Source organism: Parafrankia sp. BMG5.11, from assembly GCF_004337455.1.
On sequence record NZ_SJXI01000003.1, the window covers coordinates 114,302 to 171,972 of the forward strand.

At 71.8% G+C, this 57,671-nt stretch carries 43 protein-coding genes, 1 tRNA gene, 1 pseudogene and 1 riboswitch (1 of these 46 cut by a window edge); of the genes and pseudogenes, 22 read left to right on the top strand and 23 right to left on the bottom strand.

Going from position 1 to position 57,671, the window contains the following annotated elements:
- Positions 1-186, bottom strand: partial view of a hypothetical protein gene (locus tag E0504_RS03935; RefSeq protein WP_200835450.1) — the 5' end (the start) only. It extends 222 nt beyond the left edge of the window; 186 of the gene's 408 nt are visible here — the first part of the coding sequence; its start codon is at positions 184-186; its stop codon lies off the left edge, out of view.
- Positions 187-297: 111 nt separating this feature from the next.
- On the opposite strand from E0504_RS03935, the gene E0504_RS51905 reads away from it, so the two are divergent.
- Positions 298-864, top strand: coding sequence for a hypothetical protein (locus tag E0504_RS51905; protein WP_243657402.1), 567 nt, complete (start codon positions 298-300; stop codon positions 862-864).
- Here the strand turns inward: E0504_RS51905 and E0504_RS03945 are convergent.
- The 8 genes from E0504_RS03945 to E0504_RS03980 all read right to left on the bottom strand — a co-directional run bounded on the left by E0504_RS03945 (position 795) and on the right by E0504_RS03980 (position 10,491).
- On the bottom strand, positions 795-3,278 hold the full coding sequence (locus E0504_RS03945) for an FUSC family protein (protein ID WP_131622055.1): 2,484 nt from the start codon (positions 3,276-3,278) through the stop codon (positions 795-797). The genes E0504_RS51905 and E0504_RS03945 overlap by 70 nt on opposite strands.
- Positions 3,279-3,538: 260 nt before the next feature.
- Positions 3,539-4,300: an ABC transporter permease gene (locus E0504_RS03950; RefSeq protein ID WP_071060886.1), complete on the bottom strand. Its 762-nt coding sequence runs from the start codon at positions 4,298-4,300 to the stop codon at positions 3,539-3,541.
- Positions 4,297-5,448: an ABC transporter ATP-binding protein gene (locus E0504_RS03955; RefSeq protein WP_071060885.1), complete on the bottom strand. Its 1,152-nt coding sequence runs from the start codon at positions 5,446-5,448 to the stop codon at positions 4,297-4,299. The genes E0504_RS03950 and E0504_RS03955 overlap by 4 nt, the downstream gene beginning before the upstream one ends.
- A gap of 333 nt (positions 5,449-5,781) precedes the next feature.
- Positions 5,782-6,486, bottom strand: a complete 705-nt coding sequence (locus E0504_RS03960) for a GAF domain-containing protein (protein WP_071060883.1) — start codon at positions 6,484-6,486, stop codon at positions 5,782-5,784.
- On the bottom strand, positions 6,407-6,982 hold the full coding sequence (locus tag E0504_RS03965; protein WP_243657403.1) for an anti-sigma-factor: 576 nt from the start codon (positions 6,980-6,982) through the stop codon (positions 6,407-6,409). Before E0504_RS03965 ends, E0504_RS03960 begins: the two co-directional genes overlap by 80 nt.
- Positions 6,979-7,281, bottom strand: coding sequence for a hypothetical protein (locus E0504_RS03970; RefSeq protein WP_071060879.1), 303 nt, complete (start codon positions 7,279-7,281; stop codon positions 6,979-6,981). Before E0504_RS03970 ends, E0504_RS03965 begins: the two co-directional genes overlap by 4 nt.
- A 367-nt stretch (positions 7,282-7,648) precedes the next feature.
- Positions 7,649-8,551 carry an LLM class F420-dependent oxidoreductase gene (locus E0504_RS03975; RefSeq protein ID WP_071060878.1) on the bottom strand — a complete coding sequence of 301 codons (903 nt, stop codon included), beginning with the start codon at positions 8,549-8,551 and terminating at the stop codon, positions 7,649-7,651.
- 1,049 nt (positions 8,552-9,600) lie between these two features.
- Positions 9,601-10,491, bottom strand: a complete 891-nt coding sequence (locus tag E0504_RS03980) for a class II glutamine amidotransferase (RefSeq protein WP_112109006.1) — start codon at positions 10,489-10,491, stop codon at positions 9,601-9,603.
- Between the two features lie 291 nt (positions 10,492-10,782).
- On the opposite strand from E0504_RS03980, the gene E0504_RS03985 reads away from it, so the two are divergent.
- Positions 10,783-11,757 (top strand): YafY family protein, encoded by a 975-nt coding sequence (locus E0504_RS03985; RefSeq protein WP_112109005.1) that lies wholly within the window; start codon positions 10,783-10,785, stop codon positions 11,755-11,757.
- 7 nt (positions 11,758-11,764) lie between these two features.
- On the opposite strand, the gene E0504_RS03990 is transcribed toward E0504_RS03985, so the two are convergent.
- Positions 11,765-12,538, bottom strand: coding sequence for an antibiotic biosynthesis monooxygenase (locus E0504_RS03990; protein WP_131622057.1), 774 nt, complete (start codon positions 12,536-12,538; stop codon positions 11,765-11,767).
- 148 nt (positions 12,539-12,686) lie between these two features.
- Between E0504_RS03990 and E0504_RS54030 the strand changes: the two are divergent.
- The 4 genes and pseudogenes from E0504_RS54030 (at position 12,687) to E0504_RS04010 (ending at position 16,867) form a co-directional block, all read left to right on the top strand.
- Positions 12,687-13,071: pseudogene (locus E0504_RS54030) on the top strand (winged helix-turn-helix transcriptional regulator).
- Between the two features lie 25 nt (positions 13,072-13,096).
- Complete coding sequence (locus tag E0504_RS04000) at positions 13,097-14,152, top strand: SDR family oxidoreductase (protein WP_131622059.1); 1,056 nt, start codon at positions 13,097-13,099, stop codon at positions 14,150-14,152.
- A gap of 182 nt (positions 14,153-14,334) precedes the next feature.
- Positions 14,335-16,230 (top strand): serine/threonine-protein kinase, encoded by a 1,896-nt coding sequence (locus E0504_RS04005; RefSeq protein ID WP_131622074.1) that lies wholly within the window; start codon positions 14,335-14,337, stop codon positions 16,228-16,230.
- Between the two features lie 445 nt (positions 16,231-16,675).
- Positions 16,676-16,867, top strand: coding sequence for a hypothetical protein (locus tag E0504_RS04010; RefSeq protein WP_112105566.1), 192 nt, complete (start codon positions 16,676-16,678; stop codon positions 16,865-16,867).
- 122 nt (positions 16,868-16,989) lie between these two features.
- On the opposite strand, the gene E0504_RS04015 is transcribed toward E0504_RS04010, so the two are convergent.
- From E0504_RS04015 to E0504_RS04035, 4 genes are all read right to left on the bottom strand, one after another.
- Positions 16,990-17,316 (bottom strand): FKBP-type peptidyl-prolyl cis-trans isomerase, encoded by a 327-nt coding sequence (locus tag E0504_RS04015; protein ID WP_071060870.1) that lies wholly within the window; start codon positions 17,314-17,316, stop codon positions 16,990-16,992.
- A 694-nt stretch (positions 17,317-18,010) separates the two neighbouring features.
- Positions 18,011-18,081: transfer RNA gene (locus E0504_RS04025), tRNA-Gly, on the bottom strand.
- A gap of 115 nt (positions 18,082-18,196) precedes the next feature.
- Positions 18,197-20,599: a glycoside hydrolase family 65 protein gene (locus E0504_RS04030; protein WP_112105567.1), complete on the bottom strand. Its 2,403-nt coding sequence runs from the start codon at positions 20,597-20,599 to the stop codon at positions 18,197-18,199.
- Positions 20,596-21,417 carry an HAD family phosphatase gene (locus E0504_RS04035; protein WP_071060866.1) on the bottom strand — a complete coding sequence of 274 codons (822 nt, stop codon included), beginning with the start codon at positions 21,415-21,417 and terminating at the stop codon, positions 20,596-20,598. The genes E0504_RS04030 and E0504_RS04035 overlap by 4 nt, the downstream gene beginning before the upstream one ends.
- Before the next feature lie 288 nt (positions 21,418-21,705).
- On the opposite strand from E0504_RS04035, the gene dcd reads away from it, so the two are divergent.
- Positions 21,706-22,311, top strand: a complete 606-nt coding sequence (gene dcd / locus E0504_RS04040; RefSeq protein WP_071060864.1) for a dCTP deaminase — start codon at positions 21,706-21,708, stop codon at positions 22,309-22,311.
- 83 nt (positions 22,312-22,394) lie between these two features.
- On the opposite strand, the gene E0504_RS04045 is transcribed toward dcd, so the two are convergent.
- Positions 22,395-24,617: a (Fe-S)-binding protein gene (locus tag E0504_RS04045; RefSeq protein ID WP_112105568.1), complete on the bottom strand. Its 2,223-nt coding sequence runs from the start codon at positions 24,615-24,617 to the stop codon at positions 22,395-22,397.
- Between the two features lie 820 nt (positions 24,618-25,437).
- Between E0504_RS04045 and E0504_RS04050 the strand changes: the two genes are divergently transcribed.
- The 6 genes from E0504_RS04050 to clpB all read left to right on the top strand — a co-directional run bounded on the left by E0504_RS04050 (position 25,438) and on the right by clpB (position 35,324).
- Complete coding sequence (locus E0504_RS04050; RefSeq protein WP_071060930.1) at positions 25,438-26,727, top strand: nuclease-related domain-containing protein; 1,290 nt, start codon at positions 25,438-25,440, stop codon at positions 26,725-26,727.
- A 928-nt stretch (positions 26,728-27,655) separates the two neighbouring features.
- Positions 27,656-29,494, top strand: coding sequence for a molecular chaperone DnaK (gene dnaK, locus E0504_RS04055; RefSeq protein ID WP_012157677.1), 1,839 nt, complete (start codon positions 27,656-27,658; stop codon positions 29,492-29,494).
- Positions 29,491-30,327, top strand: coding sequence for a nucleotide exchange factor GrpE (grpE, locus tag E0504_RS04060; RefSeq protein ID WP_112108097.1), 837 nt, complete (start codon positions 29,491-29,493; stop codon positions 30,325-30,327). Before dnaK ends, grpE begins: the two co-directional genes overlap by 4 nt.
- 171 nt (positions 30,328-30,498) lie before the next feature.
- On the top strand, positions 30,499-31,680 hold the full coding sequence (dnaJ, locus tag E0504_RS04065; protein ID WP_112108096.1) for a molecular chaperone DnaJ: 1,182 nt from the start codon (positions 30,499-30,501) through the stop codon (positions 31,678-31,680).
- On the top strand, positions 31,677-32,297 hold the full coding sequence (locus E0504_RS04070; protein ID WP_112108095.1) for a heat shock protein transcriptional repressor HspR: 621 nt from the start codon (positions 31,677-31,679) through the stop codon (positions 32,295-32,297). The genes dnaJ and E0504_RS04070 overlap by 4 nt, the downstream gene beginning before the upstream one ends.
- Positions 32,298-32,711: 414 nt before the next feature.
- The gene (gene clpB / locus E0504_RS04075; protein WP_112108094.1) at positions 32,712-35,324 is read left to right on the top strand and encodes an ATP-dependent chaperone ClpB; all 2,613 of its coding nucleotides are present in this window, start codon (positions 32,712-32,714) and stop codon (positions 35,322-35,324) included.
- Positions 35,325-35,378: 54 nt separating this feature from the next.
- Here clpB and E0504_RS04080 read toward each other — a convergent pair whose 3' ends face one another.
- A complete protein-coding gene (locus E0504_RS04080) occupies positions 35,379-36,179 on the bottom strand; it encodes a hypothetical protein (RefSeq protein ID WP_235014468.1) in 801 nt (266 codons plus the stop codon).
- Positions 36,180-36,470: 291 nt separating this feature from the next.
- On the opposite strand from E0504_RS04080, the gene E0504_RS04085 reads away from it, so the two are divergent.
- Positions 36,471-37,391 (top strand): pseudouridine-5'-phosphate glycosidase, encoded by a 921-nt coding sequence (locus tag E0504_RS04085; protein WP_071060849.1) that lies wholly within the window; start codon positions 36,471-36,473, stop codon positions 37,389-37,391.
- 20 nt (positions 37,392-37,411) lie between these two features.
- On the opposite strand, the gene E0504_RS04090 is transcribed toward E0504_RS04085, so the two are convergent.
- Entirely contained in the window at positions 37,412-38,089 is a 678-nt protein-coding gene (locus E0504_RS04090; RefSeq protein WP_243657404.1) for a hypothetical protein, read from the bottom strand.
- A gap of 484 nt (positions 38,090-38,573) precedes the next feature.
- Between E0504_RS04090 and E0504_RS04095 the strand changes: the two genes are divergently transcribed.
- The 3 genes from E0504_RS04095 (at position 38,574) to E0504_RS04105 (ending at position 42,911) form a co-directional block, all read left to right on the top strand.
- Complete coding sequence (locus E0504_RS04095; protein ID WP_131622063.1) at positions 38,574-40,784, top strand: MMPL family transporter; 2,211 nt, start codon at positions 38,574-38,576, stop codon at positions 40,782-40,784.
- Between the two features lie 126 nt (positions 40,785-40,910).
- The gene (locus E0504_RS04100; RefSeq protein WP_071060843.1) at positions 40,911-41,435 is read left to right on the top strand and encodes a PH domain-containing protein; all 525 of its coding nucleotides are present in this window, start codon (positions 40,911-40,913) and stop codon (positions 41,433-41,435) included.
- 66 nt (positions 41,436-41,501) lie between these two features.
- Positions 41,502-42,911, top strand: coding sequence for a PH domain-containing protein (locus E0504_RS04105; protein ID WP_112108092.1), 1,410 nt, complete (start codon positions 41,502-41,504; stop codon positions 42,909-42,911).
- A gap of 59 nt (positions 42,912-42,970) precedes the next feature.
- Here E0504_RS04105 and E0504_RS04110 read toward each other — a convergent pair whose 3' ends face one another.
- The 5 genes from E0504_RS04110 to E0504_RS04130 form a co-directional block, all read right to left on the bottom strand.
- Positions 42,971-44,062 (bottom strand): nucleotidyltransferase, encoded by a 1,092-nt coding sequence (locus E0504_RS04110; RefSeq protein WP_012157666.1) that lies wholly within the window; start codon positions 44,060-44,062, stop codon positions 42,971-42,973.
- Between the two features lie 615 nt (positions 44,063-44,677).
- Positions 44,678-45,241 carry a GNAT family N-acetyltransferase gene (locus E0504_RS04115; RefSeq protein WP_071060837.1) on the bottom strand — a complete coding sequence of 188 codons (564 nt, stop codon included), beginning with the start codon at positions 45,239-45,241 and terminating at the stop codon, positions 44,678-44,680.
- Positions 45,234-46,340, bottom strand: a complete 1,107-nt coding sequence (locus tag E0504_RS04120) for an NAD(P)-dependent oxidoreductase (RefSeq protein ID WP_112108091.1) — start codon at positions 46,338-46,340, stop codon at positions 45,234-45,236. Before E0504_RS04120 ends, E0504_RS04115 begins: the two co-directional genes overlap by 8 nt.
- A gap of 324 nt (positions 46,341-46,664) precedes the next feature.
- Positions 46,665-47,951, bottom strand: a complete 1,287-nt coding sequence (locus E0504_RS04125; RefSeq protein ID WP_243657405.1) for a CAP domain-containing protein — start codon at positions 47,949-47,951, stop codon at positions 46,665-46,667.
- A 282-nt stretch (positions 47,952-48,233) separates the two neighbouring features.
- The gene (locus tag E0504_RS04130) at positions 48,234-48,911 is read right to left on the bottom strand and encodes a DedA family protein (RefSeq protein WP_235013589.1); all 678 of its coding nucleotides are present in this window, start codon (positions 48,909-48,911) and stop codon (positions 48,234-48,236) included.
- A gap of 265 nt (positions 48,912-49,176) precedes the next feature.
- Here E0504_RS04130 and fbaA point away from each other — a divergent pair, with 265 nt between their 5' ends.
- The 3 genes from fbaA to E0504_RS04145 all read left to right on the top strand — a co-directional run bounded on the left by fbaA (position 49,177) and on the right by E0504_RS04145 (position 54,821).
- Positions 49,177-50,211, top strand: a complete 1,035-nt coding sequence (gene fbaA / locus E0504_RS04135) for a class II fructose-bisphosphate aldolase (protein WP_012157661.1) — start codon at positions 49,177-49,179, stop codon at positions 50,209-50,211.
- A 1,530-nt stretch (positions 50,212-51,741) separates the two neighbouring features.
- Positions 51,742-51,989: riboswitch (cyclic di-AMP (ydaO/yuaA leader) on the top strand.
- Between the two features lie 6 nt (positions 51,990-51,995).
- On the top strand, positions 51,996-52,679 hold the full coding sequence (locus E0504_RS04140) for a transglycosylase family protein (RefSeq protein WP_112104739.1): 684 nt from the start codon (positions 51,996-51,998) through the stop codon (positions 52,677-52,679).
- 1,398 nt (positions 52,680-54,077) lie between these two features.
- Positions 54,078-54,821 (top strand): transglycosylase family protein, encoded by a 744-nt coding sequence (locus E0504_RS04145; RefSeq protein ID WP_112104733.1) that lies wholly within the window; start codon positions 54,078-54,080, stop codon positions 54,819-54,821.
- A gap of 187 nt (positions 54,822-55,008) precedes the next feature.
- On the opposite strand, the gene E0504_RS04150 is transcribed toward E0504_RS04145, so the two are convergent.
- Positions 55,009-55,326 (bottom strand): hypothetical protein, encoded by a 318-nt coding sequence (locus E0504_RS04150; protein ID WP_131622067.1) that lies wholly within the window; start codon positions 55,324-55,326, stop codon positions 55,009-55,011.
- Positions 55,327-55,681: 355 nt separating this feature from the next.
- Between E0504_RS04150 and E0504_RS04155 the strand changes: the two genes are divergently transcribed.
- Both E0504_RS04155 and E0504_RS04160 read left to right on the top strand, forming a co-directional pair.
- Positions 55,682-56,110: a DUF3151 domain-containing protein gene (locus E0504_RS04155; RefSeq protein ID WP_071060827.1), complete on the top strand. Its 429-nt coding sequence runs from the start codon at positions 55,682-55,684 to the stop codon at positions 56,108-56,110.
- Positions 56,111-56,198: 88 nt separating this feature from the next.
- Positions 56,199-57,482, top strand: coding sequence for an adenylosuccinate synthase (locus E0504_RS04160; RefSeq protein ID WP_012157655.1), 1,284 nt, complete (start codon positions 56,199-56,201; stop codon positions 57,480-57,482).
- The last annotated feature ends 189 nt before the right edge of the window (positions 57,483-57,671 follow it).

Here is a 57,671-nt window from a genome sequence, read left to right on the forward strand (position 1 = left end):
CAGGAACATCGGCACGAAGCCGACGCCCGGTCGGCAGGCGCTCATCGAGATCTCGCCGCATCGCCTGTCCGAGGCCGAATGGCCATCCGCCGCCGCACGGGCGTCGGCTTCGGTCGGATGTTCGCCGTTGAGCTCACCGCACCGGCAGTGCACCCACCACGGACCATCAGTGTCTTCGTGGTCCACCGTGTTCTCCTCCGTCGTCGGCCTCGCGCCACGCCCATCGTGCCGGTCGCCTCAGGTGGTCCGCGCAAGATCGGTTTGATTGTGTCCGGCCCGGCCGGGCACGCCAGGACTGTGACCAGTGCCCATGCACCGAACACCGCGGGGCGGCACGATCGCCACACCTCGTGGGCGGCCCAGAAGCCCACAGCGCGCGCCGCACCCACGCCGCCCCCGTCCTCCGCGACGCCCGCCACACCCGCAGAGCTCGCAGAGCCCGCAGAGCCCGCGGCTGATCGGACGGTCCCGCAGGTCGACGACGCGACCTCTGCGGCGGCCGGCAAGCTCAGCGAGGCCCTCGAGTGGGTGGAGCGCGCTCGGGGCGCGCTGTACTCCTTCCACCAGCTCTCCGGCCGCGCCGATCTCATTCTCGGCGAGGCGCTGGACGCCCTGTGCGAGGCCGGGCACCCGCGGCTGGCGGCCGAGGTACGGCGGGAGCTGCACGGCCGCAACGTGCTGGACGGACGGTGGACGTTCCAGATCGTCGAGGAGTACGACGACCTGTACTACCGGCCGTTCGTCAGCACGGAGGAACGAGTGCGCGCCCTGCTCACCGACGGCCAGCGGCACGTCTACGAGGCTCGGATGAAGGCTCGCGAGCGTTCCGGGGCCGGCCGCGACCCCTGGGGCCCCGGCGCCTGATCGACCGGCTTGCGCGGGCGGTCCCGGCCGCCGTCGGACGTCCGGTCGAGCGCCGTGGCGGCGGCCGTCAGCCGGGGCTGCAGGTCGCGCAGGATGTCCAGGTAGGCGGCCCGGGAGGTCAGCGCGGCACCGGCGAGGATCTCGGGGCCGCGGTGCGCGCGGGCAGCCCTGTGGATCATGATCAGCCCGGCTGTAGCGGCCCGGCCGGAGCCGGCTTCGGGCTCGGGTGGCTGCCGCGCGGCGCCGAGGGCCGTGGCGTAGGCGGTGTACCAACGGCAGAGGTCCCGCATGTCCTCGATGAGGATGCCCTGGGCGACGGCGAAGCCGGTGGCCTCGGCGCGGCCGGCGCCGGCCGCGCGTGGGAGATCGGGCGTCAGATCGGGCGGCCAGGGGACGTCCCCGTTCCACAGGAGCTGCGCCGTCCGCCGGATACGCAGCGCGCCGGCGGCGATCGTCATCAGCGCGTCGACGTCGAAGCGGCCCGGCGGCTGCTCGGCGAGGAACTGGCGTACGGCGTCGTCGAGGAGGCGGCCGGCCCGGATCGCCTCGCGGGCGGCCGGTGCCACGGCCGGATGCTCGGGGGCACCCGGCGCGTGCGGGACGACGAGATCGAGGAACGTCACCGCACTTCGGTAGGCGGATTCGGCGTGGGTCCGGATCACGGCGACCGCACCGCGGGGCCACAGCAGGGCACCGACGACGATGCTCACCCCGAACCCGATCGTGACGTCCTGGATCCGTACTATGCCCACCCGCCAGCCGGCGGGTTCGACGATGTTGAACAGCATGAGCACGGCGACCGTGAAGCCCGCCTGGCCCAGTACGAACCCCGACCTGCGGCGGGAGTAGCTCCCGAGCAGCACGGCGAGCGGGAGAACCGCCCACAGGACGGCGGTGTGGGTGCCGACGGCGACCACGAAAAGGCCACCCACGACGATGCCGACTCCGGTGCCGGCGAGCGCGCGTACCGCGGCGGAACCGGTGGCCATGGCGTTCGAGCGCAGGACGGACAAGGTCCCCAGCACGACCCAGAAGCCGTGCTGGAGCCCGGCGGCCTGGGCGATGATCACCGCCGTGGTGAGGCCGAGGGAGCCGCGCACGCTGTTGCGGAACCACACCGACCGCGGGCTGGCGTAGCCGGCGGCGAGATCGGTCGCGGCGGTTCCCCGCTCGCGCACCAGCCGGCGCGCGTGATGGAACGCGTCCACGGTGCGCCGGACGGGACTCGCAGGCGGGCGGGGCGGGAGGAGGCCGGTCACCCGCAGCACGTTCAGCGCCAGTTCCCTGGCCCCCCGGGCCAACCGGCGCAGGTGGAACGCCTCGGCCGCGGCGAGGTCCGGTGGGCAGGCAGGCGCCGGCTCCCGCAGCTGCCGCAGCAACGCCGACCGCATCGCCCGCTCGGACCGTTCCAGTCGCGCGATCCCGAGCCGATCGTCCCCGACCCGCACCCCACCACCCCCGCCGTCGGCCCTGGCCCTGGCCCTGGGCCGACCGTGGTCGGACGGTCCGATGCGGGTGGCCGCCGCGCGCAGCGTCGCCGTGACGGCGGCGTGCAGCTCGGCGGCCTCCGCGGGAAAGCAGGCGCGGGCGGTCCGGTCCCGCTCCGGCCACGGAAGGGCGAACGGCACCAGCCAGTTGACGTCCATCACCAGGTGGCCGAGCGCCGCCGCACGGCCACCGACCCCGGTCGGGCGGTGGGCCGTCGCGACGAACTGCCGCCGCAGCCGCCGCAGCGCCGGCCAGAGATCGGGCGCCGGACGCCGCGACACGTCGGCCGCCGGACCGCGCGACACCGCCGCCGGCGGGTCCGGCACCTGGGGCTGCCAGCTCACGGCCGTCGCGAGCGCGTGGCAGACGTCCGCCGTCTCCGCGCGCAGGCGGTCCGGCGGGCGGCGCGGCCAGAGCAGCATCGCGGCGGTGATCGAGGCGACCGAGGCCAGCCCCCAGCCGACCAGCCGTTCCGGTATCGCCGAGATCGGGCCGGGTGTCATCACAGGCAGCACGAAGGCGAGCAACGCGGATCGGCCGGCGACGGCGACCTTGGCGTTCAGCACGCCGGAGAACATCACAACGAAGGCCACGACCGCGGTCATCGACGCCGCCAGCCAGGGCGAGCGCGAGCCGAGCGTGCCGAGGACGACCATCCCGGCACCGGTGGTGGCGAGCGTGAGGTAGGCGGTGAGCCGGGCCGGTCGGGGCCCGTCGAAGTCGACGAACTCGAGGAGCGCGTAGGCGCCGAACCAGGCGAACAGGCTCATCCGCACATCGCCGACAAGCGTGGAGACGAGGGCGAGCAGGGCGGGGGCGACGATCGCGACGCGGGCCGCCGAGGTGAGGCAGAAATGCCCGGGGTCGCTGTCGAATGCTCCGAACAGCCGCGGACGAGCCACTCCCCGCCACCACAGCTGTCGCATCAGAGTATTCGCTACCCACAGTAGCGGCGTGGGATGCGCGCGGGCCCTGCTTCAGACCACAAACTGCCTGCCTGGAGGCAGCAATCGGCACAATCTCGACCGAGCATCCCGAGCCCGGCTTCCAGAAGGACCGACTCCACAGCGCCCGACGCCACAGAGCCCGACCGGAACGACGTCCGGCCGGGCCCCCCGCAGCCCCGATCAGTCGACTTCCCCAGCGGGTCAGGCGACCCGCTGGGGGCCAGACTTCCCGCGGTGGGTCAGGCGTCCCGCCGCTTGGCGGCGGCGAGGCCGATCGCCAGGATGCCGAGGCAGACTGCGGCGAAGTAGATCAACGATCCCCAGGGCCCGAAGGGCAGGCCCCCGACCACCGGCGGCCCGTCGTTCGTCTCCGGCTGCCCCGCGACGATGAAGTTGTTCCCGACGATGAAGGGCAACCAGTCCTGGATGTGGTCACCGATGCGCGGGATGACCGGCAGCAGGCTCTCCGCCAGGAACAGGTAGACGAGCATGACCACGATCGCGCCCGCGCTGTGCCGGATCAACAGACTGAGACCGATCGCGAAGATTGCCGCGAGAAGGTAGATCAGCCCGATCCCGAAGACGTTGCGGTACTCCTGGCTGGTGTTCAGGACCAGCGGGGCGTCCGGCTGGATCAGGCGCGCGACGCCCCAGGAGGCCACCGCGGTGATCTCGCCGACGATCCCGGCGAGCCCGGCGACGACGACCGTCTTCGCCAGCAGCGCCGGCGTCCGGCTGGGAACGGCGAGGAACGTCGACCTGATCGTCCCGAAGCGGTACTCAGTGGTGACGGCCAGCGCCGCCATCACCATCATCACGACGAGCCCGAAGTTGTACGCGAACTGCGTCACGCTCGGTGTCAGATCGGCGAGGTCACTCGGCTTGGTCGCGGCGCTGAAGACCGCGGTGAGGCCGACGGTGAGCGCGACCGCGAGGATCATGCACCACCAGGGCGAGCGGGTGGAGAAGAGCTTGATCCGCTCGACGGTGAGCAGCGTCATGGCTTGTTGACCCCCGTCCAGGCATCGGTACCGGGGCTGGTAGGCGCCGGTACCGACGGGCCGCCGGGGCCCGATGGTCCGGCGGGTGTCGCGCCCGGAGGGGTGGGGGCGGGCACAGCGCCGGGAGGAGCACCCCCTGGTGGCACCGCGCCGGGCGGCGGGCCGGCAAACCCGGGAACACCGGGTGCGCCGGCCGGCCCGGTGCCGACGAGCGGCCCGGTGGGGCCGACACCGCCCGCGTGATACTCGACGTCGCCGCCGGTCATCTGGATGAACGCCTGCTCCAGCGAGCCACGCGACTCGGAGAGCTCGTGCAGGACCAGCCCGACGGTGCCGGCCAGCTCGCCCACCTGCTCGGTGGAGCTGCCGCGAACCACCAGGGCGGCCGGGATGTCGGTGGTGGCGGGTGTCTCCTGGACCGCCAGGCCCTGGCCGGTGAGGACACTGTGCAGCCGCTCCATCTCGGGGCCGCGTACCCGCACCGAGGAGTCGGACGCCGAGTTGATGAACTCCTTGGTGCTCGTCTGCGCGATGAGTCGCCCGCGGCCGATGACGATGAGTTCCTGGGCGGTCAGCGCCATCTCGGAGAGGAGATGGCTGGACACGAACACCGTGCGACCCTCATCGGCGAGCCGATGCATGAACTGGCGAATCCAGAGGATTCCCTCCGGGTCCAGGCCGTTCACCGGCTCGTCGAACAGCAGCACCCCGGGGTCACCGAGCAGCGCGACCGCGATCCCGAGGCGCTGGGCCATGCCGAGGGAGTAGCCCCCGGCCCGGCGCCCGGCCACCCCGGTGAGACCGACGATCTCCAGGACCTCGTCCACCCGCTTGGCGGGCAGCCGGTTGGAAGCGGCCATCCAGCGCAGGTGTGCGCGCGCCGAGCGGTTGGGGTGGACCCACTTCGCCTCGAGCAGCGCGCCGACCTCGCGCAGCGGCTCCTTGAGCTCCCGGTACCTGCGCCCGCCGATCAGGACCTTGCCGGCCGACGGGTGGTCGAGCCCGAGAATCATGCGCATCGTGGTCGACTTACCCGCGCCGTTGGGGCCCAGGAAGCCGGTCACCTTGCCGGGCTGCACCGTGAAGGTCAGGTCGTTGACGGCAACGGTACGGCCGTAACGCTTGGTCAGCCCTCGTGCCTCGATCATCACCCTCCTTTCTGGATCATTCGTTATTCCTCTAGCTAATTCGTCTCTGCCGTGGGGAAATCCACGGCCATCACTCACCGGATGGTGGCATCAGGGGCCGACACTTCCCGACCAGGCGAGCAAGCGGTAGACATGTGGCCTGTCGGTCTGGTGACAACCCGAAGCTTCCCCGCGGACAGTGAACAAGAACACGAGGCGCGGCAGCCATCGGGCTAACCCCCGGAAGCGGGGTCGAGACAGCCGCAGGCTTCGGGGAAACCGGGGGCCTCGGGCGACGACGGCCTCGCGGGCCTCGGAGCCGGACCCGCGGACCCAGAGCCGGACCCGCGGGTCTCAGAGCCGGACCCGCCCGGCGAGAATCTCCTCGGCCAGTTCGGACACCCGTCGGCGGCTGCTGCGCGCCGCGCGGCGCAGCCGTTCGAAGGCGGTGACGGCGTCCGTGTCCCAGACGGCCATCAGGTAGCCGACGGCCCGGTCAATGGGGACGCGGTAGTCGAGGGCGAACTGCAGCTGGCGGGCCAGCTTGGTGCTGCGGTCGGCGACCATACCGGCGAGCAGGATGCTCTCCAGCACCTGCCCGAACCGCTCGAGGGCCTCGCGCTCGGCGGAGGTCCACTCCCGGGGCGAGTCGTCGGCGACGTTCAACGTCCCGATCGGGCCGCCGCCCATCCGGATCGGCACGCCGAGGACCGCCCGCACCCCGCCGGCGAGCAGCCTGGGCCTGGCCTGCGGCCAGCGGGCCTCACCCGCGAGATCCGGGCTCACCACCAGCTCGTCCAGGACGAAGGACTCGACGCACGGGCCCTCACCGAGCTCCTCCTGCACCTGTTCCAGCAGGCGCCCGCTGCTGTTGCTCGCGGCGACGCTGCGCAGGGCCCGGTCGGCGTCGACGACGAGGATGCCAGCGCCGTCGAGCCCGAAGACGTCGGTGATCGCGCGCACGGCCTCGGACAGCAGCTCACCGAGCTCTACCCGCTCGGGGACGAGGTGGTGCAGCCGGGTCAGGCTGGCGTCCAGGCGCGCCTTTTCGATCTCCATGTGTTCTCCCGCGACTGGCCGGAGGGCGCGGAGAGGCACCGTCGGCACGACCGCCGACTACCACCCGCTCCACTCGCTCGGACGTGGTCAGCACGGCGTTCCAGGCTTCGGCGACGTCAGGGTAGAGCGGAACTCCAGGCGACGTGAGCAGCTTCACCATACGGTGCAGCAGCGGCCCCGCTCCGCTGAGCGCGACGGCGACCGCGCGGCGCTCCCCGGCGCGCCACAGCAGGTGCAGCACAGTGAGTCCGCGGACGTCGGCGAACACCCGGGACACGTCGAGCACCAGCCCCACAGGCCCCACAGGCCCGGGAGAGCGCGTACGCCGGGCGGCGACCGCGGTCAGCACGGCGTCGAGGGCGGCCCCGGCCGGCGCCTCGGTCGCCATGTCCAGGTCGCCGTCGAGCGCCGCCGTGGCACCCCACGGGTTCAGCCGTACCGTGATCTTCAGCGCCATGGGATCATCGAGAGCAACCAGGAAGCCCTCGGGGATCACCGGTCGACGCGCCCGGAACGCTCGGCGGGGTCGGAGACGTCATCCGGGCCCGCGCCGGCCGACGCCGGATCGGGCTCCTGACCTGGTTCACGCCGCCGCCGGTGGCGAGGTCCCACGTCGACCTGGCGACGTATCCGGCCGTCGAGCGCGGCCTCCCGCTCGGCCTCCACGCTCGAGCTGATCATCCCGAGCATCCGGGAGCGCTCGCCGACGTCCATGCCGGTCATCAGGCTGTCCAGCAGGCCGCCGCTCTCGCTCAGGAAGTTCGCGGGCCCACTCGCGGGCCCCGCCGCGGACACCTCGCAGGAGGCGTCCGCGGCGGCTCGGGGACGAGGTGCGCCCTCGGATCCATCGGGTTTACCGGCCGGGGCGGGAGTGGCCGGAACCTCGGCCGGGGCAGAAGGCGTGGGACGCGCCGAGGCATCGGCCGGACCAACCGGGGTTGGCGCCGCCGGTGTGCGGATTGCTCCCGTGCGGGCTGCTTCGTCGAGAAAAGAACGATCTGCGGGCATACGTCACACTCCGTGACAGGGCCGCAGACACAGGGCAGCACGAACTCGGTTCTGCGAAGGTACTACCTTCGCAGGCAAGACTGCCAGTGGATCTTTTTGGTGACCTCGGGGCCCCGAGGTCACCGCGAACCCGGCGGCCGCCTTTCCACCGCGGTCAGAGGCCGGTTCCGTGAGCTCCGGCGCCCGCCCGCGGCCTCAGGTCGAGCCCCGCGGCCAGGTCACGCCACTGCTCCCGCGGCAGCTCCCGGCTGCCGGTGAGGATCTGCGCGCAGACGTGATCCGCGCCGGCCGCGCGGTGCTCGTCCAGCCGTGCCCGGATGGTGTCCATGTCGCCCCACGCCACGAGGGCGTCGACCAGGCGGTCGCTGCCGCCGCCGGCCAGGTCGGCGTCGGTGAAGCCGAGCCGCCGCAGGTTGTTCGTGTAGTTCGGCAGGTCCAGGTAGACCGCCAGCGCGGCCCGCCCGATCGCGCGGGCCCGGTCGGCGTCCGTCTCCAGGATGATCTTCTGCTCGGGCGCGAGCAGTGCGCCGCCGCCGAGGATCTCCCGTGCCATCCGGGTGTGTTCCGGTGTGACGAGGAAGGGGTGCGCCCCGGCTGCCCGCTGCGCGGCCAGGCCGAGCATGCGCGGCCCGAGCGCCGCCAGCACCCGCGCCGAGACGGGGATGCCCACCGCGTCGAGCGCGTCGAGGTAGGACAGGACGGCGCCGTAGGGGTGGTGGTAGCGGCGACCCGTCGTCGCCTCGACCCGCTTCGCGTGCCCGGTTCCCACCCCGAGCAGCAGGCGGCTGGGATGGGCCTTCTCCAACATGCCGTAGGTGTCGGCCAGCAGGTCGACCGGTTCGGTCCAGATGTTCAGGATCCCGGTGCCTACACACAGGTTCTCGGTGGACTCCAGCAGCGCCGCCGGTAGTTCCAGGTCCGCCGTCGCGCCGCCCAACCAGACCATCTCGTAGCCGAGCTCCTCGAGCTCCTGGGCGGTGTCGCGACGTTCGGCCGTGCCACGTGGCCACTGCCCGGCGGGCATCCAGAGCCCGGTCCTGGCGACATTTATGGTCACTCGTGATCCCTTCTCGCTGGTCACATCGTCGTCATCGACGTCGCGATCCGATCGGGTCCTCCTACCCGATGCCGCGGTCCTCCTCACGTCTCGACGTGGTCCTGATGGGTATGTCACCCCGGCGATTCGGGACGTCCGTCCCTTGTCCGTCCGAGCTGCCAGTCCGGGTTGTCCACTCTGTCCACCGCGGTCGCGGGTGTCGTCGCAGGTCGTCGATGTCTTTCATGTCGGTCAACGGCCGCCGGCGACACCAACGGCCGCGAATCCACGGTGTCCGGTGACGGGTGTTCCGGCTGGAAGCCGGAATCCCGGAGCTCAGGTGACCCCACCATCCGGCCATGCGGTGCGATGATTCATCCAGGCGATCGGCGCTTTCGGGCCGACCAAGGCCTGAACTCCGGCGTTGCGTACTCGACCGGCCTTTACGTATTTGACTGATATAGCACACTTGGCCGGTATTGCGTATCTGACCGGCTTTGCGTACTCGACGTTTCGGCAGTGCCGCCCCGGGATGACCGGGATGCCACCACGGCGGCGGTTCGAGCGGGGAGGGCCCTGAGTCGACCATAACCACGAGAGGGGACAATCGTCACGGCCGACGGGGACCGTGCGGCCCCCCGCGGGACGTCGTCCGGCGAAACGGAAGCGAGTCATCCAGGTCGCGCCGCTCCCGCCCGGTGTCGACGGGCCCGCCCGGAAGTGGTGCTCACGCTGGCCCGATCGGGCCGTAGGCCGCCGTCTCCGGGTAGTGCCACGGCGCCCGCCCGATGCCCGCCCGGTGCTGTCCGCCGTCAACAGGCCGTCCACCGCCGGACGGGGCAGGCGGCGCGCGCCGGAGCCAGCTCGAAAAGCCTGCCCCACCAGGGATGCCGGTCTGGCGGGGCGGCCGGGTGGCGCGAGCGGGGGCCGCAGCTGTCCACAGCTCTCCACACACTTTCCACAAGTTATCCACAGGCTGTGGTGAAGTCATGGCCGGCACGCTCCCCGCCCCGGCCGCCCGCCCCGGCTGTGCCCGCTCAGACCGCTCCGAGCTCAGACCGTGCCCGCGCTCAGGCCGAGACCGGGAGGTCGGGGACGGCGGTCGTCTGCGACGCGGCCGCCTCGGGACGAAGGTCGTCGAGGGTCAGCGGATGCGCCGGCGGGCCGGCCACGACGATGCTGGACGTCACCTTGAGGCCCGGGCCGACGTGCAGCAGTTCCCCGCTGGCCATCAGCCGCCACCGTGGGTCCTCGTCCATCCGCTCGCTCTCGACGACCACCGCGGGGCGGGTCGTCAGGTCGACCGAGCGGACCCGGATCTCGCTGAACGGGCTGGCGTGATCCAGGTGACGGTTGTTACGCCCGCCCGGGGCCCGCTGGAGCACATGCAGACCATTCGTGTCGGGATACCGCAGCGCCCACAGATCGTCCCCGCTGGCCAGGATCATGTTGATCGAGTAGAGCGGCAGGTTCTCGGCGATCCAGTTCGCCGCGGCCGTGATGCCCGCCGCGACGTCGCCGTCCCGCGCCGCGATCTCGCGGGTGACCAGGGCGAAGTAGCGCTCCGAGTCGGTGTCGCCGAGCACGCCGGAGCATGTCGTGCCAAGCTCTGCGTCGAGCTTACCCAGCCCCTCGATGACCCCGTTGTGGGCGAAGATCCGACCATCCTGGACGAATGGGTGTGTGTTGCGGTCATCGACCCGCCCGGTCGAGGCGTGCCGCACATGCGCGACGAACGTCGACGACGTGACCTGCTGCGCCTCGCGGGCGAACGCCGTGTCGGCGCGGGAACGAATCGCCTGCCTGACCACCTCGGGCCGGCCTTCGTCGTCAAAGAAGCCGAAGCCCGCGCCGTCCGGGGGACGGCGGGTCTGGGCCCGCGGGCTGTCTGGCGCGTCCAGCAGCCAGAAGGTCGCCTGGATCCGCTCGCCGCCGCTGCTCATCGCGAACAGATGACACATATCAGACCTCCTCGCACCGCGACGGTCCCATCTCGGAAAGTGATGATCCACCACGCCCCAGACCGCGCATGTAGGGGAAGGTAGCTGACCGGTCAGGGTTCGTGGCGTCTTCTGGGCCATCCCCCCGATCCACGGGATCACGCCGGGCCCGGGAACGTGACATGTGTCCACTTGTGGCCTCATGCGGCCCTACCACTTTCCGGACAATCAACCGGATCAGTCGTAAAGCATCCGACGAGAAGCGGCCGATCGCGGACCGAAGCTGTCCGCTGGCCACGGCAGACTCGGGACATGCTCGAGACCTCGGCCCGCCTGCTCCGGCTGCTCTCGCTGCTGCAGACCCACCGAGACTGGTCCGGGGCGGACCTGGCCGACCGGCTCGGGGTCACCGCCCGCACCGTCCGGCGGGACGTCGACAAGCTGCGCAGCCTCGGCTACCCCGTGCACGCCGCACCCGGCACGGCCGGTGGCTACCGCCTCGGCGCGGGTGCCCAGCTGCCGCCCCTGCTGCTCGACGACGACGAGGCCGTCGCCGTCGCCGTGAGCCTGCGCACCGCCGCCGGCGGCTCGGTCGAGGGCATCGCCGAGTCCGCCATCCGTGCGCTGACGAAGCTCGAGCAGGTCCTGCCGACCCGGCTTCGGCACCGGGTGTTGGCGCTACACTCGGTCACAGTGTCCCTGCGTGGCACGAATCCCGCGGCCGTCGACCCGGACGTCCTGATGGCCGTGGCGACCGCCTGCCGCGAGAACCAGCAGCTGCGGTTCGACTACCGCGACCACAACGGGACACCGACCGCGCGGATCGCCGAACCGCACACCCTCGTCCACACCGGGTGGCGCTGGTACCTCATCGCCTGGGACGTCGGCCGTGGCGCCTGGCGCAACTTCCGCCTCGACCGCATCGCGCCGAAGACCCCGACCGGCCCGAGGTTCACCCCCCGGGACCCACCCGCGGACGACATCCAGGCGTACACGTCCTGGTCGGTCTCCACCGCCGGGTACCGGTACCAGGCCCGCGTGCGCTACCATGCACCCGCCGGGGTGATCGCCGCCTCGCTCAGCCCGACCTCCGCCGTGATCGAGGCACTCGACGACGAGAGCTGCCTGGTCCGGACGGGTTCCAACTCGCTGGACGCGCTCGCGATCTACCTCAGCCTCGTCGACGCGGACTTCGACGTGCTCGAACCGCACGAGCTCGTCGACCGCGTCCGCGAGCTTGCCGGCCGGCTCGCGCGAGCGGCACCGCCGCCACCACCCACCGACTGAAAGCGGCTCAGGATGGCTGCCAGGGCGGCGCTACGCCCCAGCCCCAACGCGGAACCGGCGCGTGCGGCATGGGTGTGGCGCTGGGCGTGGAGTTCTCGACGGCGAGGCGGGTGCCCCATTCGACATAGCCCATGAACGCCGCCCGGAACTCGGGATCGCCCGGCAGCCCGACCTCGTCCGCCGCGTCGACGAGCAGGCTCACCCACCGTCGGCGCTGCGGCTCGGTGATGGCCCTGCCGACGTGGTGGGCGAGCATGTTCTCGTACCCGCCGCGTTTCTCGGTGTACTCGGCCGGGCCACCGAAAACCTCGCCGAGCCACATCGCCACGTGGTGGGCGTGCGCCGGATTCATGCCCGCGAACAGCGGCGCGAGAAGGTCGTCCTCGACGACGGTCTCGTAGAAACGGGTAAGGAGCCGCTCGAAGGCCTCGGCGCCGCCGGCCCATTCGTAAAGGGTGGGCGGCTCGGGTGCTCCCCCGCCCCGCCCGGCGACCGCCGTGGGAGAATAGTGCTGCATCTCCTCGATGTGTTCGACGTACGGCCCGATCTGCGCCAGGAACTCACGGAACTCCGCGCTCCGCCGGAAGCCGTCCAGATGACCGGCGACCGAATCCCACTGAATGCGCAGGATGTACTGGACGTTCGTCTCGACGCAGCGGGTGAGCTCGAACGACAGGCAGTTCCGCGACCACTCGAGCACCGCTGCGGCTCGCGAATACGCCTTCTCGAACTCGTCAGTGCTGTGTTCCGGTATCCGGTATCGGATGTACTCGACGATCACAGCCGGATCACCTTTTCGCCTCCGGCGACTGGGGAGAACCCGAAACTATCAGCGGGAAACCTGGCATAGGCGATCCCCGGGGTACGCACAAAAAAGTGCGTACCATGCGGGCACGGCGTCCCGCGAGGAGTGGTGAGGAGTGGTGACGATGTCCCCGGACACGCCCCAGCCCCCGGGCACGGCGCGGCCCGGCCGCAGCTATCACTGCCACGTCGAGGTCACGGTCGACGTCATCGGCGGGAAGTGGACGCCGGTCGTCCTCGCCCATCTGAAGGAACACGACCGGCTACGGTTCGCACAGCTGCGCCGGCTCATCCCCGACATCACCGAGAAGATGCTGGCGCAGCGGCTGCGGGAGCTCGAGGCGATCCAAATCGTCGACCGGATACCCGTCAGCACGGCAGCACGTCGAGTACGCGCTGACGGCGCAGGGCCGGTCCCTCGGCCCGGTGCTGCAGGCGATGTGGGAGTGGGGCCGGGACTGGGCGGCCACGAACCGGCTCGCCGTCGATCCGGTCCAGTTCCGCCACTGACCCGCCCGCTGGCATATTCGGGCCCATGTCCGCGCAGGCGACACCACCCGCGACGGTCCGCACGGCGGCCGCGGCGGTCCGCACGCCCTGGGCTCCCGACAGGAGCGCCCTTCGCGGGCGCGTGGCCGTCGTCGCCGGTGCCACCCGCGGCGCGGGTCGCGGGATCGCGGCGGCCCTCGGTGAGGCCGGCGCCACCGTCATCTGCACCGGCCGCAGCAGCAGGACGGGCGTCCTGCGCTCCGACTACGACCGCGCCGAGACGATCGAGGAGACCGCGGAGCTCGTCACCGGGCTCGGTGGTGCCGGCATCGCCGTCCCCGTCGACCATCTGGACCCGGAGCAGGTGCGGCGGCTCGCCGACCGCGTCCGCGCCGAGCACGGGCACCTCGACGTGCTCGTCAACGACATCTGGGGCGGCGAGGTCCTCAAGGGCGGGCCGAGCGAGTGGGACACGCCGGTCTGGGAACACGGCCTCGACCGCGGGATGCGCATCCTGCGGCTCGCCGTGGACACCCACCTGATCACCTCCCACCACCTGCTCCCGCTGCTGATCGACCGCCCGGGCGGGCTGGTCGTCGAGGTGACCGACGGGACGACGGACTACAACGCGGCCAACTACCGGATCTCCGTGTACTACGACCTCGCCAAGGTCGCCGTGAACCGGCTCGCCTTCTCGCAGGGCCACGAGATCGCCCCGCACGGCGGGACCGCCGTCGCCGTCACGCCCGGCTGGCTGCGCTCGGAGATGATGCTCGAGGCGTTCGGCGTCACCGAGGAGACCTGGCGCGACGCCCTCGCCCCGCCCGACAGCGCCTCGACCGGCGGCGCTCCGACCGGCGGTGCTCCGCCGGACTTCGCGTTCTCCGAGTCGCCGCGTTATGTCGGGCGCGCCGTCGCCGCGCTGGCCGCCGATCCGGGACGGGCCCGCTGGAACCAGCGCTCGGTGACCTCCGGCCAGCTCGCGGCCGAGTACGGCTTCACCGACGTCGACGGGTCACAACCGGACATCTGGCCGCGCCTGGAACGTCCGGCGGAAGCCCCGGCGCCGGCGGCCGGTCAGGAGCCGCACGCGCCCCGGTAGCGCGTCCCGGGGCTCCACCCTCCGCTGGCCGCCCACTGACCGGCCAATATGATGAAGATCGGCATTTTCCGATGATCTCGACCGGTTTCTGCAGTCTCGACTGGTTTTGACGATCTTCATCCGGTTCCGGCGGTCTCAGCCGGCATGCCGGAACCGAAGCGGGCCGGCATCCGGAGGGCATGATGCGCAGCACGCCACCGAGGACGGTGGGAAGCGACCCGCACCCGCCGCCATCCGGTGGCCACGCACCGCAACCCGCGTCCCTCCCACCCGAGACGCCGACACGCGGGACGTCGGCGGCGGGCGGAACGTTCACCCGTGCCTGGGACGCCGTCTTCACCCCGCTCACCGCGCACGACCCGGACGAGATCAGCGGCTACCCGCTGCGGGCCCGGATCGGCGAGGGCGGCATGGGCGCCGTGTACCTCTCGCACACCCCCGGCGGACGACCGCTCGCGGTCAAGGTGGTCCGTCCGGAGTTCGCCGCCGACCCCGACTTCCGCGCCCGGTTCGCGAAAGAGGTCGCGATCGCACAGCGGGTGCAGGGCCCCTACACGGTTCCGGTCATCGACGCCGATCCCGACGCGGTGCGCCCGTGGATCGCCACGGCCTACGTCCCCGCCCCGTCGCTCGCGATAGCCGTGGCACGGACGGGTGCGCTGCCCGCCACGACCGTCCTGATGCTGATCGCGGGTGTCGCGGAGGCCCTGCAGTCCATTCACCGGGTCGGGGTGATCCACCGCGACCTGAAACCAGGAAACGTCATTCTCGCGGCGGACGGCCCGCGCGTCATCGACTTCGGTGTCGCGCGCGCCCTCGACGCCGCGACGGCCGCGATGACACAGACCGGAGCGCGCCTCGGAACACCCGCCTTCATGGCTCCCGAACAGGTTCGCGGGGCGCAGCTCGACCGATCCGGTGACATTTTCGCCCTCGGGGCCACCGCCTACTACGCCCTGACCGGCCGGCCGCCGTTCGGCGTCGACGCCGCCGTCTTCCACCGCATCGAGCACCAGCAGCCCGACTGGGATGGCTGCCCGCCGCAGGTACGCGACGTTCTGGCCCACTGCCTGGAGAAGGACCCCGCGCGCCGGCCGACCCCCACCGAGCTGATCGAGCTCTGCCGACTGATCGCCCCGATCGACCGGCTGACCTCGGACGAACAGTTGACCACCGGCGCGGGGTGGCTGCCCCCCACCGTCGCCGCCGAGGTAACCCGCTACCACCTCGCCCCGCTGCCCACCCCACCCCCGACTCCAGCTCCAGCTCCGTCCCCGGCCTTCACCGAACCGCCTACCGCCGCCCCCGCCGGAGCCGGCGGCATCCCAGCGGCCGGCGGCGTCGCGGCGGGTGGGGCACCGCGCCGGTCCGGCCACGGCCGCCGTCCCTGGCTGGTCGGCGCGATCGGCGCGGTCGCGTTCGTCGTGGTCTGCGCGCTCGCCGCCGTGCTGCTCACCCGCTCCGACGAGCCGTCGCCCTCCACGCCCATGGTCGCCTCGGCCGTGAACGGGCCCACGGCGGACCCCGCCAGGCCGCCCTTCGATCCGAAGGCGGGCCTCCCCGGTCCGGTGGCGCCCGGGCCGGGCCTGCCCGTTCCCGGCACCCCACCGGGTGGGCTGGGAGCCGGCGCGCCCGGTTCACCGCCCGCGGGCGCGGGCGGCCCCGCGACTCCCCTCACCCCACCGCCGGCCGCGACCACGCCGGGAGCGACCGCGCCACAGGCACCGGCCCCCACCCCGAAACCGGCGCCGTCCAGCACGGCCGTGAGCGGATGCCCCGGCAGCCCGAGCCACGGCTACAACGGCGACGGGTACGGCGTGCTGACCGAGGCCTCCTCGCTGCGCAGCGGGCCGTACGCGGCATGCGGCGCGGTCGCGAGCCTGGCCAAGGGCAAGAAGGTCTGGCTGCACTGCAGCGTCGTCAACGGCCACAACAACCTGTGGTGGTGGGCCCGCCTGGACGGCTCCACCACCGCCGGCTGGATCTACGACGGAAGCCTCAAGCTCAGCTACGTCGACGACAACGACGACGGCAGGACGCGGATCTACAGCTGCGACGGCACGTACGTCAACCGCTGACACCACTCGCCACTCCGCACAGCACCGCGCGCTGTCCGCCGGCAGGCGAATCGCTGTTCACGGTGCACATCCAGGCGATCGTCCCTGCCCCAGGAGATTCCGCCCGTTTCGCGTCAACCTGACCGGACATGCCGGCATCTATCCGAATGCGGCAACCACGCCGCAGAGGAGGACTCGATGACGATGTCCGATCGACCGGGCCGACGCCCGGCCGGCAACGGAACCACCCGCACGCGCCGGAGGCGGCACCTGGCCGCACTGACGCTCCTGGTCGCCGCGGTCTCGGCCATGATCCCCGCGCAGGCGGCCCTGGCCGGGGGAAACGGACCCCAGCCGTTCGTCCGCGCCCGGGCGGAGGCCGCCGCCAAGGCGGCCTACGCGCAGGCGTTCACCGGCCCTCGCCCAGGCGATACAGAACTTCCCCGAGGCGACACACACCGCCGCTGTGACCACGAGCGACATCGTCTTCACCGACCCGCGGCACGCGGCGCTTCGTTTCCGCATCGCCTACCAGGGCGGGATCGACTTCGGGGAGCAGAACGGTAACGCCCTGATCGTCGATGGCGAGTGGAAGGTCAGCCGCGGCACCTACTGCATGGTCATGGGATGGGCCGGCGCCACCTGCCCATCACCGTGACCTGCACATCACCGTGAGCTGCCCATCTCCCTGACGCGACTCTCGGCCGCCCGGTGGAACGCGGCCGGCGGCGGCCCGAGCGGGCTGCCGCCGGTCCGCGCGCTCCCAGCTCTGTCACCAGGTCAGTTGATGGCGAGAAGCTCCACCTCGAAGAGGAGGTCGGAGTTCGGCGGGATGACGGGCGGGAAACCGCCGGGGCCGTACCCGTAGTCGGGCGTGATGGTGAGCACGGCCTTCTCACCGAGGGAAAGCTGGGGAACCCCCTCGTCCCATCCCTTGATGACCCTGCCGACACCGATCTCGGTGACGAACGGCGCGCCCCGGTCACGGGACGAGTCGAACTGCCGGCCGTCACGCAGGGTGCCGACGTAGTGAATCGTCACCCGGTCCCCCTTCTTGGGGAAAGTCTTGCCGTCTCCCTGCGAGAGGGTTTCAATCGAAACGCCCATGCGATCAGCCTTTCCTCGATGGTGGGACGTGTGCCTGCGCCGGCAGGCTCCCCCGGCTGGAACCGGGCAAACTGCCACCGCGGACCGCCGCTCCCCCGCGGACAGGAACCGGGGGTGCCCCGGAAGTATGTCAGCGCACGCCACAGCATCATCGGTGCCGGTCGGTGAGGCGGAGCGCTGGGACGGCGTGGCCCTGCCGTCCGGTCGTCCGGTGCGCAGCCATAGGATCACTCATCGTGCCGGGGGAAACGGGCGGTTTCGCGATGGTCTCCGATAAGCATCACCGGAGGCCGGGCGCCCGATCATGATGATTGACCGAGCGCGGGTGGCGGCGGCGCTGCCCGGCTGCGAGCTGGGCGACGTAGGTCCTCGCGATGTTCGCGCACGAGGCGCCGCTCGACGCCGACAGGTTCTTCGCTGACCTCGACGCCGTCGTCGACCAGGGGCTTCCCGGTGAGTGAACGTGCCTGAACGGCTCAGCCGAAGGTAGCTCGACACGAACGATCCTGTTGAACGTGCCGCGAGGATCGGACGACTGCAGCGCACCGAGGCAGGACCCACCCCAAAGAGGGAGAACCACCCCCACCAGCCAACCAGGCCCGCCGCTCGGGGGCTTCGGGGGTCGCCCCCCGAAAAAACAACGGCCCCCCGGGAAGCCGCCCCCCAGGGGCGGCAACCACAGCGAACCGGCTCGAGCGGGCGACGGGAATCGAACCCGCGTTGCAAGCTTGGGAAGCTCGTGTTCTGCCTCTGAACTACGCCCGCATGGTGCTACCGCATCTTACTGGACTCGGGCGGCACGTGTTCCACCGCCACCCCCGGACTTCGCGCTCAGGCTGGTCCGCCCCCGGTCTGTCACCCTGGTCGGCCCACGGCCCGGTCACCCGTCGACGGGGTGGACGTCGGCCGCGCGGGTGACCTCGGTGCCGTTGCCCTGGTGCAGGAACCGCAGCGGCTCCCGGCCGGCGGGCTGCCTCGGGCGTTCCTGTGCCGGCACCGGTGGGACGTCCAGTTTGCAGGGCTGGTCGGGTGAGACGCGGACCTTCTCGCCGTGGTGCAGAATCGTGATCGCCTCGCCCTCGAGCACCGTGTAGGTGGCGGACGAGTCGACCACCTCGACGCGGAGCTGGCGGGAGCGCACGCGCAGGCCGAAGGCGAGCCGGCTGAGGCCTTCGGGCAGGCGGGGGCTGAAGGAGAGCAGCTCACCGGTGTCACGCAGCCCGCCGAAGCCCTCGACGAGCGCGATCCAGCTGCCGGCCAGCGAGGCCATGTGCAGGCCGTCGCCGGTGTTGTGCTCGATGTCCTTCAGGTCCATGAAGGCGGCTTCGCGCAGGTAGTCGTGCGCGAGGGACATGTGACCGCATTCGGCTGCCATGACGGCCTGGCAGCAGGCGGAAAGCGACGAGTCGCGGACGGTGAGCGCCTCGTAGTAGGCGAAGTTGCGCGCCTTCTGCTCGGCGGTGAACGCGTCGCCGCGGCGCTGCATCGCCAGTACCAGGTCGGCCTGTTTCACGACCTGCTTGCGGTAGAGGTCGAAGTAGGTGAAGTGGAGCAGCAGCGGATACTGCTCCGGCCTGGTCTGTTCGAAGTCCCACACCTGGTGCTCGGTGAATCCCTCGGACTGCGGGTGGACCCCGAGGCGTTTGTCGAACGGGATGAACATGTCCTCGGCGGCGTCGCGCCAGCTCGCGGCGGTCTCCGCGTCGACCCCGAAGGCCCGGGCGTGTTCGGGATGGCGCCGGACGGCGTCGGCCGCCCCGACGAGGTTCCGCTGGGCCATCAGGTTGGTGTAGACGTTGTTGTCGGCGAGCGCGGAGTACTCGTCCGGGCCGGTCACACCGTCTATGCGGAAACGGCCGGAGAGGTCGTGGTGGCCGAGGGAACGCCACAGCCGCGCCGTCTCGATGAGGATCTCCAGACCCACCTCGAGCTCGAACTGCTCGTCCTCGGTGGCCCACAGGTAGCGCAGGACGGCGTCGGCGATGTCGGCGTTGACGTGGTAGGCCGCCGTCCCGGCGGGCCAGTAGCCGGAGCATTCCTCGCCGTGGATGGTGCGCCAGGGGTAGGCCGCGCCGTCGAGGTTGAGTAGTTGGGCACGCTCGCGGGCCAGCGGGAGGATCGAGTGCCGCCAGCGCAGCGCGTCGGCGGCGGCGGCCGGCACGGTGTAGGTGAGGACGGGCAGGACGTAGCTCTCTGTGTCCCAGAAGGCGTGACCGTCGTACCCGGGGCCGGTGAGCCCCTTCGCGGGGATGGCCCGGCGCTCGGCCCGCGCGCCGGCCTGCAGGACGTGGAAGAGCGCGAACCGGACGGCCTGCTGCACCTCGGCGTCCCCGTCGACCTCGACGTCGGACCGGCGCCAGAAGTCCGCCAGATACTCGCGCTGCTCGGCGACGAGGCCGTCCCAGCCGGTCTGGCGGGCGGCGACGAGGGCGGCGGTGGCCTGGTCGCGCAGCGCCGGCAGGGAGCGCTGCTCGGACCAGCCGTAGGCGAGGAACTTGACCATCCGCAGGGTCTCGCCCGGCTTGAGGACGGCCGTCGCGGTGACCCAGCCGGTGTTGGGCTCGCTCTCCGAGGTGACACCGAGCGAACGCGGGCCGTCGAAGATGTGGTCCATCGCCGCGGCGACCCGGATGTCGCTGTGCCGGGTGCGGTGGACGAGCTCGACCATGGTCTCGCGGGCGCGGTGCCGTTCGGAGATGAGCGGCGACTCCAGGACGGCGGCGGCGCGCGGGTCGCCCCTGCGCCCCGGAAGCTGCTCGTTGGCGACCAGCTCGGACTGGATGACGACCCGCGCGGTGTCGCCCACCGGTTCGATCTCGTAGTGGATCGCGGCGGCGGAGCGCTGGGAGAAGGAGATGAGACGCTGGGTGCGGATCCTGACCCGCTGCCCGGCCGGGGAGACCCAGTCGGCCTCCCGGCGCAGCACCCCCTCGCGGAAGTCGATCGTGCGGGTGTGCGCGAGAAGGTCCCCGTAGCGGACGTCGAACGGCTCGTCGTCGACCAGCAGGCGGACGATCTTGCCGTTCGTGACGTTGATGACCGTCTGCCCGGACTCGGGGTATCCGTATCCCGCCTCGGCGTACGGAAGCGGCCGCAGCTCGTGGACGGAGTTCAGGTAGGTACCGGGCAGCCCGTGCGGATCGCCCTCGTCGAGGTTCCCGCGCATGCCCACGTGTCCGTTGGACAGCGAGAACAGCGACTCGGAGCGGGCCAGGTCGTCGATGTCGAGCCCGTGCTCGGTCAGCGACCAGGACTCGATGGGGTAGGAGGGCCTGCCGATCACGCGTCGCCCCCACCGGTGGCCGGGCCGGCAGACGCGGAGCCGCCAGACGCGGAGCCAGCGGAGGCCGGGCCGGTCGAACCTCCACCGAGCAGTTCGGCGAGGTCCTCGACCACCCGGTCGGCGCCGTTGCCGCGCAGCGCCTCGGCGTGGCCGACCCGGTCGACCCCCACCACGTAGCCGAAGCCACCGGCCCGGCCCGCCTGCACCCCGGCGATGGCGTCCTCGAAGACGGCGGCGGCGCCGGGGGCCACCCCCAGCGCCTCGGCACCGGCCAGGAAGGTGTCGGGGGCCGGCTTGCCGGCCAGGCCGCGCTCCTCGGCGACCAGGCCGTCGACCCGCGCCAGCAGCAGGTGCTCGATGCCGGCGGCCCGCACCACCTCGGCGCAGTTCGCACTGGACGACACGACCGCACGCGGCACGCCGGCACGCTCGAGCTCCTCCAGGTAGCGGACGGAGCCGGCGAACACCTCCACGCCCATCTCCTTCAGCTTCTCCAGAAGCAGGATGTTCTTCCGGGTGGCGAGCGCCTGGATCGTCATCCCGGACGGCGGGTCGCCGGGCACTCCGGGCGGGAGGTGGATGCCCCTGGAGTCCAGGAACGCGCGCACGCCGTCGGCGCGCGGGCGGCCGTCCACATGGTCGGCGTAGTCGGTGGCGATGTCGAAGGGGACGAACGGGTCACCGGACCGCCTAGCCCAGTTCTCGAGGAAGTCGTCGAACATCTCCTTCCACGCCGCGGCGTGGACGGCGGCGGTACGGGTCAGTACCCCGTCCAGGTCGAACAGGCATGCCTCGATGTGATCCGGTAGCCCCAGCATCGGTCCCCATCCTGGATCGTCGTCCGGCTGCGTCGCCAGCTCCCTCGCGCGGACCGGTTCCCTCTCCGCACGGCAGTTCCCTCCGCAGTCAGAGTGTCACCGAAGGCGATGTCCCGTGACGGCAACCTCGCACGCTTCCGGGATGCTCCTACCCGAGACACCACGACTCCCACACCGCGACGGCGGCGAAATCACCGCAGTCCGCACATCCCGCCATCAGAGGGCCGCGATGATCCACCGGGCTCGTGCCGGCAGGACGTCCAGGCGGCTGCGGTAGCGTCCACGAACGTGCTGCTGTCCGACCGGGATATCCGGGCCGAGATCACCGCCGGCCGCGTCCGGCTCGACCCCTACGACGAGGGGCTGATCCAGCCGTCCAGCGTGGACCTGCGGCTCGACCGCGCGTTCCGGGTGTTCCAGAACCACCGTTACAGCCACATCGACCCGGCCGTGGAGCAGGAGGATCTCACCGAGCTCGTGGCGCCCGAGGGCGACGAGCCGTTCGTCCTGCACCCGGGAGAGTTCGTGCTCGGGTCGACGCTGGAGGTCGTGACGCTCCCGGAGGACCTCGCCGGCCGACTCGAAGGCAAGTCGAGCCTGGGCCGGCTGGGCCTGCTGACCCATTCGACCGCCGGGTTCATCGACCCGGGCTTCTCCGGCCACGTGACGCTGGAGCTGTCGAACGTCGCGACGCTGCCCATCAAGCTCTGGCCCGGGATGAAGATCGGCCAGCTCTGTCTGTTCCGGCTGTCGACGCCGGCCGAGCACCCGTACGGCTCGGCGGTCTACGGCTCCCGGTACCAGGGTCAGCGCGGGCCGACGCCGTCCCGTGCCTACCGCGACTTCACCCGGGCGGCCGTGCCCGAGATCCCCAACGGATCACACGGCGCCTGACCGCACACACGACGACGGCCGCCCCCGAATCCCCGGGGGCGGCCGCGACGGCGTGGCTACTGCCTGATCCGCTCGCTACCGGTTCAGCTGCTCAGCGGCTCCGCTGTCGGCGTGGGCGTCGGCGCGACCAGTGAGCGGGCCAGCAGCTGCGAGACGTCGAGCACCTCGACGCTCTCCTTGGCCTCGCCGGCGAGCTTCTTCTCGGTGACGGCGTCGGAGAGCATCACGATGCAGAACGGGCAGGCCGTCGAGACCACATCGGGATCGAGGCCGAGGGCCTCCTCCATGCGGTCGACGTTGACCCGCTTTCCGATCTTCTCCTCCATCCACATCCGCGCGCCGCCGGCGCCGCAGCAGAAGCCACGGTCCTTGCAGCGGTGCATCTCCTGGCCACGGATGCCCGGGATGGCCTCGAGGATCTCCCGGGGCGGGGTGTAGACCTTGTTGTGCCGGCCGAGGAAGCACGGGTCGTGGTAGGTCACCGAGGAGTCGATCGGGGTGATCGGGACGAGCTTGCGCTCCTCGACGAGCTTGCCGAGCAGCTGCGTGTGGTGGACGACCTCGAACGTCCCGCCGAGCGAGGAGTACTCCCGGGCGAGGCTGTTGAAGCAGTGCGGGCAGGTCGCGACGATCTTCTTGACGCCCGTCTCGTTCAACAGCTCGATGTTGGCCTTCGCCATCTCCTGGTAGAGGTACTCGTTGCCGAGGCGGCGCGCCGGGTCACCGGTGCAGGACTCCTGGCTGCCGAGGATGGCGAACTCGACCCCGGCGGTGTGCAGCAGCTCGGCGAAGGAGCGCGCGACCTTCTTGGCCCGGTCCTCGATGGCGCCGGCGCAGCCGACCCAGTAGAGGTACTCGACCTCGTCCGGGATCTGCTCGCCCTCGTCGAGGATGCGCACCTCGAACGGCAGGTTGTCGGTCCACTCGGTGCGCGAGCGCGGCGAGACACCCCACGGGTTGCCGTTGTTCTCCAGGTTGCGCAGCATCACGCCGGCCTCGGACGGGAACGCCGACTCGATCATGACCTGGTAGCGGCGCATGTCGACGATGTGGTCGACGTGCTCGATGTCCACCGGGCACTGCTCGACACAGGCCCCGCAGTTGGTGCACGACCACAGGACGTCGGGGTCGATGACCCCGCCCTCCTCCGCGGTGCCGACGAGCGGGCGGTCCACCTGGGGCTGACCGGGCTCGGGGACACGGCCGAAGCCGGACTCGGGCACGTGGTGGTGCACCTTGTGCTTGCCGGAGCCGTCCTCGGACGCGCTGGCGGCCGCCTTCGTGGTCTCCTCGGCGCTCTCGCCGTCCTCGGCGTCCTTGGGCGCGAGCAGGTAGGGAGCCTTCGCGAAGAGGTGGTCCCGGAGGTCCATGATCAGGAGCTTGGGCGACAGCGGCTTGCCGGTGTTCCAGGCCGGGCACTGGCTCTGGCACCGCCCGCACTCGGTGCAGGTGGAGAAGTCGAGCATGGCCTTCCAGGAGAAGTCCTCGACCTTGCCGACCCCGACGATCGGCTCGTCCTCCTCCATCAGCTTCTCGATGTCGGGCGTGGTGCCCAGCGGGCCGAGCGCGACCGGCTCCCGCTTGAGGATGACGTTGATCGGCGCCAGGCCGATGTGCAGGTGCTTGGAGTAGACCACCAGCACCAGGAAGCCCATGATGATCGCGATGTTGAGGAGCAGGAACACCGTCTCGATGTGTTCGTTGGTGTGCTCCGAGAAGGCATCCAGCGGCAGGCTGACCAGCCAGGACGCGAACGCCCACTTGGTGTCGCCCTGCGGGTGGGTGCCCGCGTTGAACTGGGCGCCACGGGTGATCAGCAGGGTCACGATGACCAGTGTGATCATCCCGAGGATGACCCAGGCCGGGCCGATGTGGGAGCCGTAGAACCGGGACTTGCGGTCAAGCCGGGCCGGGGCGTTGCGCAGCCTGATGACCGTGAAGGTGATCAGGCCCGCGAGCACGGCGACTGCGAAGAAGTCCTCGAGGAACCCGATGGCCGCCCAGTGCCCGAACAGCGGAATGTGGAAGTCGTGGTCGAACAGGGCCCCGTACGCCTCGACGATCGTCAGGCCGAGGATGGTGAAGCCCCAGAAGGTGAAGGCGTGCGCCAGGCCGGGCACCGACCACTTGAGCAGCTTGCGCTGGCCGCCCACCTCGCTGATCTCGGTCCAGATCCGGGTCGGCAGGTCGTCGAGCCGGCCCTCCGCCGGTTGACCGGACCTGATCAGTCTGGTCAGCCAGAAGACGCGGCGGCCGGCCACCGCGAGAGCGATCAGCGTGATCGCTAGACCGATCGCGATTCTCACAGGTCCTCCATCTGTGCTATCCGGTCAGTGCTGACCGGTGTTGACCGACGACAACCGGTGCCGCCCGGCGACGCGGCGAGCCTACCCGTACCCGCCGGTAACTTCCTGAGCGCGACGGCCGCCCCACCCTTGACCATCAACGCGGAGCGTTCCGCTGCCACCGCGACCCGCGTGACGGCCATCGGGCCCACTCCGAAGCGCAAGCCTTCCCGTGACCGTACGACCCGCGACGAGCGGAGTGACCAGAGACACGTCACGATCACCGGACACGCATCACTCCCCCTCCGAAAGTCCCACAACGACACCATCCGGGGTGGCTCCCGGGGGCCATCACCTTTAGATCCCCCGCTCCCGACCCCGAACACCCCCGACCCTGCCACGACGTGGTCCGAGTGGGGCGGGATCGGGGACCTATTGGGCTGATCTTGCCCGGCGTGCCGGGGAGCCTGCTACTTTGAGTGGCAGACAACCGCCCGAACCACGACTCTCCGCACCGTCCGTTCTCGTCTGGCCACCCCACGAGCCCCAGGTGGGACCACATGGTCCAATCGCCGGGTGGCACGTGTTGTGGCACTCCGCCGGCCGGCGGCCTGTCGCTCGTGGATCATCCAGAGCGCTGATGTCAACTCTTGTGATGACCATGAGCCTCCCCGCACCATGGGTGGGTGCCTCGGTCCGGGCGGTCACGGGATCACGCCGTGACCGGGTCGGGCCAGAGGTTTCAGCCGGCCGGCTACAGCGCTGTCGCGACGACGCCCGGCGCGCTCCGGAGAACGGTCTCCAACCACGTTGACGACCCCTGCGATCCATGGTGGGCACGATGGCGACGAGCACCAGGCCGGCGACGCCCCGGGCCGGGCGGCCCGGGTTCTCCCAGCACACGGAATACCTGCGCGCGCGAGAGAACCAGGCGATGGTCCGACGCGACCGCCTGGCGCGCGAGGTGCCGCGCGCGGCCATCCGCGCCGCGGTGGTCGGCATGGGCCTCGGCCTGGTCATCGGGTTCGGGCTCGGGCTGCCCGGTCTCGGCGTGGCCGTCTTCGTGGTCCTGCTCATCGTCTGGCCCGGTGGCATCGCCGTGGCCGCCTTCGGTGTCTCGCCGGACGTCGAGACCCTGCGCGAGGCGGCCGAGGCTGAGCGCAAGACCGCCCGCGCGATCTCCCGGCTCCGCCGACACGGCTATGTGATCATGCACGACCGGGCCGTCCCCTACTCGCAGGCCACGATCGGGCACCTGCTGATCGGTCCCGGCGGCGTCATGATCCTCGGCAGCGACACCAACAAGGGCATCGTCCGCTACACCAAGGGCGGTGCCATGGTGGACGGCGAGTCGCTCAAGCCCGCGATCGACAAGACCTCATGGCTCGGCGGCGAGGTGCGCAACCAGGTCCGCGCCGCCCTGCCCACCACGAAGATCCCGGTCTACCCGGTCCTCGTGATGGTCGAGGCGAGCGTCCTGTGGAGCGACGGCGCGCTGGACGGCGTCACGATCATCAGCGTCAAGGACGTCGTCAAGTACGTCCGGAGCAAGCCCGGGCGGCTCAACCCCGGGCAGGTCCAGCAGGTCCTCGCCGCCGCCCAGCGGCTCTTCCCGCCGTACTCCTCCAACCGGCTCGCCGAGCACGTCGTCGTCGACCGCGACCAGTGGCTCACCCTGATGGACGCCCTGCGCACAATCCGCGAGCGCGGCGGCGACGCCTCCGAGATGCTCGAGCGCCTCGCCCAGATCGAAGCCGACCTCGGCCGCCAGGCCGATCTCATCGACCGCGCCGGCATGCCCCTCGCCCGGGCCGCCGACCAGCCCGACGGCCCGACCGACAGCCCACCGCCCGCTTCCGGGACGGACACGGCGACCGACGCGATCGGCCTGCTGGACGTGGACGGAACAGGCACCGCCAAGTCCCTGGAGGGACCCCCTCGAGCCCGCCCCGGCGAGGGCCGGCGCGGCCGCATCCTGGCCGCCGTCCGCCAGCCACGGGGCAGCGAGTCCATCAGCACGTCGAGCCGGCCCCGCGGGGGCGACGGCCCGACGACGGCAAAGGGCGACCAGCCCCCCGCCCCCGGCGACGACCGCGCCCACCCGCCCTCCGGGCCCGGATCCGGGTCGTAGGCCCGTCCTGCCGGCGCGTCTCGGGCAGCACGGCGACTCGAAGAACCTGACAGCCCCGCGCCCCCGACCGGCCGCACAGCCCTGATCAGCGCCACCGGCTCACGCCCGGGCTCCCACCCTCAAAGATCACCCCACAGTCCCTCCCGGGCAAAGCGTGGCGGTTGGGTGAATCCTGGCTGTCACTGAGCCGCCACACTTATATCGATCTTGATCCGAGTCGGCCTCGAGGGCCGTCCCGGCGCCTCACCGCGGCCACCGGCGCCCACCCCGGGATTCTGGATCTTGTCAGGCGATGCATGGCGACTGAGTGAGTCCTGGTGAGTCCTGGCCGTCGCTGAACCGCCGCGCTTTTCTGGATCTTGCTCCGCCGGGCGCTCCGGGGCTGTCCTGGCGCCTCCTCGCGGTGATCGGCGCCCGCCCTCAGGCCGCGCGCCCCGGAGCCCGAGGCCCCTGAAGCCCGAAGCCCCTGGAGTCCGAAACCGCAGGATGCCCGAAAACCCCGAGACGCCAAGGCCCCGGCATACCCGTGACGCCGGATGCCCCGCGACCGCGCGGAAGTCGCGACGGCACCGGCCCTGCATCAGGAGCGACGTCTCGACCACATAAGGTGATACTTGAGGTGTCCGACCCTGCAAGTCCGCCCGACGGAGCAATATTGAGTGGACAGGACTCAGGTTCGTCTGGTTATCCTAAGAGCGTCCATCCTGAGTCGACCGTACTCAAGTCGGATCCGGGCGCGGGTGCGCGCGACCGGAGCCGGGTGGCAGCGAGAGACAGCAGCGCCACAGTCGCACCACCAACATCCGCACCAACGCAGCCGCGCACACGACCGACGCTTCGGCGCAGGACGCAGTCCGGGGCTCACACCAACTAGGGCGTCCCGCCGGTCTCCACCAGGCGGGCCAGCATGATCGAGAGGCATACAGACATGGCACGAGCGGTCGGTATCGACCTCGGCACCACGAACTCCGTCGTGAGCGTGCTCGAGGGTGGAGAGCCCACGGTGATCGCCAATGCCGAGGGTTCCCGGACGACTCCGTCAGTCGTGGCCTTCGCGAAGAACGGCGAGGTGCTCGTCGGCGAGGTCGCCAAGCGGCAGGCCGTGACGAACGTCGAGCGGACCATTCGGTCGGTCAAGCGTCACATGGGCACCGACTGGAAGATGACGGTGGACTCCAAGGAGTTCACCCCCCAGGAGATCAGCGCCCGCATCCTGCAGAAGCTCAAGCGGGATGCCGAGGCCTACCTGGGTGAGTCGGTGTCCGACGCCGTCATCACCGTCCCGGCCTACTTCGACGACGCCCAGCGGCAGGCGACCACGGAGGCCGGCACCATCGCCGGTCTGAACGTCCTGCGCATCGTCAACGAGCCCACCGCGGCGGCGCTGGCCTACGGGCTGGACAAGGGTGAGAAGGAGCAGACCATCCTGGTCTTCGACCTCGGTGGCGGCACGTTCGACGTGTCCCTGCTCGAGATCGGCGACGGCGTGGTCGAGGTCAAGTCGACCTCCGGCGACACCCAGCTCGGTGGTGACGACTGGGACCAGCGCATCACCGACCACCTGATCAAGACCTTCAACGGCCAGCACGGTGTCGACCTCGGCAAGGACAAGATGGCGCTGCAGCGCCTGCGCGAGGCCGCCGAGAAGGCCAAGATCGAGCTGTCGCAGTCCACCCAGACCTCGATCAACCTGCCGTACATCACCGCGTCGGCCGAGGGCCCGTTGCACCTGGACGTCTCGCTGTCCCGGGCGGAGCTCCAGCGGATGACGCAGGACCTGATCGACCGCTGCAAGGGCCCGTTCCAGCAGGCCGTCAAGGACGCCGGCATCAAGATCAGCGACGTCGACCACGTCGTGCTCGTCGGCGGTTCGACCCGGATGCCCGCCGTCGTGGACCTCGTCCGCGAGCTGACCGGCGGCAAGGAGCCGAACAAGGGCGTCAACCCGGACGAGGTCGTCGCGGTCGGCGCGTCCCTGCAGGCCGGTGTCCTCAAGGGTGAGGTCAAGGACGTCCTGCTGCTCGACGTCACCCCGCTGTCCCTGGGTATCGAGACCAAGGGCGGCATCATGACCAAGCTGATCGAGCGGAACACGACGATCCCGACGAAGCGCTCGGAGATCTTCACCACCGCCGAGGACAGCCAGCCCTCCGTGCAGATCCAGGTCTTCCAGGGCGAGCGCGAGATGGCGGCCTACAACAAGAAGCTCGGCATGTTCGAGCTGACCGGCCTGCCCCCGGCCCCCCGCGGCATGCCGCAGATCGAGGTCACCTTCGACATCGACGCCAACGGCATCGTGCACGTGTCCGCGAAGGACCTGGGCACCGGCAAGGAGCAGTCGATGACGATCACCGGCGGCTCGGCGCTGCCGAAGGACGACATCAACCGCATGGTGCAGGACGCCGAGCAGTACGCCGAGGAGGACCGCCAGCGCCGGGAGGAGGCCGAGACCCGCAACCGCGCCGAGTCCCTCGTGTACTCGACGGAGCGGTTCCTGGCCGAGAACGGCGACAAGATCGAAGCCGGCGTGAAGTCCGACGTCGAGGAGAAGCTCAGCACGCTGCGCGGCGCGGTCGGCGGCACGGACATCGCCGCGATCCGCGAGGCGGCGGACGAGCTGACCAAGGCCAGCCAGGCCATGGGCGAGTCGATGTACGCCCAGGCCGCGGGCGCGCAGGGTGCCCCGGGCGCTCCCGGAGCCGGGGCGGGCCAGGCCGACGACGACGTGGTGGACGCCGAGATCGTCGACGAGGAGGACAAGAAGTGACCTCTGCCCACGGCGAGCACCGGCTGGACGACAGCCGGGCCGGCGGGGACGGCGGCCCGGAGGAGCCCATCGTCAAGGACAGGCGGCGCATCGACCCGGAGACCGGCCAGGTCCGTGGGACCGCCGCCGGTGCGGCCGCCCCCGGCACCGAGCCCCTGGGCCCGGCCGGGGCGGGCCCGGCCGACGCCGACTCCGAGCTGGTCGCGTCGCTGCGCGGCCAGCTGGGCGAGCGGACCGCCGACCTGCAGCGGCTCAAGGCCGAGTTCGACAACTACCGCCGGCGCGCCGCGCGCGAGCGCGACGCCGCCGGTGACCAGGCCGTCTCCAAGCTGCTCGGCGGGCTGCTCGGGGTACTCGACGACATCGGCCGCGCCCGCGACCACGGTGATCTCGAGGGGCCGTTCAAGGCCATCGCCGAGGCGCTGGAGACCGCGCTGGAGTCGACGGGCCTGGAGCGGTTCGGCGCGCCGGGCGAGGTGTTCGACCCGCACCTGCACCACGCCCTGATGCACTCGTACCGGTCGGACGTCGCCGAGACGACCTGCGTGGAGATCTTCCGGGCGGGTTACCGCCGGGGGGACTTCGTGCTCCGGGCCGCGCAGGTCGCGGTCGCGGAACCGTCCGAGGACGGCGGTGACGCGCTGTACGAGGACGGGCCGGACGCGGGCATCTCGGACCGGGTGACCGAGGTCGGGCCACCCGGGGAGTATGACGCCGCCGAGGGTCAGCCGGCCGCCGGCGCGTCTCCCGGAAGGGAGAACGCTCCCCTGCCGGACGACACCGGCAGTGTTCCGGGTCCGGACCGCGGGGGACCGACCGTCAGCGCCGACTGAAGAGATGGCCTACTGAACCATGCCGATGGACCGTTCGCGTGCCTCCCGCCCGGTGCTCAGCGCCGGGCGGGACGGCTCGTTCCGACCTGACCGGCGGCCGGCTGGCCCTCGGCGCCCGGATGCTCCCGATGCCCGCGCGCCGGGCTCTTTCATGACGGAAGGAGGGGCGCCGTGAGTGTTCGCGACATGGTTGAGAAGGACTACTACGCCGCTCTCGGTGTCCCCAAGGACGCGTCCGCGGCCGACATCAAGAAGGCGTACCGCAAGCTCGCCCGGGAGCTGCACCCGGACAAGAACCCCGGGGATGTGAAGGCGGAGGCACGCTTCAAGGAGGTGTCCGAGGCCTACGACGTCCTCTCCGACGAGAACCGCCGGCGGGAGTACGACGAGGCCCGGGCGCTGTTCGCCTCCGGCTCCCACCCGGGTGCGGGTGGGCGCGGCGGCGGCATGGGCGGGTTCGGGACGCCGGGCGGCTACGGCCCGGGTGCCGGGAACCTGAACCTCGACGACCTGCTCAACGGCAACGGCGGCGGCGGGCTCGGCGGGATCTTCGACAACCTCTTCCAGCGGTCACCGACCGGGCGCGCCCCGCGCCGCGGCACGGACATCGCGGCGGAGGTGACCATCTCGTTCGAGAAGTCGCTGACCGGCCTCGAGGCGACGGTGCGGCTGCCCGGGGCCGCCACCTGCGCCACCTGCGCCGGCATCGGGGCCCGCCCCGGGACGTCCCCCCGGACGTGCCCGGTCTGCCGGGGCCTCGGCGTGATCTCCCGGTCGCAGGGCGGGTTCGCGCTGTCCGAGCCGTGCCGCGACTGCCTGGGCAAGGGCAGCCTGATCGACCACCCCTGCCCCGACTGCCACGGCACCGGCCGCCGCGAGCGCGAGCAGCGCATCCGCATCCCGGCCGGGGTCAGCGACGGTCAGCGCCTGCGGGTACGCGGGCGCGGCTCGCCCGGCGAGCGCGGCGGCGCGGCCGGTGACCTCGAGGTCACCGTGCACGTGCAGAGCCATCCCGTGTTCGGGCGGGAGGGCCACAACCTGACGATCAACCTGCCGGTGACGATCACCGAGGCGGCCCTGGGCGCCTCGGTGAAGGTACCGACGATCGACGGCACCCCGCTGACGGTCAAGGTTCCGGCCGGCACCTCGAGCGGACGGCGGCTGCGTGCCCGCAACCGGGGCGTCCCGCGCCCCGGCGGGGAGAACGGTGACCTCATCGTGACGCTCGAGGTGACCGTTCCCAAGCCGTCCGAGCTCTCGCCCAAGGCGCGCACCGCGCTCCAGGAGTTCGCGCGGGCGCATCCCGAGGACCCTCGTGAATCCCTGATAGCCCAGATGGAGGGACGGGCATGAACGCGCGTCCGAACCGTACGTCCGATCCGCCGCGCTCCCCGCGCGGCGCGGGTGCAGGCCCCGGAACGAGGGCTGCCGGGCCGGCGGTGGGCGGGGGCCCCGCCGGCATGGTGCCGCCGTCTCCCGGCAGAAACAGCCCCATGAACGGGAGTGGCACGGTGCACGACCCCGGTGCCACCTATTACCAGCCGCCCGGCCCCGCGGCCGGCCCGGCGCACGACGACGACGCCCCGGTGTACGTGATCTCCATCGCGGCGCAGCTCGCCGGGATGCATCCCCAGACACTGCGGTCGTACGACCGGCTCGGGCTGGTGACCCCCGGCCGTACGGCGGGCCGCGGCCGGCGCTACTCCGCCCGTGACGTCGCCCTGCTGCGCGAGGTCCAGCGCCTCTCCCAGGAGGAGGGCGTCAACCTCGAGGGCATCCGGCAGATTCTGCACCTTGGTGCCCAGGTGGTCGCGTTGCAGGCGCAGGTCCGTCAGCTGGCGGAGGAGCTCGCCGAGGCCCGGGCCGACGCGGACCGCCGGGTGGCCGAGGCCCACGCCAGCCACCGGCGCGACCTCGTCCCCATCGAGCGAGGCGCGGTCGTCGTCTGGCGACCGGGCCATCGCCGCTGACCCCGACCCCACCAGACACAGAGTCCGAAGACCAGGTCCGAAGCCCGGTCCGATGCCGACGACAAGTCCGACACGGGTGCCGGTACCGGGCGCCGGTACCGGGCGCCGGGCCGGGCCGGGCCGGGCAGCGACGCGGCGTCGGTACCCGGACCGGCGCCGCGGTCGCCGGGCAGCTCATCCGGGCGCGGGCCCCGGACCCGTCCGCGTCTCCACAACAACGACACCCCGGCACCTGAAAGCCGGCCATACCGACGCATGTCCAGCAAGTTGAGTGGGAATGACTCAGGTATGCTGAGCGTTGTAGCTGGCGGGCGCGGTTCCGCGCGATGTCGCGACCACCGAACCGCGAGATCGCGTGGGACCAGTGACTGAAGACCGCACGACATCGGATCGCCTCGAGACACAGGGATCGCCATGAACGCTGACCGTCTCACCGCCCGCTCGCAGGAGGCTCTGTCCTCCGCGATCAGCCGTGCCACCGGCGACGGATCGCCGCTCGTCGACCCGCTGCATCTGCTGACCGCCCTGCTCGAGGCGCCCGACGGTGTCGGTGCCGCCCTGCTGGAGGCCGTCGGCGCCCCGGCGGCGGACATCCGCTCCCGGGCGGAGGCCGCGGTGGGCCGGCTCCCCCGCGCCGCCGGGGCCAACGTGGCGCCGCCGCAGCTGTCCCGGCAGCTCGTCGCCGTCCTGAACAACGCCGAGCGCCAGGCCGCCCGACTCGGCGACGAGTACACCTCGGTCGAGCACCTGGTCGTGGCGCTCGCGGAGGAGGGCGGGGAGGCGTCCCGCATCCTCGCCGAGGCGGGCGCGACCCCGGACGCCCTGCGCGGCGCGTTCGACCGCGTCCGCGGCGGCGCCCGCCGCGTCACCAGCAGGGATCCCGAGGGGGCCTACCGGGCGCTCGAGAAGTACTCCATCGACCTCACCGCGCGGGCCCGCGACGGCAAGCTCGACCCGGTGATCGGCCGCGACACCGAGATCCGCCGGGTCGTGCAGGTGCTCTCCCGGCGCACGAAGAACAACCCCGTCCTGATCGGCGACCCCGGCGTCGGCAAGACGGCGATCGTCGAGGGGCTCGCGCTGCGGGTGGCCGCGGGCGACGTCCCGGAGTCGCTGCGCGGCCGGCGGATCGTCTCGCTCGACCTCGGCTCGATGGTCGCCGGCTCCAAGCTGCGCGGTGAGTTCGAGGAGCGGCTGACCTCGGTGCTCACCGAGATCCGCGAGGCCGAGGGCCAGATCATCACCTTCATCGACGAGCTGCACACCGTCGTCGGCGCCGGCGCGGCCGAGGGCGCGATGGACGCCGGCAACATGCTCAAGCCGATGCTCGCCCGCGGTGAACTGCGCATGATCGGCGCGACGACGCTGGACGAGTACCGCACCCGCATCGAGAAGGACCCGGCACTGGAGCGCCGCTTCCAGCCCGTGATGGTCGGGGAGCCGTCCGTGGAGGACACGATCGGCATCCTGCGCGGACTCAAGGAGCGTTACGAGGTCCACCACGGGGTGCGGATCACCGACTCGGCGCTGGTGGCCGCGGCCACCCTGTCCGACCGGTACGTCACCGCCCGGTTCCTCCCCGACAAGGCGATCGACCTGATGGATGAGGCGGCGTCCCGGCTACGGATGGAGATCGACAGCCGGCCGGTCGCCGTCGACGAGCTCGAGCGGGCCGTGCGCCGTCTCGAGATCGAGGACATGGCACTCTCGAAGGAGAACGACGACGCGTCCCGGGAACGGCGCGACCGGCTGCAGCGCGAGCTGGCGGAGAAGCGCGAGGAGCTCTCCGCGCTGACCGCGCGGTGGCAGCGGGAGAAGAACTCCATCTCCGAGGTCCAGAAGATCAAGGAGGAGCTGGAGAACGCCCGCCGCGCCGCCGAGATGGCCGAGCGCGACCTCGACCTCGCCAAGGCCGGTGAGCTGCGGTACGGAACGATCCCGACGCTGGAGAAGCGGCTCGCCGAGGCGACCGGCGCGCTCGCCGGATCGGACTCGCCCGGCGGAGCGATGCTCAGCGAGGAGGTCGGTCCCGACGACGTCGCCGAGGTCGTCGCGTCGTGGACGGGCATCCCCGCCGGTCGCATGCTCGAGGGCGAGACGAGCAAGCTCCTGCGCATGGAGACGGAGCTGCACCGTCGCGTGATCGGGCAGGACGAGGCCGTGCGCACCGTGGCGGACGCCGTCCGCCGCGCGCGGGCCGGCATCGCCGACCCGGACCGGCCGACCGGTTCGTTCCTCTTCCTCGGGCCGACGGGTGTGGGCAAGACGGAGCTGGCCAAGGCGCTCGCCGACTTCCTGTTCGACGACGAGCGGGCGGTAGTGCGCATCGACATGAGCGAGTACGCCGAGAAGCACTCGGTGGCGCGGCTGATCGGCGCGCCTCCCGGCTACGTCGGCTTCGAGTCCGGCGGCCAGCTCACCGAGGCGATCCGGCGCCGCCCGTACAGCGTGATCCTGCTCGACGAGGTCGAGAAGGCGCACCCGGACGTCTTCGACGTGCTGCTCGCCGTGCTCGACGACGGCCGGCTGACCGACGGCCAGGGCCGCACGGTCGACTTCCGGAACACCATCCTGATCCTGACCTCGAACCTGGGGTCGGTCTACATCGCCGACCCGACCCTGCCCCCGCAGGTCCGCCACGATTCGGTGATGGTCGCCGTGCGCGACGCCTTCAAGCCGGAGTTCCTGAACCGGCTCGACGACGTGCTGGTCTTCGAGCAGCTCGGCCGGGACGATCTGACGAAGATCGTCGACATCCAGATCGACCGGCTGCGCAGGCGGCTGGCCGACCGCCGGATCTCCCTCGAGGTGACCGACGCCGCCAAGGTCTGGCTCGCGGACGCCGGCTACGACCCGGTGTACGGGGCGCGGCCGCTGCGCCGCCTGGTGCAGACCTCGATCGGCGACCAGCTCGCCCGCGAGCTGCTGGCCGGCCAGATCAGGGACGGCGACGGGGTCGTGGTCGACGTGGACGGGCAGCGCTCGGCGCTGAGCGTCCACTCCACGGCCCGCGCGCAGGCCATCTGAGCACGCGCGGCCGGGGCTGGCCGGGGCCGGTCGGCCCCGGCCGGTGCGGGGCCGTCACTGGGCGGCGATCTTGCGTTCCACCTGGCCGGTCAGTGTGGCGAGCAGGGCCGGATCCGCCGGCTGGAACGGGGTGACCAGGCTGATCGTCCCCTCCGCCCGACCGGTGAAGATCATGATCAGGTCGACGTAGGTGCGGAAGCTCTGCTGCTGCGCGGTGACGATGTCGATGGTGACCGTGATCCGGTCGGTCGCCCCGGGCGGCGGCGGTACCGTCTCCGTGCCGATCAGGGTGGCCCCGAGCTCGTCGGAGTCGAGCTCGTCGACGAGGGCCCGCCCGTAACACCCGGCGAAGCGGTCGAGCCGGACGATCTCCCGATGCCCCGCGACGGTGGCGGTGTCCGCGTAGACCGACGCGAAGGAGCGGAGATCTGCCCCGCTGGTGTCGTGGGTGAAGACGGGGCCGTCGGCGTCACCGGTCGACGAGGCGCCGATCTGCGCGTCGGTCGCCTCGGCGCACGTCGCCACCGCGCCGTCGAACATCGACGACGGTGCGCTGGCGACCGAGTTGGGGCCGCTCGCCGGCTGCGGCGGGTCCTGGCTGAATCCCGCGGTCTCCGGGCCGGCGGTGAGCACGAAGTCCGCCGCCGTCAGCGGCGACGGCGCTGGTGACGGCGTCCGCCGGCCGCCCGCGCCGTTGGTCCCGCCCCGGTTGACGTCCTCGACGCCGACGTCGGCCTCGGTCGAGTCGCTGCGCCGGTCCGCCCCGCGGGTCCGGGTGGAGCTCCCGCCGGTACAGGCGGTCGCGACGACGAGCAGCGCCAGCAGGCCGACGCCGGCCCGCAGGGCCATCGACATCCCGGGAATCCACGGCCGCCGGCCGGGGGCTCCCGCACGCGGTATTTCCGTTGATTTCATCGCTCTCACAACAAGAAGGGTACGTCGAGTCATCGCTGCGGATAACCCGTTAATACTGTCCGTCCAACGACAAGAAACCCTGCCCCGACCGCCGACGAATGGCTATCCGTATACAGAGTTTCGTATCGTGCAGCGTTGACGTCCACCGGCGACGACCCCCGCGAACCGCGAGCGGTGACCATCAGGCACCGAGCGGTCGGTGGTGCGCGGCACTACGCCTAGAGTTGGCGGATGATTTCACCCGGTCCGGGCCTGGCCGTCTCCGCCGAGGTCTCGGCGGCGCTGACTGCCGGCCGGCCGGTGGTCGCCCTGGAGTCGACGCTGATCGCCCACGGCCTGCCGCGCCCGCGCAACCGCGCGGTCGCCGTGGAACTGGAGGAGATGCTGCGCGAACGCGGCGTCACCCCCGCGACGGTCGCAGTGATCGACGGAGTGCCCACCATCGGCCTGGACGACGCCACGCTCAGCCGCGTCGCCGACGACCCGGCGGTGGCCAAGGCGTCCGTGCGCGACCTGCCCGCCGCCGCCGCGCTGAGGCGCACCTGCGCAACCACGGTCGCGTCCACGTCGATGCTGGCCGCCCGTGCGGGCATCCGGGTGTTCGCGACGGGTGGGCTCGGCGGCGTGCACCGCGGGGCGGGCGAGTCCTTCGACGAGTCCGCCGACCTGCCGACGCTGGGCGGCACCCCGATCACCGTCGTCAGCGCCGGCGTCAAGTCGATCCTGGACGTCGGCGCGACCCTCGAGCGGATGGAGACCCTCGGGATCACGCTGCTGGGCTGGCGCACCTCGGAGTTCCCGGGTTTCTACCTCCCGGGCTCCGGCCACCGTCTGGACTGGCGGGTGGACGACGCCCGGCAGGTGGCTGGCACCATGGCGGCCCGCGACCGCCTCGGGCTGACGTCCGCGATCGTGGTCGCGAACCCGGTGCCGCGCGAGCAGGCGCTCGACCCCGGCGTCCATGACCGGGTGCTCGCCGAGGCGCTGCGCCGCGCCGAGGCGGGTGGGCTGCGCGGGAAGGCCGTCACGCCGTTCCTGCTGGAGACCTTCCACACCGAGACCGCCGGCGCGAGCCTGGAAGTGAATGTCGCCGTAGTACGGAGCAATGTGGCGGTCGCGGCCGAGATCGCGACCGCCTGGACCGCCGGCTGACCACTGGGCCAGCCGCGGGATTACTGGATCTGGAGCTTTCCGGAAATCTGGTCGGCGATACGCTGCAGATGGACCTGCGGCGGGGTGTTGTCGACGTTCGCGTAGTTGACCACAACCTCGACCTGCCCCTCGAAGAAGAACACGTTGTCCAGGACCAGGCCCACGGTCTCGCCGCCGGCCGTCACACCCATGGAAATGCGCAGTAGCCCGCTCGCCCCCGCGGGCGGGGCCGGAGACTCGGCGGCGACGATCTCGACCGTGGCCCCGCTGCCGGTGTCGGCGTCGAACTCCGCCTGCATTGTCTGGCCGAAGCATTCGGCGAACCGCGGATTGTTCAGGATCTCCAGGTCGGCGGCGACCTTTTCCTCGGTCACGATCTGCGCCGAGGACGACATCGTCACGAACTCGTCGACGTCGCTGGTGAAGTCCGGGCCGTCGGCGGTGTCCAGGTGCTCGTCGCTGAACTGCTCGGCGGGTACGCCGAGGCACTGCGCCACCTGGACCATGGTCAGGTCGTCGGAGTTCGACTGCGGGTCCGCGGGAGAGGCGGTGAACCCGGCCGTGATCGCGCCCTCGGTGAGCACGTAGTCCTCGGCTCGCAGCGTGGGCTCGGCCGGGGTCCGGGAGACGACCGGTGCCTGCGACGGGCCGGGCGGCGCGGAGGTCGCCGCGGGCACGATGCCCGCCGCGGCCGGCACTCGCCGGTCCGCTCCGCCACGGCCGCGACGACCTCGGCGACTGCCGCGACCGCCGCGGCCTCCACGATCCCGAATTCCGCACGTCCATCGTTGAACCCCCAAGAATGGCGGCCCGAGTCGAGTAGTCGGACCGTGAATTCCGCGTCATTGCGGTTGCCCGCCGCATTGACGGCCCCATCCACGATGCCGCATAAGTACGACTGCGGACGCCATGATTTCTGTCGTCGTAGGGACAGCCGGCGGCCGATCGGGGAGCTTGGTACCCCCCTTGACATGGCCGGACGTTTCCACCATTCGCACCGCATCAACCGTTCGCACCCCGTCAAAGGCGGCGCGCGACCGATCGGACACGCGACCGATCAGACGCGGAGCGTCTCGGCCGCGGGCGACAGGCAGTGTACGTAGTGGCTTGGTGGGCGTCCGAAGCTTTGAGCTGGCAGCATCAGGAGGGATACCGGCGGGACACGGGAGGAGGACACGCCTGATGGGCCTGCCGCGTCCCGGTGCCACGCTCCACACGCGGCGGTTCCGCTGGGCGGTCGTCCTGGTGTGGCTGCTGATCGGCGTCGCCGTCAGCCCGCTCGCGTTGATGCTCACCGACGCCGAGACCAACGACGCGGCCGCCTTCCTCCCCGAGGGCGCCGAGTCGACCCGTCTGCTGGAGGCCCAGCGGCAGCTCCCCGGCGGTGACGCCGTGCCGGCGGTGGTCGTCCTGGCCCGTGACGGCGGCCTGACCAAGGCCGACCTGGACGTCGCGACGACGTTGCGCACCGAGCTCGCCGGGTTCGCGGCGACGACGATCCCGGGAGTGATCCCCGCGCCGGATCATCGCGCGGTGATCATCACCGTCCCGATGCCGCAGACCACGGACGCCGACCGTTTCACCGCCGACATGGCGCGCATGCGGACGATCGCCAGGCAGGCCGCCGCCGCGGAACCAGGCCTGGATTCCGCGGTCACCGGGCCCGCGGGCCTGGTCTCCGACACCTACGACGTGTTCGTGAAGATCGAGGGCGCGCTGCTGTTCGTGACCGCGTCGATCGTGGCCGTGATCCTGCTCGCGGTCTACCGAAGTCCGTTCCTGTGGGTCGTGCCGCTGCTGTCCGTCGGCATCGCCGACCAGACCGCGGCCGGACTGATCTACCTTCTCGCCGAGCACGCCGGGCTCACGGTGAACGGCCAGAGCGCCGGCATGCTGCGGGTGCTCGTCTTCGGCGCCGGCACCGACTACGCGCTGCTGCTCATCTCCCGCTACCGCGAGGAGCTGACCCGGCACGCCGAGCCGGCCACCGCGATGCTGGTCGCGCTGCGCCGCGCCGGCCCGGCGATCCTGGCGTCGGCGGGCACAGTGATCATCGGCATGCTGTGCCTGCTGCTGGGCGAGCTGAACTCGCACCGCGGGCTGGGCCCGGTCTGCGCGATCGGGATCGCGGTCGCGCTGGTCACCATGCTCACGCTGCTGCCGGCGGCGATGGTGGTCGGCGGGCGACGGCTGTTCTGGCCGTTCGTGCCGCGTCTGGGCCAGGCGGAGCGGTCGGTGGAGGCCGGCGCGTGGGCGCGCGCCGGCGCCGTGATCGGGCGCCGCCCGCGGACGGTCTGGGTCACCACCGTGGCCGTGCTGGGCGCGCTCGTCATCGGCATGCTCGTCCTGCCCGGCGTCCTGCGCCAGGACCAGGCCTTCCGCGACAACGTCGAGTCGGTCCAGGGCCAGCGCCTGGCCGAGCGGAGCTTCCCGCCGGGCGTCACCGCGCCCACGTTCGTGGTGGCGAACAGCGCGCGCGCCGATGCCGTGGCCGAGGCGGTCCGCGCGACTCCCGGCGTGGCCGCGGCGGCGGAGAGCGGGCGGACGTCCGAGCTCGTCCAGTTCCTGGTCGTGTTCGACGCGCCGCCGGACAGTCCCGAGTCGTTCCGGACGGTGGAGAAGCTGCGCACGACCGTGCACGCGCTACCCGGCGCCGACGCCCTCGTCGGCGGCAACACCGCCGTCAACCTGGACATCCGGGACGCTGCCGTGCGGGACCGCGAACTGATCATTCCGGTCGTGCTCGTCGTGGTGCTGCTCATCCTCGGGCTGCTGCTGCGTTCCGTCGTCGCGTCGCTGCTGCTCATGGGCACGGTCGTGCTGTCGTTCTTCGCCGCCCTCGGCGCGAGCGCGCTGGTCTACCGCTACGTCTTCGACTTCCCCGGCATCGATCCGGCACTGCCTCTGATCGGTTTCATCTTCCTGGTGGCGCTCGGCGTCGACTACAACATCTTCCTGATGACCCGGGTGAAGGAGGAGACCGAGCGCATCGGGCACGCCGCCGGTGTCCGCCGTGGCCTCGCGGTGACGGGCGGGGTCATCACCTCGGCCGGGGTCGTGCTCGCCGCCACGTTCGCCGTGCTGCTCATCTTCCCGCTGGTCCAGCTCGCCGAGGTCGGTTTCCTGGTCGCGTTCGGCGTTCTGCTCGACACGCTTGTGGTCCGCTCGGTGCTCGTGCCGGCGCTCGCACTGGACGTCGGCCCCGTCGTGTGGTGGCCCAGCCACCCGGAACGCGCCCGGCCCGCCGGCCCAGTCACCGGCCACGAGACGCTCGCTGACTTCGGAGCGCTCGGTGTTCCCCTGAGCGCGATGGAGCCCGCGGCCGCAGCCCTCGACAGTGCCGAGGAACGAGCCCGAGCCGAGGAGGACGAAGGCACCGAAGCGAACCGATAAACAGGCCGCCGGCAGCCCAGACGGTGCGGACACCGGGCCGGGGCAACGGCCCGGTGGTGGTTCCGCCGTGGCCGTCGCGCCGCGAAATGGCTCAGCGTGCCACGCGCAAGACCTTATGGTTGCGAGATGCACACAGCTCCGGCCGATACCCCTGGCCCGGGGTGGAGCTCCCATTCCTGGCGGATCGACCCCGGTAGCTGGCGGGGCCTGTCGCCGCAGCTGCGCCGCCTGCGCCGGCTGCTGCTGCTGATCGGCGCCATCCCGGTGATCGTGCTGGTCAGCCTGATCGGCGGGGCGTTCCTGGGGCTGCCCGGACTGGCGGTGGGGGCCGTGCCGACCGCGGCCACAGTGTGGGGCTGGCGCTCGATCGGCCGGGCCTGGAGCGCCTGGCGCTACGCCGAGCGCGAGGAGGACCTCCTGATCAGCCACGGCACCTTCGTCCGGAGGCTGGTCGTCGTCCCCTACGGCCGCATGCAACTGGTGGACGTCACCGCCGGGCCGCTGGCGCAGCGGTTCGGCATCGCGCAGGTGCGGCTGCACACCGCCGCGGCCACCACGGACGCCGTGATCCCTGGGCTGTCACCGGTCGAGGCGGCCCGGCTGCGGGATTCGCTGACCGAGCGCGGCGAGGCCCAGGCGGCCGTCCTGTGACCGGGAACGTCCGGTGAGCGGGGCAGGACTCGCGGGCACGGCAGGGCCAGCGACCAGGGCCGCGTTATGACGAGAGCCGAGCCGGAGCCGTCGGTCGAGGACGCGGCTCCGCCGCTCCAGCCGCCGCCCGCCGGTGCGGAGCCGGACGACGGCTACCACCATCTTCATCCGCTCACGCCGCTGCTGCGCGGTTGGCTGCTGGTGGCGGCGGTCGCCGTCAGTATTCTGAAGAACTTCGCAGAGGAACTGACGGTTCGCAGTGTCACGCTCACCCTCTCCGCGCTGCTGCCCGCAGCCTCGGCATACGGCTACTGCGCCTGGCGGTTCACCCGTTACCGCGTGGAAGCCGAGGATCTGCGGCTGGAGACCGGCCTGCTGATCAAGCGTGTCCGGCATGTGCGGCTCGACCGCATCCAGTCGGTGGACGTCGCCCAGCCGCTGATCGCCCGGGTGACCGGGCTCGCCGTGCTGCGGCTGGATCTCGCCGGCACGCACGACGGGGACGCGGAGGAATCCGGCACGAGGCTCAGCTACCTCTCGCTCGAACGCGCGAGGCTGTTGCGGGCGGAGCTGCTCGCCCGCGCAGCCGGCGTGGCGCCCGGAGCCGGAGAGGCACCCGAACGCCCGCTCGCGTACGTTCCGCCGCTACGCCTGGCAGCCGCGATCACGCTCTCCCCCGCACCGTGGCTGGCACTCGGCGCGGCCTTCATCCTGGTCACCCCGGCCCTGCTCACCGGCACCTTCGCCGGGTTCATCGCGGTCGCGCCCGCGCTGGTCGGAGTGTGGCGGACGACCTTCGACCGCTTCGCGACCGGCTTCCGGTTCACGGTGTCGGAATCGCCGGACGGCCTGCGCATCCGCGGCGGCCTGCTCGACCGCGCCCATCACACCGTGCCGCACGGCCGGGTCCAGGCGGTGAGCCTGCGCGGCTCGCCGCTGTGGCGCTGGCTCGGCTGGGTGGAGCTCCAGATCAACGTCGCCGGCGACGCCCGGAGCATGCTGCTGCCCGTCGCCCCCCGCGGGCAGGCCGTGAACGTGATCGAACGGCTGCTGCCGGCCGTGGACGTCGACGGCATGGCGCTGCCGCGCCCGCCGGGCCGGGCCCGGCTGATCGCGCCGGTCCGGTGGCGCCGGATGCGCTGTGGCGCGGACGACCGGGTGTTCGTCGTCCGCGGCGGAGTGCTGTGGCAGCGCACCGACATCATTCCGCACGGCAAGGTGCAGAGCATCAGGGTCGTGCAGCACCCGGCCCATCGCCTGCTGCGCCTCGCGGACGTCCACCTCGACTGCGCGGGCGGCCCCGTGCGGATCCACGCCCGGCTGCTGGACGTCCGCCAGGCGCACGCGATCGCGGCCGCGCAGGCCGAGCGCTCCCGGCTCAGCAGGGTCGCCGCCGTGCCGATCGTGACCGGCTCGCCGGCCTGGACGCCGCTGCGCCCCCTGTCCGGGGCACGCGACCCCGACGCGGTGCACTGAGCCACCGGCCGGCTACCGGCCAGGCACCGCCGGTGATCAGCGGGCCCGGCGGGCCGACGTCACCCGAAGGTCGGGAACTCCGGGCCGAAGACGGTGCCCCACAGGCTGACGGCCTCCTCGTGGTCCCCGGCGCGCTCGGCCGCGACCGCCTTGGCCGAGTAGGTGCGCGCCTGGCGGACGAAGGCGCCAAGATCCTCGAGGTCGTCCTGGCGAAGGTAGCTGGACAGGTCACCGCGGATGTCGGACGGATCGCCGACCACGAGGCCGACCTCGTCCATGTGCCGGAACACCTCGGCAAGGCCCTGGCGCGTGTTGAGACCGCGGCCCGCGAGCACCTGCCCCGCGAGCGCCTCGATGTGGAACGAGCGCAGGTGGCTGCCGCACACCCGGTTCCACGCCTTGAGCAGCCGGACCGCCGAGATGACCCGCGGGCCGAGGTCCATCGTCCAGCTCGCGTGCCGCTCCGGCCGGGTCGGCAGCCAGCCGCCCACCCTGTCCGGGATGACGTAGCCGGCGCGGGGGTGGTCGAAGGCCGGCACGAGGTGGACGTCCGGCGCGGCGTCGTAGACGATGCGCAGCGCCTGGCCGCGGGTGCCGATCGTCTGCACCCGGTCGCCACCGATGGCGTTGCGGACGCAGACGAGCAGGTCGCGAGAATCCCACCGGAAGCGCTTCCACGCGCTGTTCGCCGCGCTGAAGACCACGAAGATGTCCACCTCGTCGAGCGGACGGATCATCGTGTCGCGCCCGGCGGACCCGATCGTGGCCACGCCCACCAGGGGCAGCGCGCAGCGCGGCGGGAAGATCGACCGCAGCGCCCGCTCCGCCTCCGCCCGCCGGTCGTCGATCACCGCGCGGTCGTCGTCACCGAGCCGGACCATGTCGTCCAGCTTGGCGAAGGCGCGGGCAGTCGTGCCGACCAGCAGCGGACCGGTCATCGGGCCGGTCATCGGATTGATCGGAGACGCGCCGGTCACGGCGGGCCCGGGCGGCGGTGCCGTCGCCTGCTCACCCGCGGGGAACAGCGGGTTCGGCTCCCCCGGCCCGGGCCCCGCCGGCCGCCGCCAGTGCGGCGGAATGATCAGATGGTCGTACGTGACCTCGCTCGACCGTGTTCCGGTAGGAACTTCCCGACGGGCATCCACGCTCATCGTGCAGACCTCCCAGGGCGCAGGTGACGCCGGACGTGCGGGCTCCCTCCCCATTGCGACGCGCCGCCCGCGGCCCGTCGCAGACGCCCCCGCCGGGGCCGGGCGGACCCGGCTACCGGTTGCGACATCGGTTCCTATGGTGCCCCAGGACGTCACGATCTGAACAGGGGGCCGTGGTATCGGCGTGTCCGGCCCGGCCCCGCCGTCTCACGGAACCATGAAAAACCTGTGTCGGATAGCCGACACCCCAGCCTCGGGGGGCCCTCAGGAATACCACCCCCGGGGGGTGAGGGAAAGAGGGTGACCAGGGCCGATGGCACGTTCGGGCGATCGGCCGCTGGACAGCGGGCGCCTGGAGCGTCGACGCCCGGGGCCGCGCCACCGGCTCGCGCCGCGGCGCCCGCGGACACCCAGGCCACTCGACACGCCGACAACGTTAACTCTAAGTAACGATGTATGCCGGGTCACGCGGCGATCGTCAGACCACTGCCAGGCCATCCCGGGCTGCCCCGCCGAGGCCCGGCCATTCCGGATATCCCTCACTGCCAGGTCATCCGCGACATTCAGGTGACTGGCCGACCATCCGCGACATCCGGGACGGGGCAGCCGACGGCGTCAGCCGGGCGGCGGGCGGATCCACAGCCGACGGCGTTCGGTGAGCAGCACGCCGGTGGGCACGAACGCCGTCGACTGGGCGAGCCGCTTCGCGGCGGTGTCCCCGACGCGGACCCTCGTCCCGACCAGAACCCCCCGGTACTCCAGCCAGCTTGCGACGGCCCGGACGGCCTCCGCGGCGTACCCGTCGCGCCGGTGGGCGGCGCTCACCCGGACGCCGACCGCGGCCCGGGCGGCATGCATGTCGGCGGCGAGCAGACCGAGCGCCGTGCCGTCGTCCGCACGCAGCACCCAGGTCAGGATTCCCCGGCCGGCACCGATCCTGCGCCGCAGCTCCCGGCGCACACCCGTCGGGTCCGTGGCGACCGAGTCGGCCGGCGTGGAATCGGCCGGCGCGGAGTCGACCGCGCCGCCGAACAGCTCGCCGGCCGCCAGCCGGACAGGCGCGCCGTGGTTGGCGGCGACCATCGCCTGCGCGAGCTCCTCGGCGACGAACCCGGCGTTCCAGACGGTGAGGGGGAGTGCGCGCAGCCGCGCGGTGGTGAGGGTGGGACCCTCACCCACGGCGGGCCGGCTCCGGGACCCCCAGCAGGCCCCGGTCGCGCAGCCAGGAACCGGTCCGCCGCATGCCCTCGTCGAGGTCGACCTCGCCCCGCCAGCCGACGAGCGCGGCGATCCGGTCCCCGGAGACCGTGCCGCGCCTGGTGACGTCCTGGATCGTCAGCGGGCCGAGGTCGACCCGGACACGCGGGTCCACGTTGGCCATGAGGGCCGCGCCGATCCCGCGCAGCAGGCCCGGACGGCCGCCCGCGGACGCCGACTGCCGGCTCGGCAGCCGGTCGACGGCGTCGACGACCTCGCACAGCCGCGCAGGCACGGACCGGGGCGTCCGCACCTGCGCCATCGCGGCGTACCGCCCGAAGAATTCGGCCACCGTCGCCGTGCCCGGACCGGTCACGTGCAGCACCTGGCCGGTCACCGCCTCGCCCGGGGCGGCCGCGACGGCCATCACCGCGCTCACCACGTCGTCGACGTGGACGGGGCTCAGCATGCCGCGCCCGCCGTCGACGAGGACGAACCGGCCGGCCCGCATCAGCAGCACGGGCCACAGCGTCCAGCGGCCGGCGCGCGGGCCGTAGGCGTCGGCGATCCGCAGCACGGTGACGGGGGCCCCGTGGGCGGCGGCCGCGCTGACGGTCTGCTCGGCGGCGGCGATCGCGTCGGCGCGCGGCTCGCCGGTGAGGCCGACCGGCGCGGACTCGTCGGCCACGTGCGGTGCGTCGTCGCCGAGCGCGCTCACGCAGGACAGGTGGACCACGCGGCGGACACCAGCGCGCTGGGCCGCGTCGAGCACCGTCGCGGTCCCGCCGAGCAGCACCTTGCGCATCTGCGCGGTGGTGATGCCGCTGGGCGGGGTCGCCCGGCCGGCCCGCACCGGCGCCAGCTCCCCGACGCCGCCCATGCCCACGGCGGCGGCGTGCACGAGCAGGTCAGCGCCTTCGAGCGCCTTCTCCCAGCTCCCGGACGTCGTGACGTCGGCCAGGGTGACGCCCGGCGCGCGCCGCACGTCGAGCCCGATGACCTCGTCACCGCGCCGGCGGAGCTCATGCGCCACGGCGCCGCCGAGGAATCCGGCCGCGCCGGTGACCACCGACCGCACCACGCTCGCCCTCCCTCACCCGCTTCGCGGCCAGCCGGCCGGCGCCGACCCACGCACACCGGCGGCTGGTTACCCGACCCGGCCTGTTCCGGACCAGACGATACGTGATCTTTTGGTGTCCGCTCTGCCGGCGGAGTCGGCCGGCCTGAGCATGATGGCGAGCGATAGTACCGGGCCCGATGAGGGCGCCTGGTTCTGGGCCGGCGCGGGCCGCCGTCCGGGGCGCCGTCCGGGACCCTCCGGAGCGGTTTCGAGACGCCACCCGAAGGCCACAGAAAAGGGTCGACAAAAGAACACCAGCGGGAATGGGCCGCCCGATTGGTGCCGTTACGGCGAGCCGAAATCCTGGACCCAGTAGGTGCCGTAGTCACCTCCGGTGGCGAACCCGACACCGATCTGGCTGAGCGAACAGTTCAGGATGTTCGCCCGGTGGCCGGGGCTCGCCATCCAGTCCGCGACGACGTCGGCCGGGGTCCGCTGGCCGGCCGCGATGTTCTCCGCCGCGATCGAGAAGACGTAGCCCGCCGCCGCGATCCGGTCGAAGGGCGACCGCCCGTCCCGGCCGCTGTGGTCGAAGTAGTTCCGGGCCGCCATGTCCGCGCTGTGCTCCTGGGCCGAAGCCGCCAGGCGGGCGTCGACCGCGAGGGCCGGGCAGCCCGCGGCCGAGCGCTGGGCATTGGTCCGCGTGACGACCTCCTCGATCAGCGCGGCCGTCGCCGCCGACCCGGCACCGCCGCCCGCGCCGGTCGGGGTCCCGGCGAGCCGGGCGCCGGAGGCGACGGGGGCCGGTGCCGGCCCGGCCACCGCGCCCGCCGCGGTGCTCGCGGCCGCCGCCGGCTCGGCGCCCGACGGCGAACCGGCGCCTGTCGGGGAGCCGGACACTCCCGCGGAGGCCGACCCGGCAGGGCCGGGCGGCGTACCCCGGGGCGTGCCGTCGCCCGGATCGGCGGCGGCCGCCGCTGACCGCGGCGCGGCTCCGCCCGGAGCCGTCTGGTCCACCCCGGGCGGGAGGGGGTTCGCGACGGGCACCCGGCCGGTGCGGACCAGCGGGGCGTGCGTCGCGCGGAAGATCACCTCGGACAGGGTGTAGTCGCCGTTCGGCAGCTGCCGGGTGTCGATGCTTGCCTCGAACGGCTCGCCCATCGCCCACCGGGTCACGTTCACGGGGCCCGAGAGCAGGTAGAGGACCCAGGGCTCGCCCGGTGCCGAGCCCGGTTGCCCGTCGGCGGCCATGATCGCGAGCAGCGCGGGATCGGCCCGCAGCACCAGCACACCGCTCACCGGCCCCCGGTCGGCCGGCCACACCGGATCGGCGGGCGACCCGCCGTACCCGGCCAGGGCGCCCCGCCCGCTCCGCGACGCGCTGCCAGGCGGTGCGCCGACGGCATCCGTGCCCGCGGTGTGATCCGCGGTGCCCGCACCGGTCCCGCCCGCGACAACCCTGTTGAACCCGGAGAGGCCACGGCCCGCCGCGCTCGACGTCGAGGGGACCTCGCCCGAGGCCGCCACGAGCCCGAGCGTGACCAGCGTCAGCGCCACCAGCCCCGCGGCGGCGCGCAGCCCGCCCGCCCGCCCGGGCGTGGGACGTCTTCGGTGCCGCCGGCCACGGACCACGTCCTGGACCGGGCCCGCGGGGCCGGCCGGGTCCGCGGCGCGCGAACTCCGCGCACGCAGGGCCGGCCGCGCACGCGAGCCCGGTCGCGCATGCGAGCCCGGCCGTACACGCAAGCCCGGACCGGACGGCGCAGCCCGGTCACGTTCAGGACGCTCTGAGTGCATTCGGACCCTCTGTGTGATCGGCTTGCCGGCCGCTCGCTCACCCGAAGAGACTAGCGATCTGTAGCCGTAGGGGTCCGGCCGGGCCAGGACGAACCCACCGACCAGGCATATAAGGGGTCAGTCCGAGGTGGTCCCGTCGCCGGGATCTCCTGGGACCCGCTCAGTGCGGGCTGGTCCCACTGGTCCCGCTGGTCCCGCTGGAGCCGCCAGGCCCCGCGGCCGCGCTACCCGCCGGCGGAGCAGCTCACCGACCGCCCCCGCCAGGACGGACACGACGATGACCACCAGCGCGATCCACAGCGCCGCGTCCCGCAGGCCCGGGATCGAGGCGGCCTCGTAGCCCAGCAGGGTCAGGCCCGTCCCCCAGACGACGGCGCCGATGACCACGGCCACACCGAACCGGTGCCGCGGCATCGCCACCGCGCCCGCCAGCACCGGAGCGAACGTCCGCGCCCAGGGGACGAACCTGGCCGCGATCAGGGTCACCGCGCCGAACCGGCGGTAGAACTCCTCGGTTCGGCCGAGTGCCCGCGCGTGTCGGCGTTCCAGGTAGGGCCGGCCCAGGTGGCTGCCGGTGGCATAGCCCACCACGGCGCCGGCGCTGGCCACCACCGCGACACCGACCGCGACCACGACGATTGACACGTCCGCGGCCGGATCCGCGGCGACCAGACCGGCCGCGAACAGGATGGTGTCCCCTGGAAGCCAGAAGCCGACCAGGATCCCGCTCTCCGCAAATATCACCGCGAAGAGGATGACGTAGAGGGTCATCCCGGAGAGGCTCTCGATGTCCACTCGGCCAGTCTGCCGGGCGCGGCGGGCGGGGAGGAGACATCCAGCCGCCTTCCGGCGATGTCGCGTGGAACCACACCCGTCCGAGGCGCGCGACGGCATACCCTTCGGCCTACACCTGCCGTCGGCACGCGTCGGGCGCGACCGGACTCATGGGGATCCAGGGATCCGGTGGCGGGTTCGGCGGCGCGGCCGGCGCCAAGGCCCGCGGGCGGTGTGTGCCGCCAGCCGGCCGCGGCGCCCCTACACCTTTCGAGGAGTTCCACCGATGCCCATCGCCAGCCCAGACGTCTACGCCGAGATGCTCAGCCGGGCGAAGTCGAACGCCTACGCCTACCCCGCCATCAACGTGACCTCGTCGCAGACCCTCAATGCCGCGCTCCGGGGTTTCGCGGAAGCCGGCAGCGACGGAATCGTCCAGGTGTCGACCGGCGGCGCCGAGTTCCTCTCGGGAACGACCATCAAGAACATGGTGCTGGGCGCGGAAGCGCTCGCCGAATACGCGCACCACGTCGCCAAGGCATACCCGGTGAACATCGCGCTGCACACGGACCACTGCCCCGCCGACAAGCTGGACACCTACATCCGCCCGCTGATCGCCATCTCGAAGGAGCGTGTGGCGCAGGGCCGCGACCCGCTTTTCCAGTCCCACATGTGGGACGGTTCGGCGGTCGAGCTCGAGGAGAACCTCAAGATTGCCGACGAGCTGCTCGCCGACTGTCGCGCGGCGCGCATCGTGCTGGAAGTCGAAATCGGTGTCGTCGGTGGTGAGGAGGACGGCGTCGTAGGCGCCATCGACGAGAAGCTCTACACCACCCCCGGCGACATGTTCCGCACCGCCGAGGTTCTCGGCACCGGAGAAAAGGGCAGCTACATGCTGGCCGCGACGTTCGGCAACGTGCACGGCGTCTACAAGCCGGGGAACGTCAAGCTCCGACCCTCGATCCTGCGCGAGGGTCAGCAGCACGTGGCCGAGAAGCTCGGCCTGGCCGCCGACGCGAAGCCGTTCAACCTGGTCTTCCACGGCGGCAGTGGGTCGGACCTCTCCGAGATCCGCGAAACGCTCGACTACGGCGTCATCAAGATGAACGTGGACACCGACACCCAGTACGCGTTCACCCGGCCGATCGTCGACCACATGCTCCGCAACTACGACGGTGTCCTCAAGGTGGACGGTGAGGTCGGGGTCAAGAAGGCCTACGACCCGCGCACCTACGGCAAGGCCGCCGAAACCGCCATGGCCGCCCGGGTCGCCCAGGCCTGTGACGACCTGCGGTCCGCCGGCCGGTCGATCGGGGTCTGACCAGCCTCGTCCGGTTCACGGCCCGACGGTCACCTGATCCGTTCCTCTCCCTCCCGGGGACGCCTGTCCCCGGGAGTACATCTATGCCCCGCGGAGTCCATGTGTCCCGGGCTGTGGCCCTCGGCCGCACATGGCACTGTTCTCCCCATGGCTCCGCTCTCCCTATGTCTCGACGCCGTGTCTCCTCATTGCTCTTCGGTCGGCCGAGCGTCCGCGGCCGCGGAGGGCGGCACCGGAACCCCCTGAGCGCCGCACGCCCGGGGGACCACATTCCCCGGGAACAATGAGGTACCTGTCGGGACACGCACCGTTTACCCGGGACGGGGCCCCTCGCCCGGTGCCGCCCGACACCCGGTGCCGCCCGATGCCGCCCGGGACGCCCAGTGCCATCCGGGACGCTCAGTGCCATCCGGACACCCAATGACACCCGGGACGCATAGTGCCCAAATAGGCACACAAAGCTATCGTGGGCGCGCGGTGCCCAGCGGAGCACACGGCGCCAACTCGGAACAGAGTGTGCACCCGCTCCTATCCATGCGGAAGCGCACCCTCGATGTGGACGCGAGGCGTCACCCGCCCGGCGAGGCCTCATGAAGATCGTGCGGGCGGTCGGCGCGACATCGGCGCCCATACCAACCCAGGACACTCCGAAGCCCACAGCCCACCACAGGCCCCTCATGGGTTGCGGATCGGGTAAAGCCTGCCGAGACCACGCGCACGACCCATCGGAGTCCACACCGGACGCAGCGTTCGCGTGGGCTCCTATGTGTCTCAGCGGCCCCGATGCGTCCTACCCGACACATGCCGACACATGCGGCCGCGCGCCGAACGCTGCTGCCGCGGTGACCCGAGCGCACCCGTTCGTGCGCCCCGGTGATACCTCTTCCGGCCCGCCCCGAGACGCACGCCGTGGCCGAACCGCGAGCCGCCCCGCCCGTGGGCCCGCGGGACAGCTCGGATTCCCGCCCGAACGGGGCTACTTCGGGGCACGCAGAGAGGCACCAGACAGCCCACGCGATCGCCCGATCACGAGCGAGAGACACACACGGACCCACCTCAGCCAAGATCGATCCGAGGGACGAATGGGACGTACCGACCCGACCCCGAGGGACGCCACCACCCCGCAAGCAGTCACAGAAACACCCCAACAAGTTAACTCATAGTTACAGTTGCGTTTCTCACACATCACGGCATGCGGGCTGGTATCAGCACGACGATATGAATTTTCTAGCTGCTTGATGACGGCCTGGCCGGCCGCGGGTAGCCTTCTCGCATATTCGGCTTGATTGCCGACAGCACGCCCAATGGTAACGATCTTTCACCAGTGTGATCTGTCGGTACGAACCACCCTCCACGACGCGGTCGCCAAGTTAATGAGCGCGCATGCGCGCGCGATACCAGCACCGTGATCAAACCTCAAGCAGCCACCGGACGGTGTGCTCTTTTTCACCCGAGGCATTCAGTGCTTGTCATTCGACCTGACGGCGTGGTTATGGTCTTCGCCGTGCCCGGAGACAGGCCGGGCACCCGACGGGTGGCACGCCGAATCCCTGCCCCCATCCGTTGGAAACAGAAACCCGATGGCAGGAGCGGGGGAACCAATACCCGGTCGCCGATTCTGGGGACCTTGGGGTGAAGCCGCTAACGCCGACGGCACGAGGAGGAAGCTTGTCCTCCGTTGCCGAAGGCACAGGATTTCCGGAGTTCCTGACTTGGCGGCCGGGCTTTTTCCCTGCCCGAACCCGACAGCTCACCTCGCAGGCGTGGGGAAGGAAAACTCACGCATGTCCGACGCACGTACCAGTGGCCGACAACGCCGCAGCAGTACCCGCAGCCGGGCCCGCACTCTCGTCTCCGTCCCCGTCATCGCCGCGGCGGTCGGCGGAACACTCGCCCTGAGCCAGCCGGCCAACGCCGCCACGACCTGGGAAGGTCTACGGCAATGCGAGTCCGGCGGTAACTACACGACGAACACCGGTAACGGCTACTATGGCGCTTACCAGTTCTCGCCAGGCACCTGGCGCAGCCTCGGCTACTCGGGGCTGCCACACACGGCTCCGCCCGCCGTGCAGGACGCAGCGGCACTGCAACTCGCACTCCGTTCCGGGTTCGGCCAGTGGCCGGTCTGCGGGAGCGGAATGGGCTCCGAGCAGCTCCTGCCCGGCGCGTCGTCATCAGGCGCCGGGGTCCAGGCGTCCAGAGCGGCCGAGCGCACCTCGCTGGTCGCCCAGCCCGCAGCCGCGGGCGTCCCGAACCTGACGCGGACATACACCGCGTCGATGGTCAACCAGGTCAGCGACGAAGTCCGCTCCTGGCAGGCCAAGATGACCTCCCTCGGCTACCCCCTCACGGTCGACGGCAGCTACGGACCACGGTCCGCGGCCGCGGCGCGTGACTTCCAGGCCGCACGCGGCCTCGTGGTGGACGGCGTCCTGGGTCCGCAGACCTGGGCGGCCACCTTCGGCTGACGTCTGCCGACCGGCGCACTCGGTCACCAGCCGGGCCGTCTGACGGCCACCGCCGCACGCGGCGCCCGCTCCCCCGCTGGCCTGAACCGACCCACCGCACCCTCCTGACGGCCGCCCCCACGCCGCCGTCCGGTCGCGGTGGCCCCCACGCACCGGTCGAGCCCCCTTCGCAAGGCGTCCTTCCCCCGGACGAGGCATCCCACCCGCGCCCGTCGCGGTGAGCCATCCCTCCATGGACTCAGGCCCTCGAACCGGGCGCCGGCGAATCATCCGTGTTCCAACTCCGCCCAGCCGGTGTGTCTCCGGACATCCCGCCCGCGGCCGACCACGTGCTGTCGCAACCGCGATTCCCCCACCAGCACGAGCTCGGCACTCTGCGTCGCCCCGGTTCGTCCGCGGCGAAGACCCGCCGGCGCCAGGACCGTATGACCCGCCCGCACGGGGCAGACCCCGCCGTGCGGGCGGGGGCCGGTGCGCGGATCGCCCCAACGATCCGCGCGGCACGGGAGGCGGTACGGACTCAGGCGGCAAGCCGGCGTCGAAGTCCCGATGCCGGGGGCCGTGTTCTCATCCGTGATCCACCCGATGATCGGACGAACCCTCCGACAGCCAAGTCGCCGCGGCGCGTGATCCGCCGCCGACTCTGCTAGGTCGAGCCCGCCGCATGATCTCCTCCGGCCCAGGCCGCAGGAGGAGCCGTCCACGCCGGTGATCCCGGCGGGCGGGCGTGTCCCACACAGGCCGGGACACGCCCGCCGCGGACGGCCAGCCCGATCCCGTCGCCCGTGCAGGTCCTCCCTCCGCCGCGCCCCGTGCCCCCGGGCCCACAACCCCATCAACCTACATATAGTCATGTTAGATATACAAAACGTAATTATCTAGGAAAAAACTACAAACGAACGACAAAAATACTTTCGAGGAGCCGTCCAGACGCGACGGCACGCGGCCCGACCCACCCCGGCGGACGGCCGTCCGCGGCCTGGCGGTAACGTCATCCGGATCAGTGCGTCTCGTCACAATCGGCTACGTCACTCGTCAATCAGCCCATTCGGGTAGCTCCGATGTGGTCCTTTCGCATCCCCCACTAGCCGCCCGAATTTGCGCCGTCTAGCTAGATCTCGCTACAGTTCCGCCCACTCGCCTCCCCGGGCGAGGTCATGCGGACGGACGCCGAGTCCTGCCCCCGTCCCCATGGCCGGAACGAGCACGGACAACATCGGGCAGGAGCGGGGGACCCACCATCCGGACGCCCCCCCGGCGTCCTAGGGGTTAAGCCGGCGAAACGTGCGGCCGGGAGCACACCGATCCGCGAGGACGGGCTCCGGGCCAGCGGCGCCGACCGGGCAACTTCCAGCCCGAACCCGACAGCTCACCCCGTAGGCGACGGGAAGGACTCTGATGCGATCGCATGATCGTGTTCCCGCCCGTTCCAATGGCCGTGGCGGAAGGCACCGAGCGACCCAGGGACCGTCCACCGCGACTCGGGTCCTGCGCACCACCGGCGCCGTGACGGCGCTGGTCGGCACCGGGCTCGCGGTGACCGCCGCTCCCGCGGGAGCGGCGACTGCCGACGACTTCGCGAAGCTCCGCAAGTGCGAGTCGGGCGGCAACTACGCCATCAACACCGGCAACGGCTTCTACGGTGCCTACCAGTTCGACCAGCGCACCTGGACGGGCCTGGGCTACCCCGGCCGACCCGACCAGGCTCCTCCCGCGATGCAGGACGAGGCCGCGTACAAGCTGTACAACAGCCGCGGCTGGTCACCATGGCCCGGCTGCACCAGCAAGCTCGGCCTCACGAGGAACGGCCCGGCGCCGGCGTCGTCCGGTGCCGGCGGCGACGTGATCGCCCAGGCCCTGACGCCGGCCGAGCCGCCTATGACGCTCGAGCGCGCTCGGGCTGAGGTCGGCGGCCAGTTCGGCGGCGAGGCGCTGAACGTCGGTATGGGCGACGACGTGCGCGCGGACGCCTTCATATGGCAGGCAGAGATGCGCGACCGCCGGTTCGTCCTGACCGTCGACGGCAAGTTCGGCCCGGAATCGCAGGGCATCGCCGCGCTCTACTCGTACCTCACCCGAGTGAGTGACGGTCAGCCCGGCGTGGTCGGCCAGAACCTGTGGAACGCCACCGTCAGCGGCTGACACCACCAGCGCCGCCAGGCACCCCGGCACCGCCGGCTTCACCTGACACCACCGTCGACGGCCGACGTCGGCGGCGCCAGCGGACGTTGCCGACAGCTGACAGCGTCGACAGCTGTCGCACGCCCTGAGACGGCCGGCAGCGCCCTCACACCGTCGGCAGCACCCCCAAGGGTGGCTGACAGCGCCGTCAGCCGGCTGGCGGCACGACCGGCGGCCGGGGCACCCGCATCCGCTCCCAGCGGCTGACAGCGCCGTCAGCGGCTGGCGGCTGCCACGGCCCGGCGCTGACGGCCTGCGGTGCCACGTCGGGACGTCGCGCGGCGTCTATGTCAAGGCGCCTCGGGGCCTGGATGTCGCCGGGCCGGGCGTCGTGCGCGCCCGCCCACCCGCAGCGAGACCAGGCCGGGCGTGGGGCCAGGCCGGGCGTGACCGCGGTGCCCGAGCCCCTGACATCGCCGTCGCCACCCGCCAGGACCGCGGACGGCGCCGGACCTGCGGCGGCCACGCGTACCTCCGGATGACGGGCGCCGGGTCCTCATGACCGTCTGGCAGGTCGGGCTATGCCTCGTTGGCACGAGGTTCCACGAGGGCGCTGTGGTCCCGGGCTGGTCCCGATCTCGCCTCCGCGCCCGTGTCGTGGTCCGCCCGGCCCTCGATTGCCGTCAAGCAGAAATCTAAAAACCAACAGACAGACTACGGAAGAAATCGACTGACACAGGAGAAGTAGGGCCGGCGGCGGCACGACGCCGACGGGGCGCCGACGCGATGCCGGCGGGGCCCGCGGCCGTCCGTGGCCGTTCAGTGGCCGTCCGCGGGCGGCTCGGCCCCGGAACGGCTCCGGCGTCGGGCAGGATGAGGTCATGACGACACCGCCCGCGAACCAGAACCTCCTGTCGGGCCCGCCGCCCACGCTGCTGCCCTCCGACGCGGCGGCCGCGGACGCGTTGCGGGCCGGCGACACGCCGGACACGGTCGCCGCCCGGTTCCCGGCCATCAGCCTCGGCTGGGCGGTCCTCGCCGAGGACGCGCTGCGCGCCGGGCGCCCGGTGGAGGCGTACGCCTACGCACGGACCGGGTACCACCGGGGCCTGGACCAGCTCCGCCGGTCCGGCTGGAAGGGGCACGGGCCGGTCCCGTGGTCCCACGAGCCGAACCGCGGCTTCCTGCGGGCGCTGGCCGCGCTCTCCCGCGCCGCGGCGGAGATCAACGATGGCGAGGAGGCGGCCCGGTGCCGGCAGTTCCTCACGGACAGCGACCCGGCCGCGGCCGCGGAACTCGGTCTCGCATAGCCGCCATCCGGCCACGGAACGCCGCCGCCGGCCCGCAGGGTCTGGCGGACGGACCACGACGGGCCCATATCCCTAGTAACCTCGCCCGGTGCCCGCACTAGTCCTCATCGGCGCCCAGTGGGGCGACGAGGGAAAAGGAAAGGCGACCGACCTCCTGGGCGGCGCCGTCGACTACGTCGTCCGCTACCAGGGTGGCAACAACGCCGGACACACGGTGGTGATCGGTGCGGAGAGTTACGCCCTGCACCTGATTCCGTCCGGTGTGCTCCGCACCGACTGCGTTCCGGTGATCGGTAACGGCGTCGTGATCGACCCCGGTGTGCTGCTCTCGGAGATGGACGGCCTACAGGCCCGCGGGGTCGACGTCTCCCGTCTGCTCATCAGCGCGGACGCCCATCTGATCATGCCGCACCACCGCGCCCTGGACAGGGTCACCGAGCGGTACCTGGGCAAGGCCCGGATCGGCACGACAGGCCGGGGCATCGGCCCTGCGTACGGGGACAAGGTCGCCCGCACCGGCATCCGGGTGCAGGACCTGCTCGACCCCGGCATCTTCCGGCAGAAGCTGGAGCTGGCGCTGCGGGAGAAGAACCAGGTCCTGACCAAGGTCTACAACCGGCGGCGCATCGAGGTCGACGAGGTCGTCGAGGAGTACGCCGCCTACGCCGAGCGGCTGACCCCGCACATCGCCGACACCGGCCTGCTCCTCGACACCGCCCTGCGCGAGGGCAAGGTCGTCCTCCTCGAGGGCTCCCAGGGCACCCTCCTGGACGTCGACCACGGCACGTATCCGTTTGTGACCTCCTCGAACCCGACCGCCGGCTACGCCGCGACCGGCGCCGGCATCGGCCCCACCCGCATCAACCGGGTGATCGGGATCATCAAGGCGTACACGACCCGGGTCGGCGCCGGCCCGTTCCCGACCGAGCTCGACGACAAGGTCGGCGAGGAGCTGCGCCGCATCGGCGGAGAATTCGGGGTCACCACCGGCCGGGCCCGGCGCACCGGCTGGTTCGACGCGGTCATCGCCCGCTACGCAGTCCGGGTGAACGGCCTCACCGACCTTTTCCTCACCAAACTCGACGTACTTTCCGGCTTCGACACGGTGCCGGTCTGCGTGGGCTACGAGATCAACGGTCAGCGCACCGATGAGATGCCGATGACGCAGACGGAGTTCCACCACGCGAAACCGATCTACGTCGAGCTGCCTGGGTGGCACGAGGACATCTCGGGTGTCACCCGGTTCGCCGATCTCCCCGAGGCCGCCCAGGCGTATGTGGCGACACTCGAGGAGATGGCGGGCGCCCCGGTGTCGGCGGTCGGGGTGGGCCCCGGCCGCGCCCAGACCCTGGTGATCAACGAACTGATCTGACCCGGGCACGGCCCCCACAGCCGTCCACCCTGCCGTGCCCGGTCCCGGCCAGCCCGGCGCGCGGGCGAGAGTCTCACCCGTGCCGTGCCGTGCCCAGACCCGAGCCGTGACCGGTCCCCCGTGCGGTGAACAGTCTCGCGCGGTGATCGGGTCGGGCCGGAGTTGCACTACGGAGCGTTACGGTCGACG

Bases quoted from the DNA above. Each gene is read 5' to 3' on its own strand.
- E0504_RS03945 (WP_131622055.1), bottom strand. From the start codon at position 3,278: ATGCGACAGCTGTGGTGGCGGGGAGTGGCTCGTCCGCGGCTGTTCGGA.
- E0504_RS03950 (WP_071060886.1), bottom strand. From the start codon at position 4,300: ATGACGCTGCTCACCGTCGAGCGGATCAAGCTCTTCTCCACCCGCTCG.
- E0504_RS03955 (WP_071060885.1), bottom strand. From the start codon at position 5,448: ATGATCGAGGCACGAGGGCTGACCAAGCGTTACGGCCGTACCGTTGCC.
- E0504_RS03960 (WP_071060883.1), bottom strand. From the start codon at position 6,486: ATGGAGATCGAAAAGGCGCGCCTGGACGCCAGCCTGACCCGGCTGCAC.
- E0504_RS03980 (WP_112109006.1), bottom strand. From the start codon at position 10,491: ATGTGTCATCTGTTCGCGATGAGCAGCGGCGGCGAGCGGATCCAGGCG.
- E0504_RS03985 (WP_112109005.1), top strand. From the start codon at position 10,783: ATGCTCGAGACCTCGGCCCGCCTGCTCCGGCTGCTCTCGCTGCTGCAG.
- E0504_RS04000 (WP_131622059.1), top strand. From the start codon at position 13,097: ATGTCCGCGCAGGCGACACCACCCGCGACGGTCCGCACGGCGGCCGCG.
- E0504_RS04005 (WP_131622074.1), top strand. From the start codon at position 14,335: ATGCGCAGCACGCCACCGAGGACGGTGGGAAGCGACCCGCACCCGCCG.
- E0504_RS04015 (WP_071060870.1), bottom strand. From the start codon at position 17,316: ATGGGCGTTTCGATTGAAACCCTCTCGCAGGGAGACGGCAAGACTTTC.
- E0504_RS04035 (WP_071060866.1), bottom strand. From the start codon at position 21,417: ATGCTGGGGCTACCGGATCACATCGAGGCATGCCTGTTCGACCTGGAC.
- E0504_RS04050 (WP_071060930.1), top strand. From the start codon at position 25,438: ATGGCGACGAGCACCAGGCCGGCGACGCCCCGGGCCGGGCGGCCCGGG.
- dnaK (WP_012157677.1), top strand. From the start codon at position 27,656: ATGGCACGAGCGGTCGGTATCGACCTCGGCACCACGAACTCCGTCGTG.
- E0504_RS04070 (WP_112108095.1), top strand. From the start codon at position 31,677: ATGAACGCGCGTCCGAACCGTACGTCCGATCCGCCGCGCTCCCCGCGC.
- clpB (WP_112108094.1), top strand. From the start codon at position 32,712: ATGAACGCTGACCGTCTCACCGCCCGCTCGCAGGAGGCTCTGTCCTCC.
- E0504_RS04080 (WP_235014468.1), bottom strand. From the start codon at position 36,179: ATGTCGATGGCCCTGCGGGCCGGCGTCGGCCTGCTGGCGCTGCTCGTC.
- E0504_RS04085 (WP_071060849.1), top strand. From the start codon at position 36,471: ATGATTTCACCCGGTCCGGGCCTGGCCGTCTCCGCCGAGGTCTCGGCG.
- E0504_RS04095 (WP_131622063.1), top strand. From the start codon at position 38,574: ATGGGCCTGCCGCGTCCCGGTGCCACGCTCCACACGCGGCGGTTCCGC.
- E0504_RS04100 (WP_071060843.1), top strand. From the start codon at position 40,911: ATGCACACAGCTCCGGCCGATACCCCTGGCCCGGGGTGGAGCTCCCAT.
- E0504_RS04105 (WP_112108092.1), top strand. From the start codon at position 41,502: ATGACGAGAGCCGAGCCGGAGCCGTCGGTCGAGGACGCGGCTCCGCCG.
- E0504_RS04110 (WP_012157666.1), bottom strand. From the start codon at position 44,062: ATGAGCGTGGATGCCCGTCGGGAAGTTCCTACCGGAACACGGTCGAGC.
- fbaA (WP_012157661.1), top strand. From the start codon at position 49,177: ATGCCCATCGCCAGCCCAGACGTCTACGCCGAGATGCTCAGCCGGGCG.
- E0504_RS04140 (WP_112104739.1), top strand. From the start codon at position 51,996: ATGTCCGACGCACGTACCAGTGGCCGACAACGCCGCAGCAGTACCCGC.
- E0504_RS04145 (WP_112104733.1), top strand. From the start codon at position 54,078: ATGCGATCGCATGATCGTGTTCCCGCCCGTTCCAATGGCCGTGGCGGA.
- E0504_RS04155 (WP_071060827.1), top strand. From the start codon at position 55,682: ATGACGACACCGCCCGCGAACCAGAACCTCCTGTCGGGCCCGCCGCCC.